Below are 45,325 nucleotides of genomic sequence, written 5' to 3'. Positions count from 1 at the left end.
GGGGGGTACGGGGCCGCCGCGCAGCCGGGCCAGGGCGGCGGCCGCCGAGCGGGGCTCGCCGTGCCGCCCCTCGTGGCCCAGCAGCAGGGTCTCGGCGTCCTCGACGTCGTAGCACCGCTCGACTCGCACCCCCGCGGCGAGCAGGCGCGGATACACCTCGGCCGTGGACCGCCACACCCAGCGAGCTACCTCCGGCCGCCCCCGCACGGCCGCCGCCAGGTCCGGTTCGCGGCGCACGGGTCCGGCGAGCAGCCCGTCCGGACCGAGGGGGGCGATCTCCACGCCACCGTCCTCGGCCGGAGCGAGCGCCCAGCGGTCGGTCATGGTTGCGAGTGTGGCAGGAGGGTCTGACAACGGCCTCAGCCCGCGGTGGGCGGGGCCTGCAGATATCCCTCCAGCAGCTTCCCCAGCTCGGTCTCCGCCGTCTCCTTGCGGATCCCGAGGCCGGACAGCACCCCGGTGCCGTGCTCGAACTCCAGCAGGGCGAGCAGGATGTGCTCGGTGCCGATGTAGTTGTGGCCCAGACGCAGGGCCTCGCGGAAGGTGAGCTCGAGGACCTTCTTGGCGTCCGAGGCGTACGGCACGAGTTCCGGGCCCTGCTCGGCGGCGGGCGGCAGCGCGGCCCGCGCGGCCTCGCGCACCGCGTCCAGGGAGACGCCCTGCGCGGTGATCGCCTTGGCGGCCAGCCCGTCCGGTTCGGCGAGCAGGCCGAGCACCAGGTGGGCCGGCACGACCTCCGTGTGGGGCCCGGCCTTGGCCTCGTTGTGCGAGGCCATCACGACATTGCGGGCACGCGGCGTGTACCGGCCGAAGCCCTGGTTCGGGTCGAGGTCGGTGGACTCCTTCGGCACGAACCGCTTCTGCGCGGCCTGGCGGGTGACGCCCATGCTCTGGCCGATATCGGTCCAGGACGCGCCCGAGCGGCGGGCCTGGTCCACGAAGTGGCCGATCAGGTGGTCGGCCACCTCGCCGAGGTGGTCGGCGGCGATGACCGCGTCCTGGAGCTGGTCCAGGGGTTCGGAGTGCACCTTCTTGATCGCCGCGATGAGGTCGTCGAGACGTACGGATGACGTGGTCGGATTCGTCGACATGTGTCAACCTTAGGTTGACAGTGGAGGAGTGTCAACCGTTGGTTGACAGTTGCCGGGAGCTCCATCGATGTCAGTGCCCCGTGTCACGATCGAGGGGTGAGTACAGCCAGTACCGTCGACCGTGCCTTCCGGGCCGCCCTCTACGCCGAGTCGGACACCGCCCTCGACACCGGCGCCTCCCTGCTGGCCGCCGACCCGGCCGCGGACGGGGAACTGGCGCGCCGGGGCCGGGAGTTCGTGGCCTCGACCTGGCAGCGCGGCTGGCAGCCCGCCGACGTCGTACGGATCGTGCGGCGAGAGCTGGAGGACGCGCACGTGCGGCTGGTGTCGGCACTGATCCGCGCGCAGTCGCCGGACGACCGCCCCCGCGGCCCCCGCTGGAGGGCCCAGGTGGAGGAGCTCACCGAGGAACCGCCCGCCGGCGCCGACCGTTTCACGCACGCGACCACCGCCCTGGAGCTGTACCGGCTGCTGCTGCGCCTGCCGTCCCTGGAGCCGCTCGACGAGCACGAGCCCGCCCGCACGCCGGCCGCCCGCCCCGAGTCCCGCATGCTGGCCCGCATCCGCGCGCTGCTGGCCAAGGCGGAGGCGACCGGTTTCCCTGAGGAGGCGGAGGCCCTCACCGCCAAGGCGCAGGAACTCACCGCCCGCCACAGCATCGACGAGGCGCTCCTCGCGGCCGGGACGCCCACGGCGGACACCCCCGGCGCCTGGCGGATCGGGGTCGAGCCGCCGTACGAACAGGCGAAGGCGGTCCTCCTGGACGCGGTGGCGGCCGCCAACCACTGCCGTGCGGTGTGGAACGAACCCTTCGGCTTCTCCACGGTCGTCGGTTTCGCCGCCGACCTGGAGGTGGTCGAACTGCTCTACACCTCGCTCCTCGTCCAGGCCACGCACGCGATGACGAAGGCAGAGGCGGCCCAGCGCGCCGGCGGCCGCAGACGCACCAAGACCTTCCGCCAGTCCTTCCTCGCGGCCTACGCCCACCGCATAGGCACCCGTCTCGGGAAGGCCGCCGAGATCCAGGTCACCGACGACCTGCTGCCGGTACTCGCCTCCCGCGAGGTCGCCGTCACGACCGAGACGGACCGTATGTTCCCGAGGACGACCACGAGCCGGCTGCGCGGGGTGACCGACGCGGCGGGCTGGAGCGAGGGTGCCGAGGCCGCCGACCGGGCCCAGGTGGGGGCCCGGCCGCGGCTGCCGTGAGCGGGCGGCCCGTCAGTCGCCGGCCTGCGTGAGAGGCGTCACCGACGCTTCCGGGGCATCACCCTTGAGGACGACATCGCCGTAGGACCAGGCGAAGCTGTGGGCGACGGTGGAACCGGGCAGGGTGAACTTCGCGGTCTTCACCGCGAGGCTCTGCTTGCCGCCCGCCTCACCGCGCGTGTACGTGATCGTGAACGAGGCCGTCGCGTCCTTGGCCAGCGTCAGCTTGGCCGGCTTCGCGCTCTTGTCGGCGGGGACCGTCTTCGAGGCGTCACCGGCGACGAGGTCGACGCCCGGGAAGCCGTTCAGCGTGCAGCTCGTGCCGCGGTTGGTGACCGTGACGGTGACGTCGCCGGTGTCCCCGGCCGACGGCGCCGCGCTGGCGGCGACCGAGACGCCGACCGTGCACCCGGCTTCGGTCTTGTTCTTGTCGCCGTCGTCACCGCCGCCGTTGCTGTCGCAGGCGGTCAGGAGCAGGGCCGAGGCGAGGGCCGCGACGGCGAGCGGGGTGGTGCGCATGTGGTTCCTCTGGTGATCAGGGGCGTGACGCCGCCGAACCTACTGCCCCGCACCGGCCGTCGGCAGCCCGGACGGCAGCTTGCCACCCTCCGCCTTGGTGTACGTCTCCTTGCCGAGCGCCCCCGACCAGGTGATCTTCAGCGCGCTCCCGGAGACCGAGTCGACCATCCCGGTGGCCCGCTTCTTGTCGCCGTTCGTGCAGGTCAGATGGATCATCTGCATGCCCGCTTCCTTGCCCGCGGTCCCGCTGCACACACTGCCGCCGGTGGAGAAGAGCGCGGCCTGCTTGCCGGTGATCACCATCGCCACCGCCTTGCCGTCGGTGGTGGCGAGCCAGCTGCCCTGCAGACCGCCGGACGCGGTGGTCGACGTACCGCTGGAGCCGCCCGTTACGGCGCCGGAGGACGAGGCGGCCGAGGAGGGACTCGCCGACGAGTCGTCCTTGGAGCCGCCACCGCCGCTGCACGCGCTGAGCGCGAGCACGCCCGCGAGCACCGCGGCGGCCGCGGCGATCCGCACCGGCCGACGCGGCGCCGTACGAGAGGGACGCGGGAAGGTCGCCGTAGTCACTGGTAGCTCCCAAGCTCTAGCGGACCGTGAACGGCCGGCCGGCCGTCCGACCGGCCGCAGCAAGCTACCAGCCGCACCCGTCGATGCCATGGGGAGCGCCTGTGAGACTTCGTGGCAGGACTTGCGTACCCCCTGCTGAGCCACGCGAGCGCCGCATACGCTCCGCGCGACCGCCTGAACGGTGGAACAGGAACGGCTCCCAGTGCGTCTGTTCCTAGTGGACGGGGGATGTCCGCCGGGCTTCGGGGAAGACGCCGATCGGCCCGGTAAAGGAGTCGTCAAAGCTGTAACCACAGGACCACCCCCCGTGCACGTGCATCTGCTCATGCATCTGCACGTGAACAGGGTTATGATCCGGGTCAGTTGACCACTGCATCACTGGCCCCAAGGCCACCGCACCACCAGGGAGCGACCTGTGGACCACGACGTGTACAACGACGTGTACAACGGCATGGCGGCCACGGAGCTGGACGGGGTGGCCTGGCAGAAGAGCCGGCACAGCAACTCCCAGGGTTCCTGCGTGGAGTTCGCCCGGCTGCCCGGCGGTGACGTCGCCGTCCGCAACTCCCGCTTCCCCGACGGCCCGGCCCTGGTCTACACCCGCGCCGAGATCGAGGCGATGCTCCTGGGCGTCAAGGACGGGGAGTTCGACCACCTGGTCGCCGGCTGAGAACCGGGCCGCCGACCTGCGACCCGGCTGGGTGACGCGCGTAGAGACAGCGCGTCACGCCGCGTCCGTGAAGCTCACTCGGCGGACGCCTGCTGGACCTGCGGCAGCCGGAACAGGGCCCACACGACCTTGCCGCTCAGCGTGCCGGCCAGCGGGTGCCAGCCCCAGCTGTCGGCGAAGGAGTCGACCAGGAACAGCCCCCGCCCGGACTCCGCGGAGAAGTCCTCGGTCTCCCGCTCCACGGGAGAGTCCTGGCTGGGATCGCGGACCGCGCACACCAGCCGCTCGGTCCACCGCATCAAGTGCAGCCGCACGAGCGGCACTTGCTCCACCGAGCACACCGCGCCCGCGGGCAGGGCGTGCCGCAGGGCGTTGGTCACCAGTTCCGAGACGACCAGGCACACGTCGTCGAACCGCTCGCCGACGTCCCACTGGTCGAGGGTTCTCCGGGTGAACAGCCTTGCCTCACGCACCGCTTCGTAGCGGGCGGGCAGAGCGCAGGAGGCGGCGTTGGACACGGCCGCGGGATCAAGCGGCGGAAGGCCCTGCCGTAACGGCTCGAGCATGGTCGATCCATTCGTCCCCATGCGAGGCACTCCCGGGAATTCGCGGTCGTTGCGATGCAGCGGATGCGCGAGACCATGGTTTCGGATGCGCGGTGCAGATGCAAGGTGCAGATGCACGTGCAGGTGACCGAATTGGACGTTCCCGTACCGCTTCTTGGTCATTTTTTCCGCCATCTTCTCTCCCGCTACTTGCCAACTCCTTCCTTCGGCCTGCGCAGAATCTTTGACTTCTTTCCATCTCTGTAATCGGACGAGTACTGCTCGGAGTGTTTTAGTGGCAGACTTCGGCCCCTGAAGGCGTTGGGGAGGCTGGCGAACGTGAGCGTGGGAGAGCCCGGATCGGTGGTGCGGCGCATGCTGCTCGGCTCGCAACTCAGGCGACTGCGCGAGGCGCGCGGAATCACGCGCGAGGCGGCGGGTTACTCGATCCGCGCCTCGGAGTCGAAGATCAGCCGGATGGAGCTGGGCCGGGTGAGCTTCAAGACACGGGATGTGGAAGACCTGTTGACGCTGTACGGCATCACCGACGAGGCGGAGCGCACCTCGCTGCTGTCCCTCGCACGGGAGGCCAACGTGGCGGGCTGGTGGCACAGTTACTCGGACGTCCTGCCGAGCTGGTTCCCCACCTATGTCGGCCTGGAGGGCGCGGCCTCGCTGATCCGCGCCTACGAGGTGCAGTTCGTGCACGGGCTGCTGCAGACGCCGGAGTACGCGCGCGCGGTGGTCAAGCGCGGCATGAAGGGCGCGAGCGAGTCGGACATCGAGAAGCGGGTGGAGCTGCGCCTGGAGCGCCAGAAGTACCTCGTCTCGGAGAACGCCCCCGACTTCCACATCGTCCTGGACGAGGCCGCGCTGCGCCGCCCGTACGGCGACCGGGAGGTGATGCGCGGTCAGCTCCAGCACCTGATCGACATCTCCGAGCAGCCGAACGTACGGCTGCAGATCATGCCGTTCAGCTTCGGCGGCCACGCCGGCGAGAGCGGGGCGTTCACCATCCTGTCCTTCACGGAGTCGGACCTCACCGACGTCGTCTACCTGGAGCAGCTGACCAGCGCCCTCTATCTGGACAAGGCCGAGGACGTCGCCCAGTACGAGAAGGCGCTGGCCGAGCTCCAGCGGGACAGCCCGGGGCCGGACGCGAGCCGTGACCTTCTGCGGGGTCTCCTCCAGCTTTCCTGAGGTTCTCCCCAGAAGTTCGCTCCGCGTCCCCAACTCATGCGGCGCGCACGTACGATGACGTGTGATCAGACCGTGGCGTTGATCGTGTGTCTGCTAGTGATTTGGGGATCACATGTCGTCGTACTTCACCGACCTGGCCCAGCAGTACATCGACGGTGAGTGGCGCCCGGGCACCGGCTCCTGGGACATCATCGACTTCAACCCGTACGACAACGAGAAGTTGGCGTCGATCACCATAGCCACGGTCGACGAGGTGGACGAGGCGTACCGGGCGGCGGCCCGCGTCCAGAAGCAGTGGGCGAGGACCAACCCCTACACCCGGCGCGCGGTCCTGGAGAAGGCGCTCAGACTGGTCGAGGAGCGCGAGCAGGAGATCGCCGATGCGATCGTCGCCGAGCTCGGCGGCACCCGGCTGAAAGCCGGCTTCGAGCTGCACCTGGCCAAGGAGTTCCTGCGCGAGTCGATCCAGTGGGCGCTTCGCCCCGAGGGCAGGATCCTGCCCTCGCCGGTCGACGGCAAGGAGAACCGCCTCTACCGCGTCCCGGTCGGCGTGGTGGGTGTGATCAGCCCCTTCAACTTCCCCTTCCTGCTGTCCATCAAGTCCGTCGCGCCCGCCCTCGCGCTCGGCAACGGCGTCGTCCTGAAGCCGCACCAGAACACCCCGATCACCGGCGGTTCCCTGGTCGCCAAGATCTTCGAGGACGCGGGCCTGCCGGGCGGCCTGTTCAACGTCGTCATCACGGACATCGCCGAGATCGGCGACGCCTTCATCGAGCACCCGATCCCGAAGGTCATCTCCTTCACCGGCTCCGACAAGGTCGGCCGGCACGTCGCCACCGTCTGCGCCGCGAGCTTCAAGCGCTCGGTCCTCGAACTGGGCGGCAACAGCGCCATCGTGGTCCTCGACGACGCCGACATCGACTACGCGGTCGACGCGGCGGTCTTCAGCCGCTACGTCCACCAGGGCCAGGTCTGCATGGCCGCCAACCGCGTGCTCGTGGACCGCTCCATCGCCGACGAGTTCACCGAGAAGTTCGTCGCCAAGGTCAGGACCCTCAAGGTCGGCGACCCCAGCGACCCGCAGACGGTGATCGGCCCGGTCATCAACTCCTCGCAGGCGGACGCCGTCTCCTCCGTCGTCCAGCAGGCGATCAGCGAGGGCGCGACGGCCCTGGTGCACGGCACGACCACCGACAACCTGGTCGAGCCGTCGGTCCTGACCGGCATCCCCGCCGACTCGGCCCTGCTGCGCCAGGAGGTCTTCGGCCCGGTCGCCTTCCTCATCCCCTTCGACGGCGAGGAGGAGGCCGTACGCATCGTCAACGACACGCCCTATGGCCTGAGCGGGGCCGTCCACACCGGTGACATCGAGCGGGGGGTCGAGTTCGCCAAGCAGATCGACACCGGCATGTTCCACGTGAACGACGGCACCGTCCACGACGAGCCCGTCGTCCCCTTCGGCGGTGAGAAGAACTCCGGCATCGGCCGTCTGAACGGCGAGGGGACCGTCGAGTGCTTCACCACGCAGAAGTGGATCTCGGTGCAGCACGGCCGCAGCGGTTTCCCGTTCTGATTTCGTCCGGTCGCGCGGGTCATCGAGGACAGGATCTGACCTCGATGGCCCGTAGTTTCATGGTGTCAGGGGGCGACCCCACAGGACCCGACGAAAGGCGGCCGGTCATGGTCACCCACGTTCCCGCGGAGGCCCGGGGAGACGAGCGCGGAGCGCTGCTCGCGTTCATCGAGGAGCAGCGCGGCGGCATCCGCCGGGCGCTGCTCGGACTGACCGAGGAGCAGGCCGCGAGCAAGCCCAGCGCCAGTGACCTCTCGCTCTCCGGTCTGCTCAAGCACGTCGCCGAGGTCGAACAGAGCTGGATCGCGCGCGCCAAGCAGGAACCGCCGGCGATCCGGCGGGACGAGTCCAACTGGCACGAGACCTTCCAGCTCGTCGGCGACGAGACGGTCGAGTCCCAGCTGGCCCACTGGAAGAAGGTCGCCGAAGAGACCGAGGCGTACGTCCGTTCCGTACCGAGCCTCGACGACACCTTCCCGCTGCCGAACGACCCCTGGTTCCCGCCGGAGGGACGGGTCTCCGTGCGCTGGCTCTGTCTGCACCTGATCCGCGAGACCGCCCGGCACGCCGGCCACGCCGACATCATCAGGGAGTCGCTGGACGGCGCGACCGCCTTCGAGCTGGTGGCCAAGGAGCAGGGCGTCGGCTGGGGCTGACCCAGCCGGGTCCCCCCCCATGTCAAGCGATCCGTCTCCTCGTGCTCGGCGCGGTCCGCCGGCACGGGCGGGCCCACGGCTACCAGGTGCGGGGCGTACACGTTCGCGGGAGAGGGCGAGCCGTTCGTGGGCGTCCTCACCTCCGACCAGGAGAACCCGTACGCCCCCGGGGAGCGGCATCCGCAGGACGACCGCTGATCACGTAGCCCCTAGTGATGGAAGCCGGTGGCCGCCTCCTTGTCCCGGGTCCACGGGTGCGGCTGCCTGCGCAGCTCCGGCAGCAGGCGGGTCAGGTCCTCCACGAACAGGTCGGCGAGGTCGGACGAGAAGCCGTTGCGGCACACGACCCGCAGCACGGACAGATCCCGCCGGTTGGGCGGGAAGGTGTACGCGGGCACCAGCCAGCCGCTCTCCCGCATCCGCCGGGACACGTCGAAGACGTCGTACGACTCCACACCCGGCGCCGTCGTGAAGGCGAAGACCGGCAGTTCGTCACCCCGGGTCAGCAGCCGGAAGTCGCCCAGCCGCTCGACCCGGTCGGCGACGGACCGGGCCACGTCCCGGGTGGCCTGCTGCACCGCCCGGTAGCCCTCCCGGCCCAGCCGCAGAAACGTGTAGTACTGCGCGACGACCTGGGCGCCGGGACGGGAGAAGTTGAGTGCGAAGGTCGGCATGTCGCCGCCCAGGTAGTTGACGCGGAAGACGAGGTCCTCCGGAAGGGCCTCGCCGTCCCGCCACAGTGCCCAGCCGACGCCTGGGTAGACCAGCCCGTACTTGTGCCCGGAGGTGTTGATGGACGCCACGCGCGGGAGGCGGAAGTCCCACACCAGGTCCTCGTCGAGGAAGGGCGCGACCATCGCGCCGGACGCGCCGTCGACGTGCACGGGGATGTCCAGGCCCGTGCGCTCCTGCAACGCGTCGAGGGCCGCGCACAGGTCCGCGATCGGCTCGTAGGAGCCGTCGAAGGTGGAGCCGAGGATGCCGACGACCCCGATCGTGTTCTCGTCGCACAGCTCGGCGGCGGCCTGCGGATCGAGATGGAACCGGTCGCCCTCCATGGGCACCTGGCGCGGTTCGACCTCCCAGAAGTTGCAGAACTTCTCCCAGCACACCTGGACGTTGACGCCCATCACGAGGTTGGGGCGGGCCCCCGGTGTCCGGTTCCGCTTGCTCCAGCGCCGCTTCAGGGCCATCCCGGCCAGCATGCACGCCTCGCTGGAGCCGGTCGTCGAACAGCCCACGGCCGCCGCCGGATCCGGCGCGTTCCACAGGTCGGCGAGCATCGCCACACAGCGCCGTTCCAGCTCCGCCGTGCGTGGATACTCGTCCTTGTCGATCATGTTCTTGTCCCGGCACTCCGCCATCAGGACACCGGCCTGCGGTTCCATCCACGTCGTCACGAACGTGGCCAGGTTCAGCCGTGAGTTGCCGTCCAGCATCAGCTCGTCGTGCACCAGCTGGTACGCCGTCGCCGGCGGCAACGGAGCGTCCGGCAGCCGGTGCCTGGGCGGTGCCTCGGTCATGCCGCCGAGCGGATTGGCCTCCCCGAAGAAGGGGTTGACCGACACCTGGCGCTCTTCGGACTGTGCGGAACCCTTGTGAAGCGGCATGAACCTGTCTCCTCGCGTCTGCTGATGAACGAGTGCCGACGGAAGGGAGTTCCAGGGATCAGCCCGCGCCGGGGCGGGTCCGCCCGCCGCCCCGGGAGAATCGGACTTGCACCTCACGCGACGTGAGGTCCCACTGTGGAGCGCGTACCGAGAAGGGAGCGGACGAAGTGAGTTACTCCGTGGGACAGGTCGCGGGCTACGCCGGCGTCACGGTGCGCACCCTGCACCACTACGACGCCATCGGACTGCTCGTCCCGAGCGAGCGCAGCCACGCGGGGCACCGGCGCTACGGCGAGGCCGACCTCGACCGGCTGCAGCAGATCCTGTTCTACCGGGAGCTCGGCTTCCCGCTCGAGGAGGTCGCGGCCCTGCTCGACGACCCGGACGCGGATCCGCGCGCGCGTCTGCGCCGCCGGCACGAGCTGCTGACCGCCCGGATCGAGAAGCTGCGGAAGATGGCCGAGGCCGTGGAACACGCCATGGAGGCACGGAAGATGGGCATCAACCTCACCCCGGAGGAACGCTTCGAGGTCTTCGGGGACAAGGACCCCGAGCAGTACGCCGAGGAGGCCGAGCGCCGCTGGGGCGGCACCGAGGCGTACGCCGAGTCACAGCGCCGGGCCGCCGGCTACACCAAGGCGGACTGGAAACGGCTGAAAGCCGAGGCGGACGACTGGAGCACGCGCTACGCGGCCCTGGTGTCCGCCGGTGAGCCGCCGACCGCCGAGGCGGCGATGGACCTCGCGGAGGAACACCGCCTGCACATCCACCGGTGGTACTACGGGTGCGGCTACGAGATGCACGGCTGTCTGGCCGACATGTACGTCTCCGACGAGCGCTTCAAGGCGTTCTACGACGCCATGCACCCCGGCCTCGCCGAGCACCTCCGGGACGCGATCCACGCCAACGCGGCCCGCCACGCCGCGTGACGGTCCCGGCCCGGGGGCTCACTCCCGGGCCAGGACGACCGCGGTCCCGTAGGCGCACACCTCGGTGCCGACGTCGGCCGCCTCGGTCACGTCGAAGCGGAACATCAGCACCCCGTTCGCCCCACGCGCGCGTGCCTGCTCCACCAGCCGCTCCATGGCCTGGTTCCGGGTCTGCACCAGCGTCTTGGTGAGGCCCCTGAGCTCACCGCCGATCATCGACTTCAGCCCGGCCCCGATCTGGCTGCCGAGGTGCCGGGACCGCACGGTGAGGCCGAACACCTCACCGAGGACCTGCTGCACCCGGTACCCGGGAACGTCGTTCGTCGTGACGACCAACACATCCGGCTGGGGCCCCTGGCCGCCGCCGTACTCTTCGATGCCCATGACTCTCAGCTTTGTCCCAGGAGGCGCACAGTGCATCCTGGAGACACCGGTGGAACCTGGGGCGGACACCTTGCGTTGATAGCTTTGTGCGCCCGTAGAAGGACGCCGAACCTTCCCCCACCCCTCAGGGAGCCAGGAACCGTGACGACGCTTGCCCTCGGCCCGAGCTGGCTCGATCCGAACTACCTTCTCGACACGTTCGGCATCTGGGGTCTGCTCCTGATCGTCTTCGCGGAGTCGGGCCTGCTCATCGGCTTCTTCCTGCCGGGCGACTCGCTCCTGTTCACCACGGGCCTGCTGATCACCACCGATCAGCTGAACTTCCCGCTGTGGGGAGCGATCGCCCTGATCTGCGTCGCCGCGGTCCTGGGCGACCAGGCGGGCTACATGTTCGGCAAGAAGGTCGGCCCCTCGCTCTTCAACCGCCCCGACTCCCGTCTCTTCAAGCAGGAGAACGTGGTCAAGGCGCACGAGTTCTTCGAGAAGTACGGCCCGAAGTCCCTGGTCCTGGCCCGCTTCGTGCCCGTGGTGCGTACCTTCACGCCGATCATCGCCGGTGTCAGCGGCATGAAGTACCGCTCCTTCGTGGTCTTCAACGTGATCGGCGGCGTCCTGTGGGGCGCCGGCGTCACCCTGCTCGGCTCCTGGCTCGGCAAGATCGACTTCGTCAGGAACAACATCGAGGCGATCCTCATCCTGATCGTCCTCGTCTCGGTGGTCCCGATCGCCATCGAGTTCCTGCGCGCCCGCTCGAAGGCGAAGAACAACCCCGAGCCCGCCGCAGCCGAGCCCGTCCAGGAGCAGACCCAGCCCTTCCCGGTGGTCATGGACGACTCGACGACCCAGCTGCGCCGCATCCCGCCGGCGGACCAGCCGTATCAGCAGCCGTACGACCCGAGCCGGCAGCCCTACGACCCGAACCAGCAGCAGTACGCCCCGCAGTACCCCCAGCAGACGTACCCGCCGCAGCAGCCGTACGGTGGCGAGCAGCCCCAGCAGCCGTACGGCGCCGGGCAGAACGGCCAGTACCCCTACAACCAGGGCTACTAGGAACCGCGTGTCCAACCTTGGGCGACTAGAAGCCCCGCGTCCGCTTGGCGGCCCGGCGCTTCTCGGCCGAGCCGATCCGCAGGAACAGCCGTGAGATCTCCGATCCCAGGTTGACCCCGATCGCGATGGCCATGGCGAGCGACGCGGCCGTGGCCAGCGACACCAGCCCCTTGTCGACGTTGTTCTGGGCGATCGACAGCAGCCCGAAGTACGTCGACGAACCCGGCAGCAGGGGCCCGATCGCCGCCGTCGTGTACGGCAGCGCGGAAGCGAACCGGTACCGGGACAGCAGCTGCCCGAACAGCCCCACGAGCCCGGCGGCGACGGCCGTGGAGGCGACCGGCGACAGCCCGCCGGGGTAGTGCAGCGCGCCGTACACGCACCACGCCACGCCGCCGTTGAGCGTCACCCACAGCACGGTCGAGCGCTCCTGCTGCAACAGCACGGCGAACGTCAGCGACAGCAGCATCGAGGCGGCGATCTGCCACAGCGGCCGCTCGGCGATCTGCAGGGCCGCATCCGGGTTCAGCTTGGCGCCGAGGTTCACCCCGAAGTACAGGACGACCAGCACCCCGGTGACGATCCCGACGAACAGGTAGATGACCTCCAGCAGCCGTGCGGAGGCGGTGATGTAGAAGCCGGTCAGCCCGTCCTGCACGCCCGCCACCAGCGCCCGCCCGGGAAGCAGCGCGAACAGCCCACCGGTGATGACCGCGGACGCCTTCACGTCCACATGGGCCACGGTCAGCGCGACCCCGATCGCCGCCGGCGGCATCGCGGCCACCGTGAACTGGTAGAACTCCGGCAGCCCGCGCCCCGCGCACAGCCAGGCCAGCCGGTCGCCGAACATCGCGCCCACCATGGCCGCGACGAACACGACCAGATCACCGCCGACGAGCACGGAGGCGGCCCCGGCGAGCAGCCCGCTCGCCCCGGTCAGCACCCAGGTCGGATACGGGTGCCGGTTGCGCCGTATCTCCGCGAGCCGCCGGTAGGCCTCCTCCAGGGAGATGGTGGTCTCCGGGTCGCTGAGGTCGTCCACGAGCCGGAAGACGGCCGCCAGCCGCGTGTAGTCCGTCGCCCGCCGCCGCACGGTCCGCGAGGCCGTCACCGGGTCCTCCACCAGCGAGGGCTGGTAGGAGATCGACAGCAGCGTGAAGGTGACGTTCGGCTCGCAGCGGTCCAGGCCGTAGGACCGGCACACCGCGAACATCGCGGCCTCCACGTCCTCCGCGCCCTCACCGCCGGCCAGCAGCAGCTCCCCGATGCGCAGCGTCAGGTCGAGCACGCGCGGGACGGCGGGACCGCCCTCCTCCGCCTTCGGACCGGGCTCCGGCGCGGGCCGCTCGGCCACCGGCATCCGCAGCATGGTGCGCATGCGGTCCTGCCAGGGCACGTCCTTGGTGAGACTGACGACGGGGATGCCGGTCGCCGGGGTGAACGCGGCCGGCGCCTGCCTGCTGCTGTAGGTGCGCGGCGCGCTGAACGCGGAGCCCTCGGACTCGGCGTTCGGCGGCTGCGGCACGTCCAGCCCGTCCGGGACGGCGAACTCCGACGTGGTCTCCGGCTCGGCGACCGCTCTGGGGGCCGCGAGCCCGGCCGGAAGGGCGAACTCCGATGTGATCTCGGGATCGAACGTGCCCCTCGCCTCGTCCGACTGCGGTTTGCGGTACTCCGCTTCCGTCACGTGCGCAACGCTCCCTGTACGACACCTCCTGCCACCCTCAGTATGCGCACAGGCACACGAAGGGGCCGCACGCGCATGCGTACGGCCCCTTCACACGAGTTCCGGGCTCAGTGGCCGCCCTGCTCCTTGAACCGCTTGTAGGAGCGCTCGATCTCGGCCTCGGCGTCCGTGCGGCCGACCCAGTTGGCGCCCTCGACGGACTTGCCGGGCTCCAGGTCCTTGTAGACCTCGAAGAAGTGCTGGATCTCCAGACGGTCGAACTCCGAGACGTGGTGGATGTCACGCAGGTGCTCCACGCGCGGGTCCGTCGACGGGACGCACAGCAGCTTGTCGTCACCGCCCGCCTCGTCCGTCATGCGGAACATGCCGATCGCGCGGCAGCGGATCAGACAGCCCGGGAAGGTCGGCTCGTCCAGGATGACCAGCGCGTCCAGCGGGTCGCCGTCCTCGCCGAGGGTGTTCTCGACGAAGCCGTAGTCGGTCGGGTAGGCGGTCGAGGTGAAGAGTCGACGGTCCAGGCGGATCCGACCGGTCTCGTGGTCCACCTCGTACTTGTTCCGCGAACCCTTCGGGATCTCGATCGTGACGTCGAACTCCACCGGTGGCTCCTCCATGATCAACACATAGTTCTGGTGGTTAAGTGTCCCTCACGCACGTGTGTGATCGCGAAAGGGGCTGGTGGTCGTGCCTGAACTGAGGCCTTGGCGAGCCGCGAGACCGCACGTGGTGCGGGCCGCGAACGCCGTACGACCGCGTCTGGCACGGGCCGCCGGGACCGTACGCCCACAGCTCGAACGAGCCGCGAACGCCGCGCGTCCCCGCCTCGAACGGGCCGCGGCGGCCGCGCGACCGCGGCTCGCGCGGGTGCTGTCGGCGAGGCCGAAGACCACCGGGACCTGGCAGTACACCGCGGGTGCCGCCACCGCCGGTGTGGCGCTGGCCGTCACCGTGGTGACCGCGGCCGGTCCCTGGGACTCCACCGGTCAGCGTACGGCCGAGGCGGACCGGGCGGTTGCCCTGGAACGCGCGGGTGGCGCAGATCACGGCCGTACATCCGATACGTCCGACAAGGCCAGGGCGCCCCGGCCCGCGCCGAGCGCCGCCTCGGTCCTGGTCGGCCTCGGCGGCTCCGCGAACGCGGTGAGGTCCGCCCCGGTCGGACCGGCGCTCAGCGACGTCCTCGCCCCGCTCCTGGGCGACGCGGCCCTCGGCGCCCACCGCGCCGCCGCGGTCGTCGACGTGACCACCGGCAAGCGCCTGTACGGCACCGGCGCCGACGCCCCCCTCACGCCCGCCTCCACGACGAAGATCGCCACCGCGGTCGCCGCGCTGTCGGCGATGGGCGCCGACCACCGCCTCACCACGCGCACCGCCCTGGAACCGGACACCAGGGAACTCGTCCTCGTCGGCGGCGGCGACCCGACGCTGACGGCCCGCAAGGAGGCCGACGGCTGGGCGAGCCTGCGCGACCTGGCCGACAGGACGGCGACGGCCCTGAAGAAGCGCGGCATCGACCGGGTCACGCTCTCCTACGACACCACCCTCTACACCGGTCCCGCGGTGCATCCCATCGGCGCCGACAACGACAACCTCGCGCCGGTCAGCGCCCTGATGGCCGACGAGGGGCGCACGGACGACTCCACCAGCGGAACCGCGATCCGGGTGGCGGACCCGGCCGCCGTTGCGACGACGAGGTTCGCGGGCTTCCTGGCCGCGGACGGCATCCGGACGACGCCCCCGGGCCCGTCCAGGGCGACGGCCCGCGCCAGGACGCTGGCCTCCGTCTCCTCACCCCCGCTCGCCGACCTGGTCGAGCGCATGCTGACCAACTCCGACAACGACATCGCGGAGGCGCTGGCCCGCCAGACGGCGGTGGCGACGGGGAAGCCGGCGAGCTTCGACGGCGGCGCCGCGGCGATCGCCGCCCAGCTGAGGAGACTCCAACTGCCCGTGAAGGGCGCGCAGTTCCATGACGGCAGCGGCCTGAACCGGGCCGACAGGCTGACGGCCGGCCTTCTGACGGCCCTGCTGGTCAAGGCCGGAGCCCCGGACCACCCCGAACTCCGCCCCGTCCTCACGGGCCTGCCCGTGGCGGGCTTCACCGGCACTCTGGCCAGCCGCTACACGGGCGGCGCGGCAGGGGTCGTACGGGCCAAGACCGGCACCCTGAGCGGGGTGAACACCCTGGCCGGCACCGTGGTCGACCAGGACGGCCGGCTGCTCGCCTTCGCCTTCCTCGCGTCCGACACGACAAGCAAGGATGCGGCCCAGTCGGCGCTGGACCGCACCGCGACGGCCCTGGCGGCCTGCGGCTGCCGCTGACCCCTGCGGCGCCGGACCAGGTGCCGCGGGCCTCCGCGCCCTGCCCCAAGCGGGAACGCTCACGTACGGTTGACACATGACGAGCATCGGTGGTGCCGAGATGGTCGACTGGAATCTCGCGGTCGCGACCGCGACCCGGCTCGTGCGGCCGGGCCCCGACGTGAGCCGCGACGAGGCCCGAGAGGTCGTCGCGGAACTGCGCCGGCATGCCAAGGCCTCGGAGGAACACGTCCGCGGCTTCACCCGGATGGGCACGGAGGAGACCCACGACACCCCGATCCTGGTCGTCGACCGGCCCGGCTGGGTCCGGGCCAACGTCGCAGGCTTCCGGGAGATCCTCAAACCGCTGCTCGAGAAGATGCAGGAGCGGCGCGGCAGCAGCCCCGGCGGCGCGGTCCTCGGCGCGGTCGGCGGCAAGGTCACCGGCGTCGAACTGGGCATGCTGCTGTCGTTCCTGGCCTCCCGCGTCCTCGGCCAGTACGAGACCTTCGCCCCGGCCACCCGCGAGCTGCCGGCCGGCGAGAACGGCGGCGGCCGGCTGCTCCTCGTCGCCCCCAACATCGTCCACGTGGAGCGCGAACTCGACGTGCAGCCCCACGACTTCCGCCTCTGGGTCTGTCTGCACGAGGAGACGCACCGCACGCAGTTCAGCGCGGTGCCCTGGCTGCGCGACCACCTCGAGGGCGAAATCCAGTCTTTCCTGGGGGAGACCGACGTCGACCCGATGACCGTCCTGGAGCGCATCCGGGAGGCCGCCCAGTCCCTCGCGGGCGGGCGCCCCGAGGCCGAGGAGGACGACGGGGGACGCTCCTTCGTGGAGATCGTGCAGACCCCGGCCCAGCGCGAGATCCTCGGCCGTCTCACCGCCGTGATGTCCCTCCTCGAGGGGCACGCCGACTTCGTGATGGACGGAGTGGGCCCCGACGTCGTGCCGAGCGTGGCCGAGATCCGCGAGAAGTTCCAGCAGCGCCGGGCCAAGGGTGCTTCCCGGCTGGACATGGCGCTGCGCAAGCTGCTTGGCCTGGACGCCAAACTCAGGCAGTACCGGGACGGCGAGCGGTTCGTGCGGGCCGTTGTCGACCAGGTCGGCATGGACGGCTTCAACCGTGTGTGGACCTCCCCGAACACCCTGCCGACCAAGTCGGAGATCGCCAAACCGGCGGACTGGGTCGCGCGGGTGCACCGCAAGAGCGAGTCGTGAACGCCGTGGGGACGTCGTGAACCGGATCCGGCCGACGGCAGGCGAACGCCCCTCCAATCACCCGTCCGAGGGACCGTGAGCCATGGGTAGGCGTGCAATGCTCGGGGAACGGCCCGGTTCTGTCACCATCGACACACTCTGAGTGACCGAACCTCGGGCTCACCCCCCGAAAACTTCATGAAGGGAACCGGACATGGGTCCCCATCCTGCGGTCGCGGCGATACGCCTGGCGGTCCGCCGCGTCCTTCACGACATCCTCAACGACGACCAGCCCCCCGCCGGGCGGACCGCACACGAGCCCCCGCCCGCGCCGCTCGTGCTCGTGGCGTGCTCCGGCGGCGCCGACTCCATGGCGCTCGCCTCCGCCCTCGCCTTCGAGGCCCCCAAGCTCGGCATCCGCTGCGGCGGCGTCACCGTCGACCACGGACTGCAGCCCGGCTCCGATCTGCGCGCCGAGGAAGTCGCCCTGCGACTGCGCGAGTTGGGCCTGGACCCGGTCGAGTCCGTCGCCGTGACCGTGGGCCGCGAAGGCGGCCCGGAAGCCGCCGCCCGCGACGCCCGGTACGCCGCCCTCGACGCTGCCGCAGCCCGCCACGGCGCCACCGCGATCCTGCTCGGCCACACCCGCGACGACCAGGCCGAGACCGTTCTGCTGGGCCTAGCCCGCGGCTCCGGCATCCGCTCCCTGTCCGGAATGGCCGCGGTCTCGGGGGCCGGCGGCCGTTACCGCCGCCCCTTCCTCGAACTCGACCGGCAGACCGCCCGCAAGGCCTGCATGGTCCAGTCGCTGCCCGTCTGGGACGACCCGCACAACGCCGACCCCGCCTACACCCGCTCGAGGCTGCGCCACGAGGGCCTGCCCGCACTGGAGAAGGCGCTCGGCAAGGGCGTCGTCGAGGCCCTCGCCCGTACCGCGCAGCTCTCCCGCGACGACGCCGACGCCCTCGACGCCTGGGCCCGCCAGGCCGAGGCGGCCGTGCGGGACAGCGCGGGCCTGCTGGAGTGCGCCAAGCTCTACGCCCTGCCGCCCGCCGTGCGCCGCCGCATCCTGCGCCAGGCGGCCATCGAGGCCGGCGCCCCGGCCGGGTCGCTGTTCGCCCGCCACATCGAGGAAGTCGACCGGCTGATCACCGGCTGGCGCGGCCAGGGAGCCATCAATCTCCCCGGCAAGGTCGTCGCCCAGCGCCAGGGTGGCAGACTGGTGATTCGGCAAGGCTGAACCTCATCCCGTTTTGTGCGGGATCCGGCCCCGCTTCCGGGGCCGGGCAGCCGGTGGGACGACCGAAAGTGATGCGGGTGGACGCGAAAGACATGGGTGCCGACCTCAAGCAGGTGCTCATCACCAAGGAAGAGATCGACGCGAAGCTCGTCGAGCTGGCCGCGAAGATCGACGCGGAGTACGCGGGCAAGGACCTGCTCATCGTCGGCGTCCTCAAGGGCGCGGTGATGGTCATGGCCGACCTGGCCCGGGCGCTGTCCACCCCCGTCACCATGGACTGGATGGCCGTGTCCTCGTACGGCGCGGGCACCCAGTCCTCCGGCGTGGTGCGGATCCTGAAGGACCTCGACACCGACATCAAGGGCCGGCACGTCCTGATCGTCGAGGACATCATCGACTCCGGACTGACCCTGTCGTGGCTGATCAACAACCTCGGCTCGCGTGAGCCGGAGTCGTTGAAGATCTGCACCCTGCTGCGCAAGCCGGACGCCGCGAAGGTCGCCATCGACGTGGAGTGGGTCGGCTTCGACATCCCGAACGAGTTCGTCGTCGGTTACGGTCTGGACTACGCGGAGAAGTACCGGAATCTCCCGTTCGTCGGTACGCTCGCCCCCCACGTCTACGGCGGCTGAGCCGGCCTTGGGGCCAAGCGAGCCGTCTTTGTAGGACGATCGGGAACCCCGGCGGGTTTCGCGCCGTTGGAGCATGCAGAGGCGGGAATGCCGGCCGTCCGAGCCGCTGAGTGCGGCTTCGGGCAACAATGCTGGGGTACCGTCAGAAGAACTGTCTTATCAAACTCACTATGGCAGGAGGGACGGGGCGACACCGCTCCGTATGGATGGACGTGAAGCGATACTTCCGTGGGCCGGTCATGTGGATCGTGCTGGCCGTCCTTGCCGTGGTCGTGTTGATGCAGGTCGTCGGCTCGTCCGGCGGCTACAAGACGGTGGACACCGGCCAGGTCGTGGCGGCGATCAACGACAACAAGGTGGAGTCGGCCAAGCTCACCACCGGTGACGAGCAGACCGTCAAGGTCCAGCTCAAGGACGGCGTAAAGGTCGAGGGCAGCTCGAAGATCCAGGCGAGCTACATCGGCGACCAGGGTGTGGCCATCGCCGACAAGCTGCAGACCAAGTACCAGGACAAGCAGATCCCGGACGGCTACACCGTGTCGCCGTCCAAGCAGAACCCGTTCCTCGGCATCCTGCTCTCCCTGCTCCCCTTCGTCCTGATCGTGGTCGTCTTCCTGTTCCTGATGAACCAGATGCAGGGCGGCGGCTCCCGGGTGATGAACTTCGGGAAGTCCAAGGCCAAGCTGATCACCAAGGACACCCCGAAGACGACGTTCGCCGACGTCGCGGGCTGCGACGAGGCCGTCGAGGAACTCCACGAGATCAAGGAGTTCCTGCAGGAGCCGGCGAAGTTCCAGGCCGTCGGCGCCAAGATCCCCAAGGGCGTGCTGCTCTACGGCCGCCCCGGTACCGGCAAGACGCTGCTCGCGCGAGCGGTCGCCGGTGAGGCGGGGGTCCCCTTCTACTCGATCTCCGGTTCCGACTTCGTCGAGATGTTCGTCGGTGTCGGTGCCTCCCGGGTCCGTGACCTGTTCGAGCAGGCCAAGGCGAACGCCCCGGCGATCGTCTTCGTCGACGAGATCGACGCGGTCGGCCGCCACCGCGGCGCCGGCCTCGGCGGTGGTCACGACGAGCGCGAGCAGACGCTGAACCAGCTGCTCGTCGAGATGGACGGTTTCGACGTCAAGGGTGGTGTGATTCTCATCGCAGCCACCAACCGTCCGGACATCCTCGACCCGGCCCTTCTGCGGCCCGGCCGCTTCGACCGCCAGATCGCGGTCGACCCGCCGGACCTGCAGGGGCGCCTGGAGATCCTCAAGGTCCACCAGAAGGGCAAGCCGGTCGCCCCGGACGTCGACCTCGCGGCCGTCGCCCGCCGGACGCCGGGCTTCACCGGCGCCGACCTGAGCAACGTCCTGAACGAGGCCGCCCTGCTCACGGCCCGCAGCGACCGGAAGCTGATCGACAACTCCATGCTGGACGAGGCGATCGACCGCGTGGTGGCGGGCCCGCAGAAGCGGACCCGGATCATGTCGGACAAGGAGAAGAAGATCACTGCGTACCACGAGGGCGGACACGCCCTGGTCGCGGCGGCCTCCCCGAACTCCGACCCGGTCCACAAGATCACGATCCTCTCCCGGGGACGTGCTCTGGGCTACACGATGGTCCTGCCGGACGAGGACAAGTACTCGACCACCCGCAACGAGATGCTCGACCAGCTCGCCTACATGCTGGGCGGTCGCGCGGCCGAGGAACTGGTCTTCCACGACCCGACCACGGGCGCGGCGAACGACATCGAGAAGGCCACCGCCACGGCCCGCGCGATGGTCACCCAGTACGGCATGACCGAGCGTCTGGGCGCCATCAAGTTCGGCGGCGACAACACCGAGCCGTTCCTCGGACGTGAGATGGCTCACCAGCGCGACTACTCGGAAGAGGTCGCCGCGCTGGTGGACGAGGAAGTCAAGAAGCTCATCGAGAACGCGCACAACGAAGCCTGGGAGATCCTGGTCGAGAACCGCGACGTCCTCGACAACCTCGTCCTGCAGCTGCTGGAGAAGGAGACGCTGGGCAAGGAGCAGATCGCCGAGATCTTCGCTCCCATCGTCAAGCGCCCGCCGCGTCCGGCCTGGACCGGCTCCTCCCGCCGCACGCCGTCCACCCGTCCGCCGGTGCTCTCCCCGAAGGAGCTCGCCCTGACGAACGGCGCCAACGGCGCGACCCCGGCGATCTCCACCGCCAAGTCGACGGCGACGGAGCACACCCCGGTGGCCGAGCCGGCTCCGGAGGAGCGTCCCGAGAGCTGACGTCACTTCCGGCCACCGAGACCGGAATGGATGCACGCGCCCCCCAGGTTCTAGCCTGGGGGGCGCGGCATTTGTGGCTGCGCGCAGGTGACACCAGAGGAACGAGGCACGAGATGACCGACCCTGTGACGCTGGACAGCGAGGGCGACATCGGCGAGTTCGACGAGAAGCGCGCCGAGAACGCCATCCGCGAACTGCTGATCGCGGTCGGCGAGGACCCTGACCGGGAGGGCCTCAAGGAGACGCCGGCGCGGGTGGCGCGGGCGTACAAGGAGATTTTCGCGGGCCTGTGGCAGAAGCCCGAGGACGTGCTGACGACGACGTTCGACCTGGGCCACGACGAGATGGTGCTGGTGAAGGACATCGAGGTGCTCAGCTCGTGCGAGCACCATCTGGTCCCGTTCGTCGGGGTCGCCCACGTCGGCTACATCCCGTCCACCGACGGCAAGATCACGGGCCTGTCGAAGCTGGCCCGGCTCGTGGACGTCTACGCCCGCCGTCCGCAGGTGCAGGAACGACTCACCACGCAGATCGCCGACTCCCTGATGGACATACTGGAGCCGCGTGGCGTGATCGTCGTCGTCGAGTGCGAGCACATGTGCATGTCGATGCGCGGGGTCCGCAAGCCGGGGGCGAAGACCATAACGTCGGCGGTCCGTGGCCAGCTGCGCGATCCCGCCACCCGCAACGAGGCGATGAGCCTCATCATGGCGCGCTGACGGCCCTACGCCGCCGAGGCCGCCCCGTTGTTGTGCTCGTCGTCCTCCGGGAGCTTGCAGACCCGCTCGAGGAAGATGGCCGCCACTATGACCGCGATGCCCGCCACGACCGAGAAGCCGGCGTAGATGGCCTGATCGCGGCGGGCCGGGATGTCGAGGAGTTCCAGCAGGAAGACGCCCGTGCCGCCGTACATCCCGGCGACCAGCGCGGCCACCAGGGCGCTGGCCTGGCCGAAGACGACCGCGCGGGCCGCCATCAGCGGGTCCACGCCCTTGGCCTCGGGGCGGCGCTCGCGCTGGGCCTTGAGACGGCCCCGGATCGAGAGCGCCGTGGCCGTCAGGACCACCGCGATCAGGGCCAGCACGATCGGCGCGGCCAGGGGGACGCTCGGCAGGGTCCCGATCGAGTTCCACAGGCGGGCGCCCGCCCAGGACAGGATGGCGGCCACGACGAACACTCCGACCAGCACCCTGATGCGCAGCTCTCTCACGGTGTCCCTTCAGCTCCCCCGGATCCCGGGATCGTCCCGCGGCCTGTGGTCGTCCCGGCCTCGCCCTGACCTTAACGACTACTCGGGCAGGTGGAGTTCCAGGTCCTTGCGGGGAGTCACGCCCTCGCGGGTGACGGCGGCGAGGAGATCGGCGACCGCGCCGCGGCCGGGCAGCTGCGCCTCGGGCTCCAGATCGTGCCACGGAGCGAGGACGAACGCGCGCTCGTGGGCGCGCGGGTGGGGGAGGGTGAGACGCGGGTCGGTGTCGACGACGTCGGCGTAGGCGACGATGTCGACGTCCAGGGTGCGGGCGCCCCAGCGCTCGTCCCGCACCCGGTGGAAGGCCTCCTCGACCGCGTGCGCCCGCTCCAGGAGCGAGGACGGCGGCAGGGTGGTCTTCAGCACGACCACGGCGTTGAAGTACGAGGGCTGGCTGCCGGGCTCGACGCCCCACGGCTCCGTCTCGTACACCGGCGACACGGCCTTGACCCGGACGCCCGGGGTGTCCTCCAGGGCGTCGATGGCGCCCTGCAGGGTCTCCAGGCGGTTGCCGAGGTTGGAGCCGAGGGAGATCACGGCGCGTCGGGGGTTGTGCAGGGTCGTGTCGGCGGCGTCCACCTGCTGCACGACGGAGGCGGGCACCGGCTGTACGGTCGGGTCGCTGTGCCCCTCGGTGAAGAACGCGGTCATACTCGGCTCCGGGTGATGGTGACGGTCACGTCGTCGAAGGGGACGGTGATCGGCGCGTCCGGCTTGTGGACGCAGACCTCGACCTCCTGGACCCCTTCGTGCTTCAGACAGGCCTGGGCGATGCGCTCGGCGAGCGTCTCGATGAGGTTGACGGGTTCGCCCTCGACGACGGCCACGACCTCCTCCGCCACGATGCCGTAGTGCACGGTCTTCGCCAGGTCGTCGTCCGCCGCGGCCGGCCGGGTGTCCAGGCCGAGGACGAGGTCCACCAGGAAGGTCTGGCCCTCCTCGCGTTCCTTGGGGAACACACCGTGGTGCCCGCGGGCCTTCAGGCCGCGCAGCGCGACACGATCCACGCGAATCACTCCTGCAATCGTCGGTGACGGCCGGTCGGTGCCGTGTGCGGGCGGCACACCGGCCTCGAACGAATCTACCTGCGGGCACTGACAGGGCCGGGCCACGGGGCCGCGGGCCCGAGCCGGGGCCAGGAGGTTTCATCGTCTGTTTCCCCTGGGGAACCCGGTGGCTCACGGGCTGGTAGCCGCCCCTACCCCGGCCGTCGTGATTCCAACCACTTCTTGCTCCCGGTGGGTGTTCCGGGTGCCGGCGGACGGTCTCGGGCCGCGGATGTCCTCACCGGGCGACTACCCCGTCAGGGCGGGGTGTCCTCGTCCTCGGCCTCGTCGTTTTCGGCCAGAACCGGGGAGGCGTGGTGGGACCACAGCTTCCAGCCGTCGGGGGTGCGGCGGAACACGTTGGTCGCGACCACCAGCTGGCCCACCAGAGGTCCCAGCTCCTCGTCGCCCTTGGGGGCCGGCCCGCCGCTGAGGATGTTCTCGGTGCAGGTGACCAGGGCCGTGTCGCCGGTGACCGAGACATGCACGTCGGTCAGGAAGAACTGGATGTAGTCGGTGCTCGCCATGATCAGGGCGTACGACCTCAGGACCTCGCCGCGACCGGTCAGCACGGGCCAGCCCGGGTGCACGCAGGAGACCACACCGGTGTCCGCCGGGTCGTGGTACTCCTCGTCGACGCCCAGGTCGGCGGGGGTCAGCCAGAGCGAGGACACCTCCTCGAAGTCACCGCGCTCCAGTGCCTCGTAGAACGCGGTGTTGGCCGCCTCCACCTGCTCGACATCGGTGTGGGGGGCGCTCACCGGGCTCCTTCTGAGCCGTGCGAGTCGTGCGCGCCGGGCGCGTGTTCCGGGTCACGCGCCCCGCGTGTGATGTCGGAGCCCGGCGCACTTCCAGCCGCGCGCGCTTCTTCCACGGCGCGCGCGACCCGTACCGCATCCGCTGTCGCGCGGACCTCGTGCACGCGGACCGCCCACGCGCCGGCCTGCGCGGCGAGCGCGGAGACGGCGGCCGTGGCGGCGTCGCGCTCGCGCGCGGGCGGGGGCGCGCCCTCCGGGCCGGCGAGCACGCGCCCCAGGAACCGCTTGCGGGAGGCGGCGACGAGCAGGGGGCGGCCGAGACCGAGCAGACGGTCGAGGTGGGCCAGCAGGACGAGGTCGTGCTCGGCGTCCTTGGAGAAGCCGAGGCCGGGGTCGACGACGATCCGGTCGGGGGCGATGCCGCCGGCGAGGACGGCGTCCACGCGCGCGTGGAGTTCCTCGACGACCTCGGCGACCACGTCGTCGTACACCCCCCTGACGTTGCCGCCCTCCAGGAAGCCGCGCCAGTGCATGACGACGAAGGGGGCGCCCGAGGAGGCGACGACGGGGATCATCGCGGGGTCGGCGAGGCCGCCGCTGACGTCGTTGACGAGGGCCGCGCCGGCGGCGAGGGCCTGCTCGGCGACCGACGCGCGCATGGTGTCGACGGAGACCGTGACGCCTTCGGAGGCGAGGCCGCGGACGACGGGGACGACGCGCCTGAGTTCCTCGGCGGCGTCGACGCGGGTGGCGCCGGGGCGGGTGGACTCGCCGCCGACGTCGACCAGGTCCGCGCCCTCGGCGACCAGCTCCAGGCCGTGCTTGACGGCTGCCGTGGTGTCGAAGAAGCGGCCGCCGTCGGAGAAGGAATCGGGCGTGACGTTCACGACTCCCATGACCGCGCAGCGGTCCCACTGCGGAAGGCCCGCGACGCGCCCGCGTCCGCTCTCATTGCTCATACGTTCAGCGTAGGCCCCACAACGGGCCCGAAGACGCCGCGGCCCGGCCGGAGGCCCCGGGGGACGGGGCGGCTCTCCGGCCGGGTCGGCATCGAACACGTGAGCCGGGACGTCACGCGACTCGGGCGCGGGCGTCCCTCTCGGACACGGTGTGGGCACACACGCGTGCCGGCTTCTGGCGGCGGCGCAGGAAGCGCGGCAGCGGCAGGGCCAGGTTGACGAAGCCCTCGGCCTGCATCGCGGCGAGCCCGATGCGCGGCAGGTCCGCGGAGGCCCGGTAGACGACGAAGCGCGGCTCCCAGCGGGGCTGGAACTTGGCGTTGAACTTGTACAGGGACTCGATCTGGAACCAGCGGGAGAGGAACACCAGCAGGCCGCGCCAGGCGCGCAGCACGGGTCCCGCGCCGATCTTCTCGCCCCGTGCGAGGGCGGAGCGGAACATCGCGAAGTTCAGCGAGACACGCGTGATGCCGAACTTCGGGGCCGCCTGGAGGGCGGCGACGATGAGCAGTTCGTTCATGCCGGGGTCGGCCGAGCGGTCGCGGCGCATCAGGTCCAGGGAGGCGCCGTCCGTGCCCCAGGGCACGAAGTGCAGGATCGCCTTCAGGTCGCCGTAGGGGCCGGGCTGCTCGTCGGCCTTGTGGGCGGTGGCGATCAGGCAGTCGCCGTCGGAGGCGTCGCCGATCCGGCCCAGGGCCATGGAGAAGCCGCGCTCGGTGTCCGTGCCGCGCCAGTCCTCGGCGGCCTGCCGGATCCGCTCCAGCTCCGCCTCGCCGAGGTCACGGACACGTCGTACCCGGGTCTCGTAACCGGCGCGCTCGATGCGCTTGACCATCTGCCGCACGTTGCGCATCGCGCGGCCGGCGAGGGAGAAATCCGCCACCTCCACCACCGCCTCGTCGCCCAGCTCCAGGGCGTCCAGGCCGGTCTCGCGGGTCCACACCTCGCCTCCCGTCTCCGAGCAGCCCATGACGGCCGGGGTCCAGGAGTGCGCGCGTGCCTCGTCCATGAAGCGCTCGATGGCGCCGGGCCAGGCCTCGACGTCGCCGATGGGGTCGCCGCTGGCGAGCATCACGCCGGACACGACGCGGTAGGTCACCGCCGCCTTGCCGCTGGGCGAGAAGACCACGGCCTTGTCGCGCCGCAGCGCGAAGTGGCCGAGGGAGTCGCGGCGGCCGTGCTTGTCCAGCAGCGCCCGCAGGCGTGCCTCGTCCTCCTCCGTCAGGCGCGCCGCCGGGTGTTCCGGCCGGAAAGCCAGGTAAATGGTCGTGACCGCGGTGAGCAGTCCGAGGGCGCCGAGGGAGAAGCCCACCGTCCAGGAGGTGTTGCCCTGGTAGTCGACCGGGCCCTCGAAGCCGAACAGGCCGTACAGCACGTGGGTGATGCGGTCGGCCAGGCTCGGGTCGCCGACCATGCGGTTCGGGTGGACGCTGACGATGACCAGGCCGAGGGCGAGGGAACCGGCGCTCATGAGGACGAAGTTGGCGAGCGCGCGCCACCTGCTGCGCGGGTCGGGCAGCGCGGCGAACTGGTCGCGGTGGCGCAGCAGCGGCGCGAGCAGCGCCGCCGAGATGACCACCCCGATAAGGGAGTGGCGGTACGTGAACTGCGCCACGGCGCCCGCCGGCAGCAGCGCCACCGCCGCTCGCCACGCACGCCGCTTGCCGCGCCGCAGGCCGTGCGCGAGCAGCAGCAGGAGGATGCCCGCGCTCAGCGAGAGGGCCGCCGCGAAGGGACCGAACGACCCGGGAAGCACCTCGGCGATGCTGTGCATACGGCTGTGCCGGAAGCGCGGGAAGACGCCCGCCGCGATGTCCAGAACGCCCACCAGAGCGCACGCCCTGGCGACGAGCACCGGTACGGCCTCGGGGCGCGGACCTCGCAGTACGCGCCGCGTGTTGCGTGCGCGGGAGGGAACCCCACCCGACATTTCCTCATCTGTCCTGACAGACATCGCATCCCGTAGTTCTGCGAGAGACCTTGGACCCGGTGCCGTTCTGGGCATCCGGCGACATTGCGCCCTCTAGGACGGTGTCTCGGGGGGAGAGGTTCCTTCCTCCCCTCAAAGCCGGTCCAAAGGACGGGGAAAGTCCCGGACAAGCCCTCGCGAAGGGGTGGTGCTCCGGGGAAAACCCGCAGGCAGGAAGATAGGTCATGGGTCTTACGAGCAACAAGGTGCTGGCGCTCGCGGTCGTGTTCGCCGTGCTGCTGTTCGTCGGCACGGTGTGGCTGTGGCCCCGGCTGGCGCGGCGGAACTGGCGGGCCGTCAGCGGCCGCGTGGGTCTGCTGTTCGGTACCCAGCTGGCCCTCTTCGCGTCGGTGGGCCTCGCCGCCAACCAGGCCTTCGGGTTCTACGCGAGCTGGGCGGACCTGTTCGGGCAGGAGAAGGAACAGGGCGTGGTCGTCAACCACACCGCGCCCGGCGGCACCGGCGGCCCGCTGGAGGTGCTCGACACGGCACGCGTGCGTGGCGCGGGCGGCGCCCGGCCGCAGACCGGCGGACAGATCCAGAAGGTCGACATCGTGGGCCGCAGGACGCACATCGCCACCCCCGCGTACGTCTATCTGCCGCCGGAGTACTTCCAGCCCCGTTATCGCGCGCGTACGTTCCCCGCGGCCGTCGTCCTGACCGGATATCCGGGCACCGCGCAGGCGCTCGTGGACAAGCTGCACTACCCGCGCACGGCGCAGGAGCTCGCCAAGGACGGCCGTATGCAGCCGATGGTCCTGGTGATGCTGCGGCCCACCGTCGCACCGCCGCGGGACACCGAGTGCGTGGACATCCCGGGCGGCCCGCAGACGGAGACGTTCTTCGCCAAGGACCTGCCGGACGCCGTGCTCGCGCACTACAGGGTGGGCAGGAAGCCCGGGAGCTGGGGCATCATCGGCGACTCCACGGGCGGCTACTGCGCACTGAAACTCGCCATGCACCACCCCGGCTCCTATGCGGCGGGCGCGGGCCTGTCGCCGTACTACAAGGCGCCGGTCGACCCGACCACGGGCGATCTCTTCCAGGGCGACAAAGGGCTGCGCAACCGTGCCGACCTGTGGTGGTGCCTGAGGCACCTGCCCGCCCCCGACACCTCACTGCTCGTCACCAGCAGCCGGGCAGGGGAATCCAACTACAAGTCGACGCTGAAGTTCATAGAGCGAGTTCAGGCCACGAAGCTGACTCGGATCTCCTCGATCATCCTCGACAGCGGGGGGCACAACTTCAACACCTGGCGGCGGGAGATTCCGGCGACGCTGCAGTGGATCAGCGGGCGGCTGAGCGACCGGTGACCAGGGTTCCGACAGGAAATGATCTTGCGAATTCGACGGGCCGCAATTCCTGATGCGCTGTGAACGTTTCGTTATGGCTGTGTTTTTACGGGGCGGGGCGCCAACGCTCGCCTACGCGCGGTAAGTTTCTGGCCATGCCACGTGGACGTCACCGCCATTCCCCGCCTTTGCACAGGCTGCTGCCTCCGTCGGCGATCGCAGGCGTCTCCCTTGTCTGCGCCTTCGGTCCCTGGGTGTTCTCGGAGCCCGCCGTGCTCCGCGTCATAGCCGCGTTCGCCGCGGCCACGGCCGTGATAGGGGCGGCCGTCATGCGCCGCTGGGACGCACAGGCCGGCAAGCAGGTCGCCGACCTCACGCGCGCGCGTGCGAGCGACGAGTGGCGGCACGAGGAGCGGGTCGCCGAGCTGGAGACGGACCTCGAGGAGTCGCGCGAGCTGCGCGCCAAGCTGGAGCAGCGGCTGCGGGCCAAGCGCGCCGAGCTGGCGGGCCTGCGCAACGAGCACGCGGCGCTGCTGCGGCGGTACGCGACCGCGGAGACCGAGCGGGCGAGCGCCCTGGAGGGCCGCCGTCTGCTCGAGATAGAGGCCGCGGCTCCCGACACGCACGCGTTGCCGTCCATGGCGGCTCAGGAGACCGAGGTTGTGGCTGCCTCGGCTCAGGGCGAGGACGGCACGGACGAGAAGGCGCCGACCGCCGGCGTCTTCTCGCCCGAGGGCTCCCAGCTGTTCCTGCGGGCCAAGGAGGCGCTGAAGAAGTTCGACGACGGTGACGCTCCCGAGCAGGACGACGTTGCCGCCGACGCCGAAGCCGAGCCGGCGGACGACACCGACACCGACACTGACGTCGAGGCCGACGCCGATGCGGATGCGGATGCCGCAGTCGCCGCGCAGGACGAGGTTGTGGCGCGGGACGCGGCCGACACGCAGGACGAAGCCGCCCCCGAGGACGACGGCTCCCCGAAGGGCGGCGGGTCCCCCAAGGGCGATGGCCCGTCGAAGGGCGACGGTTCCCCGAAGGGCGAGCCCGTGAAGGCGAGGACCGCGGCGGCCGAGACCTCCGCCCCTGCCGCGCCCGCCGAGACCGGCGCCGGCCCCGCCGACGGCACCGAGGCCGCGGCCCAGGAGGACGAGGCGCAGGGGCAGCCCGAGGCGGTCGACGGGCATGAGCACGCGGCCGCCACCACGCCGGCGGAGCCCGCCCGCTCCGCCCAGCCCGTACAGCAGCCCTCCGGACACTTCGTGGCGCCGACCGCGGTGGCCGTCGTACCGGCGACGCCCGCGCGGCGCCCGGCGGTCGAGGGCGGGTTCGACTTCTTCGGTACGAAGCAGGAGTCGGCGCCCGCCGCCCTGGACGCCGTGCAGAACGAGGACCTGGCCGACGTGGTCGGTGAGGAGGCGCTCGCCGTGCACAAGGCCGAGGCCGAGGCGCAGTTCAAGCCGGCCGACGAGGGCGCGCGGGGTGTCGGTCAGGTGATCGACCTGACCGCGCACGACGAGACGGAGCGGATCAACCTGCAGGGCCTGCGCAGCGCGGTCTCCTGAGGCCGGGCACTGTCCCACGACGCACCGTCCCCCGACGCCGTCCGGACCGCCTACGGTGCCATCCAGCGGTCCGGCGGCGCGTCCCGGCGGCCCGTGCGTGACCGCTCCGCCTGAGCGCGGAGCAGCTCCGCGGCTTCCCGGACGTCCCTCAGCCGGGCCGTGACGGTCTTGTCGGCTCCCGTGTCCACGTGGACGTCGGCGAGCCGCCACAGCCGCTTCCAGGGCCCCTGGACCAGCCGGACGCTCTGCACCTTCGCGTGCGGAACCAGCGCCAGGCGGCGGCGCAGCAGCCCGTGCCGGGCGGTGAACACCCCGCCGGTGACGGCGAGTCCGTATCCGCGCCACCACAGCGGCAGACACCGGCCGGCCCGTCGGGGCGGGCGGGACAGCGCGCCTGACGCCGGCACGGTCACCCCCGGCAGCACGCGCGCGACGACGGACTCGGCGACCTCGCGCGGAGCGACCGGCACCAGAACGGAGTTGGACGACCCGGCCACGTCCAGCTCCACCCGCACCCAGCCCAGCCGCCGCCACAGCAGCGGTTCGACGATCCGCACGGTCTGCACGCGCCCGGGCGGCACCGTCTCGTGCGTGCGGTCGAGCAGGCCGTGGTCGATGCGCAGCCCGTCCGGAGACTCGCCCACCGTCCAGTCGTACTCGCTGACGAACCGGCCCACACTGCTCGCTCCGGCCGCGCCCAGCAGGGGGAGCGCGGTGGCGAGGACCGTCCACACGCTGTGGGTGGCCAGCCACAGCAGGGGCGGTACGACGAGGGCGGCGCCGAGGGCGCCCCAGGTGGCGCCCGTCAGCACGAGGGAGAGCGCGAGGTGGAGCGGGGGCGTGCGCAGGATCTCGCGTGCCGGCGCCTCTCCGACCTCGTGCGCCGTCTCGGGGGCGAATCCGGCGGCGCGCGCGAGCAGTTCCGCGCGCAGCGCACGCGCCTCGCGCTCCCCGAGGAAGGCGAGTTCGTCCTTCTTGGCCGTGCCTATGACGTCGAGTTTCAGCTTGGCGACGCCCGCCACGCGCGCGAGGAGCGGCTGGGTGACGTCGACGGCCTGGATCCGCTCGAGCCGGATGTGCGCGGTGCGCCGAAACAACAGGCCGGTACGGACGCGCAGTTCGCTGTCCGTCACCGCGAAGTGCGTGAACCACCAGCTGAGGAAGCCGTACAGGGCGGCCGCGGGGACGAGGACGGCGAGCGCGATCAGCAGGGTCGTGGTGGTCAGGCGGGTCAGCTGGCGCTGCGCCTGGTCCGGGTCGTGCACGGCCCATCCGATGAGCACCGCCACCGGCGCCCACGCCCGCCTGAGGGGCGTCACGGGATGCAGCCGCCGCTCGGTGACGGGTTCCCGCGCGCGTACGGCGTCGTCGACGCCCGGCGCCGTCACAGACCCGCCGATCGGGCCTCGCCGAGCTCGGTGAGCCGGTCGCGCAGCCGTTCCGCCTCGGCCGGGTCGAGACCCGGGATGGTGGCGTCGGTCGCCGCGGCCGCGGTGTGCAACTGCACGCTGGCCAGCCCGAAATGCCGCTCGACGGGCCCGGAGGTCACCTCCACCAGCTGCATGCGCCCGTACGGCACGACGGTCTCCTCGCGCCACAGCACGCCCCGGCTGATCAGCAGGTCGTCGGCGCGCTCGGCGTACCGCCAGGACCGCCAGTTGCGGCCCAGCAGCACCCAGCCCCAGGCGATCAGCGCGAGTGGCAGCAGCGCGAAGGCCGCCCAGGCGGGCCCGGCGAGCAGGCCGAGCAGCAGACCGACCGCCAGGGCGATCAGCCCCAGCCACACCACCAGCAGCAGACGCCGCATCCGCAGCAGCCCGGGTGGCAGCCCGGTCCACTCCGGCTCCCCCGCCTCGTCCGCCCTTGTGCCCCCGCCCCGCGGGCTCCCCGTCTCCATACCGCCAGCGTACGTAGGAGAGACTGTGTTCATGACTCCTACGACGGAGACCATGGTCGGTATCGGCGGCGCCGCGGAGAGCACCGACATGGTGCTCAACATCGGACCGCAGCACCCGTCCACGCACGGCGTGCTGCGGCTGAAGCTGGTGCTGGACGGCGAGCGCATCGTGCGCGCCGAGCCGGTGATCGGGTACATGCACCGCGGCGCGGAGAAGCTCTTCGAGGCGCGGGACTACCGCCAGATCATCATGCTCGCCAACCGCCACGACTGGCTGTCGGCCTTCTCGAACGAGCTGGGAGTCGTCCTCGCCGTCGAGCGCATGCTCGGCATGGAGGTCCCCACGCGCGCGGTGTGGACGCGGACGCTGCTCGCGGAGCTCAACCGGGTGCTCAACCACCTGATGTTCCTCGGCTCCTATCCGCTGGAGCTCGGCGGCATCACCCCGGTCTTCTACGCGTTCCGGGAGCGGGAGGTCCTCCAGAACGTCATGGAGGAGATCTCCGGCGGCCGTATGCACTACATGTTCAACCGCGTCGGCGGCCTCAAGGAGGACCTTCCGGCCGGCTGGGCCGCACGCGCGCGTGCCGCCGTCGCGGGGGTGCGCTCGCGCATGGACCGGTTCGACGACCTGGTCCTCGGCAACGAGATCTTCCGGGGGCGCACCCGGGACGTGGGCGCGCTGGCCCCCGGGACCGTGCACGCGTACGGCGTCAGCGGGCCGATCGCGCGTGCCTCGGGCGTCGACTTCGACCTGCGGCGCGACGAGCCCTATCTCGCGTACGGGGAGCTGCAGCACGTCCTGAAGGTCGTCACCCGGCAGGAGGGCGACTGTCTCGCCCGCTTCGAGGTGCTGCTGGAGCAGACGCACAACGCCCTCGACCTTGCCGACGCCTGCCTCGACCGCCTGGCCGAGCTGCCGCCCGGCCCGATCAACCAGCGGCTCCCCAAGGTCCTCAAGGCACCCGAGGGCCACACCTACGCCTGGACCGAGAACCCGCTCGGCATCAACGGCTACTACCTCGTCAGCAAGGGCGAGAAGACGCCGTACCGGCTGAAGCTGCGCTCGGCGTCCTACAACAACATCCAGGCACTCGTGGAACTGCTGCCGGGGACGCTGGTGGCGGACATGGTGGCGATCCTCGGGTCGCTGTTCTTCGTGGTCGGGGACATCGACAAGTAGGTCGGGTCCGGGACATCGGCGCGTCGGTCACGCCCGCGCGTCGGGCGCGTCCGTGATGTCCAGCGGGTTCGCCGTTCCGACCGGCTGGAGCAGCCATCCGAAGTCGCCGAGGCCGCCGGGCGCGGTGAGTTCCGCGGCTTCACCGGCGCTCGCGAGGGCGCGGACGTAGGCGGCGGGTTGTGCGGACGCAAGCGCGAGCGGGGGTCGTGTGCCGGTGATGCCCAAGGCGCGCAGTGCCTCGCGCTGCCGCAGAACGCGCCCCTGCCGCTCGGCGAGCGCCGCGGAGCGCGCCGCGCACGCGTCCAACGCCACGTGCGCCGTGATGTCGCGCTTCCCGTCGGGTACGGGCGCCGTTTCCCGTCCCGCGCGGAAGCCCGTGAGAGTGCCGAACGGGGGGCGCGTCTCCCGGGTGTGCGCGTAGTCCACGGCGACCGCGAGCCCCCGGTCGAGCGCCGCGACCGCGCCCGCCCACGCCTCGTCGCGCGGCAGGCCGATCTCGGCCCGCAGACCTTCCTCGGGCGGCAGCGGCCACCACCGCGCGAGCCAGTCCGCCTCGTCGCCGCCGACCGGGTCGCCGAGACGTTCCGTACCGTCCTGCCGCACCAGAACCGTGCGCGGCACGCCGTCCTCGTCCACCTCGGCGACGTCCAGCGGAACGTTGTCGAGCCACTCGTTGGCGAAGAGCAGCCCGGTGAGGCCCTCAGGCGGCTCGGGGAGCCATTCGACCTGTTCGTCCAGGTCGGAGGGCCGTTCGGCGAGCTCGACGGCGCAGGCACGCACGCGTGGGAGCACGTGAGCGGGCAGCGCGGCCAGGACGCCGGTGACCAGCTCGCCGCGCCCGGCCGCCATGTCGACGAAGTCGAGGCGGTCGGGCCGGCCGAGGGTCTCGTCGACGCGGCACAGCAGCCCGGCCACGGCCTCGGCGAAGAGCGGCGACGCGTGCACGGACGTACGGAAGTGCCCGGCCGGGCCCTCGGGGCGGCGGTAGAAGCCGCCGGGCCCGTACAGGACCGCCCGCGTCGCCGCCCGCCAGCCGCGCCACTGGTCCGTCATCTCTTCCGTCACCGGGCCAGGCTAAGCGCACAGAGGAACGCGACCTCCACCTTGCGGAGTACACGCGGCGGATGCGGATCGACCCTCCGGTTGACCCCTGCACGCATCCCGCTTCCCTACGCTGGGTTACGTGCAGCGCCTCTATGACTTCCTCCGCAGACACCCGACCGGGGTCGACTCCTTCTGGGCCGTCTTCCTGTTCGGCGTCTCTCTGGCGAGTGGAGCCGGCCATCAGGACACCCGGGGCACCGTGTCACCGGCCCTGATCGTTCCGATCGCGCTGCTGCTGTGCCTGGCGATCGCGCTGCGTCGGCGCATGCCGGAGAAGATGCTGCTGCTGGTGATCGCCCTCGGCGTGGCGCAGCTCGCGCTGGACGTGGCGACGACGGTCGCCGACTTCGCGATGCTGGTGATCGTCTACACCGTGGCCGTCATGGGCGCCCGCTGGGCCTCCCGGCTCGCCCTGGCGGTGGGGCTGTCGGCCGCGACCTTCGCGGAGTTCCGCTGGCCGGCCGAGCACTCCAGTGCCCTCGGCCATGTGGCGCTGGTGATCTTCCAGACGGTGCCGTTCGCGCTGGCCTGGGTGCTGGGCGACTCGATCCGCACGCGGCGTGCGTACTTCGCGCAGCTGGAGGAGCGTGCCGCCCGGCTGGAGAAGGAGCGCGAGGCGCAGGCCAAGGTCGCGGTCGCGGCCGAACGCGCCCGGATCGCGCGCGAGCTGCACGACGTGGTCGCGCACAACGTGTCGGTGATGGTGGTGCAGGCCGACGGCGCCGCCTACGTCCTCGACGCCGCCCCCGACCAGGCGAAGAAGGCGCTGGAGACCATCTCCTCCACGGGCCGCCAGGCCCTCGCCGAGATGCGCCGTCTGCTGGGCGTGCTGCGCACCGGCGAGCACAAGGAGGTCGGCGAGTACGTCCCGCAGCCCGACGTCGAGCAGATCGACGAGCTGATCGAGCAGTGCCGTACCTCCGGTCTGCCGGTCGACTTCAAGGTCGAGGGCACCCCGCGCCCGCTGCCCAGCGGGGTGGAGCTGACGGCGTACCGCATCGTGCAGGAGGCGCTGACCAACACCCGCAAGCACGGCGGTCCCAACGCGGGCGCGAGCGTGCGGCTGGTCTACTTCGACGACGGGCTCGGTCTGCTCGTCGAGGACGACGGCAAGGGCGCCCCGCACGAGCTGTACGAGGAGGGCGGCGCCGACGGACAGGGCCACGGCCTGATCGGGATGCGCGAGCGGGTCGGCATGGTGGGCGGAACCCTGGACGCGGGCCCGCGCCCGGGCGGAGGATTCCGCATCAGTGCCCTGCTGCCGCTCAAACCGGCGCACTGACGTTTTCGCACGCCCCCTGTTGACACCTGTAACACCCCTGAAGACGGACACGGAAGAGGCTTCGATGACGATCCGCGTGATGCTCGTCGACGACCAGGTGCTGCTGCGCACCGGGTTCCGGATGGTGCTCGCCGCACAGCCGGACATGGAGGTCGTCGCGGAGGCGGGGGACGGCGTCGAGGCCCTGCAGGTGCTGCGCTCGACCGCCGTGGACGTCGTCCTGATGGATGTCCGCATGCCGAAGCTGGACGGTGTGGAGACGACCCGCCGCATCTGCTCGGAGCCGGACCCGCCGAAGGTGCTGATCCTGACCACGTTCGACCTCGACGAGTACGCCTTCTCCGGGCTCAAGGCGGGTGCGTCCGGCTTCATGCTCAAGGACGTGCCGCCCGGTGAACTCCTCGCAGCCATCCGCTCCGTGCACAGCGGTGACGCGGTGGTGGCGCCGTCGACCACGCGCCGGCTGCTCGACCGGTTCGCGCCGATGCTGCCGAGCGCCGGGAAGGAGCCCCAGCACAAGGAGCTGGAGCGGCTCACCGACCGCGAGCGCGAGGTCATGGTGCTGGTCGCGCAGGGCCTGTCCAACGGCGAGATCGCGGCCCGCCTGGTGCTGTCCGAGGCGACCGTGAAGACCCATGTGGGACGCATCCTGACCAAGCTGGGCCTCAGGGACCGCGTGCAGGTGGTGGTCCTCGCCTACGAGACGGGGCTGGTGCGCGCGGGCGGGCACGGCTGATCCACGCGTGCGTGACGCCCGTGTAACCGCCGCCCACTAGGGTCTGCGCATGCTCCTGTGGATCAACGGCCCCTTCGGGGGCGGCAAGACCCAGACCGCGCACGAGCTCCAGCGGCGCCTGCGGGGCAGCGTGATCTGCGACCCCGAGCACGCCGGCTTCGGTCTGCGCCGGATGCTGCCGCCCGAACTGCGGGGAGACTTCCAGGACCTGACCGCCTGGCGGCAGGGCGTGGTCGAGGTGCTCGACCTGGCGCTGACCAAGCACGACGGCGTGGTGATCGCGCCCATGACCGTCACCGACTCGGGCCACTTCGCCGAGACGGTGGGCCGGCTGCGCGAACTCGGCCACGACGTACGGCACTTCACTCTCCTCGCCCAGCGCGAGACCGTGCTGCGGCGGCTGCGGGAGCGTGGCTTCGGGCACCTCCTTCGGTACGTCGCCGGCAAGAACGCCGGTCTCGGCAGGGAGACGTGGGCGGTACGGCAGCTCGACCACTGTCTGGAGCGGCTGCGGGAGCCGGAGTTCGCCGAGCACCTGTGGACCGACCACTCGACCGTGCCGAAGACGGCGGACCGCATCGCCGTGCTCGCCGGACTGACGCTGCGGCCGAACGACGAGGGGGCGCTGCGGACCCGGCTCAGGCAGGCGGGCGTGGGGATCCGGCACATCCGGTTCGACTGAGCCGTCCGCTCGGCGCAGGCGGCCCCAGCTCAAGCAGGCGGCCCCAGCTCGGGCAGGCGCCCCCGCTCAGCGCAGGATGCCCTCCAGGAAGTCGCTGCCCAGCCGGGCCACGACCGCTATGTCCAACTGGTGCTGCACATAGCGGCCCCGGCGGCGCGTGGTGATCAGGCCCGCCTTCTTCAGGACGCCCAGATGGCGGGATATCTCCGGGGCCGTCATGCCGTGCGCCTGTGCCAGCTCGCTGGTGGTGTAGGCGCTGCGGGCCAGATAGCGGCACATCCGCATCCGTACGGGGTGGGACAGCGCGGTCATCCCCAGGGCGAGCTGCTCGACCGAGGGCGGGGCGGCGAGCTCCGGGGAGCCGACCGGGTAGTGCACCACCGGCTGCCAGCCGGGCCGGTACAGGACGGACAGGTGCGGCCAGCCGAGGCTGGTCGGGACGAGCAGCAGGGTGCCGTCCACGGTGGCCGTGCGGCCCACGCTCAGCTTGTCGACCGTGATCCGCTCGCCGCCCTCGTCCAGCGTGACCGCCGGCGACACGGCGGTCAGCGCCTCCGCGAGGCCCTTCAGGCGCAGCAGGTCGGTCTTGTGGCGGGCGTCCGCGGTGAGCTGGTGGCGCAGCCGGGACCAGGTCTCGGCGAAGAACGCCTCGTCGCAGTCCTCGAGGAACTGACGCAACCAGGCCCTGATCTTGGGCGGGTCGGTCAGCAGCAGCTCGGTGAACCGCTGCTGGCGCGGCCCCCGCGCGGCGGCCAGCTCGAGGGCGCGCCGGCCCATCGCGGCGTCGACGAGCCAGCCGGCCCCGACGCCGTAGGACATCGCGCAGCTGAACTCCAGCGCCGCGTCGACGAACTGTTCGTCCGTGAGCTTGTCCAGCAGGTCCAGCTCCTCGGCGAGCGTGGCCCCGGGCAGGGCGGCACCGCCGGGGATGCCCGCGTACGGCAGGAACAGGTCCGAGAACGTCGTCGTCCACAGGAAGTCCGCGTCGCACATCCGGTCGGCCAGATGCGGATCCAGGGCGGCCGTCACACCCGTCACCCAGCCCTGCAGGCCCGGGTGGTGGCCCGGCTCGGACAGCGCGTGCAGCGCCATGCCGAGCTCGGCCAGCGGGGAGGGCACGACGGCGACCCTCTCCGGCCGCAGCCCCGCGATGTCGATGCGCACGCTCATGACCTCATGGTGCACCCCGCCACTGACAACGCCGTCGCCGATTGACGACGCCCGTCAATCGAGGGCCGTCACCGGGGCCCGGGCGCCTCGGGCAGCCGGGCGACGAACTCCGCGACGGCCGCCTTCACGTCGTCGGCCGTCCACTCCAGGCCCGCAGCGCGTACCTCGACCTCGGTGACCGCCAGACCCGGGCCCTTCTCGTCCCAGGAGTCGGCGAACAGCAGCGTCCCCGTCTCCTCGCCCTGCCGTATCGCCGCCTCCGAGACGACATCGACGTCGTAGGGCAGCCAGAGCTGGAAGTCGTGCGTGTGCGGCTGTTCCGGGTGGACGCGCGCCCACGGCACCCCGGCCGCCGCGAACCCCTCGCGCAGCGCCTCGGCCACCACGCGCGCGTGGGCGACATATTCGGGCAGCCGGGGCAGTTCCCGCTCCAGGCCGGCGAGCGCGGACAGGGCCGTCGGGAACTGCTGGAAGACCTGGCCGCCGTACCGGTGGCGCCAGGTCTTCGCCTCGTCGGTCAGCGTCCTCGGACCGGCGAGCGCGGCGCCGCCGAGGCCGCCGAGGGACTTGTAGAACGACACGTAGACGCTGTCCGCCAGGCCCGCGATCTCGTCCAGGGGGCGGCCGAGGTGGACGGTGGACTCCCACAGGCGCGCGCCGTCGAAGTGCACCACCGCGTCGCGCTCGCGCGCCGCCTCCACCACCTCGGTGAGCTCCTCCCAGGAGGGCAGCACGAAACCGGCGTCCCTGAGGGGCAGTTCGAGCATCAGCGCGCCGAAGGGCTCCGCGAGGTCGCGTACCTCGTCGGCGCTCGGTAGCCGGGGCTCACTCGTCACGCGGACCGGGCGCAGACCGCTGACCTGGCTGAACGCGTTCCGTTCGTGCACCTCGGGGTGGGCGAGGGCGTGCAGGGCGACGGTCGGGTTGCCTGTGCGGCCCGCCCAGCAGCGCAGCGCCACCTGCTGGGCCATCGTGCCCGTCGGGAAGAACGCGGCGGCCTCGGTGCCGAGCAGTTCGGCGACCTTCCGCTCCAGGGCCTCGACGACCCCGTCGCCGTAGATGTCGGCCGGCTCGTCCAGGTCGTACACGTCCTCGAGGCCGTCCAGCAGCGCCAGGCGCTCGCGGAGGGTGCCGAGGAACCCGGGGCGCGCGAGCACGCGCTTGGCGCCCCGGTACGCGCTGATGCGCCGTTCGCGCCGGCGCTTGCGCCGCTCCTCGTCGGTCACCGGCTCCTCCGGACGTTCCGTCTGCTCCGCCGCATCGCTCATGGCCGGGATCATGCCCGCCGCGCTGCCGGGCGGCACCCGGATTTCCACGGCCCCCGCCGGGGCGGGCGCGGTGTGCGGTAACCCACAGCCTGTGGACGACCGGCCGTCCCCAGGACCGATAGCGTTAACATGACGAGAAATCGTCCGGTACCCGGAGCGGACTGGAACGGGAAGGCCACCGTCGCGTGAGTACAAGCCAACAGCCAGACCCCAGGGACCGCCCCGCGCGGCTCACCGTCGGCGTCGTCGGCGCCGGCCGCGTGGGCCCCGCACTGGCCGCGTCCCTCCAGCTCGCCGGGCACCGCCCGGTGGCCGTCTCCGGGGTCTCCACCGCCTCCCGCAGGCGGGCCGCGCAACTGCTCCCCGACGTGCCGCTCGTCCCGCCCGCCGAGGTGCTGGAGCGCGCCGACCTGGTCCTGCTGACCGTCCCGGACGACACACTGCCCGGACTGGTCGAGGGTCTCGCCGAGACCGGGGCCGTACGGCCGGGCCAGCTGCTCGTGCACACCTCCGGGCGGTACGGCGCCAAGGTCCTCGACCCCGCCCTGCGCGCGGGCGCGCTTCCGCTGGCCCTGCACCCCGCCATGACCTTCACCGGCACGCCCGTGGACGTCCAGCGGCTGGCCGGCTGCTCCTTCGGGGTCACCGCGCCCGACGAGCTGCGGCTGGCCGCCGAGGCCCTGGTGATCGAAATGGGCGGCGAGCCTGAGTGGATCGCCGAGGAGATGCGCCCGCTCTACCACGCGGCCCTCGCGCTGGGCGCCAACCACCTGGTCACGCTGGTCGCCCAGTCGATGGAACTGCTGCGCGCGGCCGGTGTCGAGGCGCCCGACCGGATGCTCGGCCCGCTGCTCGGCGCCGCCCTCGACAACGCCCTGCGCTCCGGGGACGCGGCCCTGACCGGCCCGGTCGCACGCGGGGACGCGGGCACGGTCGCCGCGCACGTGCGGGAGCTGCGCCGGCACGCCCCGCAGGCCGTCGCCGGCTACCTGGCGATGGCTCGCGCGACCGCCGACCGGGCGCTCGCCCACGGGCTGCTGAAGCCGGAACTCGCCGAGGACCTCCTCGGTGTACTCGCCGACGGGACCAACGGCGCCGAGGGAGAGGCCCGATGACCACCACCCTGCTCAGCACCGCGGCCGAACTCCACGCACGCGCGCGTGCCGGACGCCGCGTCGTCGTGATGACCATGGGCGCCCTGCACGAGGGCCACGCCACCCTGATCCGCACCGCGCGCGAGATCGCCGGAACGGACGGCGAGGTCGTCGTCACCGTCTTCGTCAACCCGCTGCAGTTCGGCAAGGGCGAGGACCTCGACCGCTATCCGCGCACCCTGGACGCCGACGTGGAGCTCGCCGGACGGTCCGGCGCGGACGTCGTGTTCGCCCCCGCCGTGGACGAGGTCTACCCGGGCGGCGAGCCCCAGGTGCGGATCAGCGCGGGCCCGATGGGGGAGCGTCTGGAGGGCGCCTCGCGTCCCGGCCACTTCGACGGCATGCTCACCGTCGTCGCCAAGCTGCTGCACCTCACCCGCCCCGACGTCGCCCTGTACGGCCAGAAGGACGCCCAGCAGCTCGCGCTGATCCGCCGCATGGTGCGGGACCTGAACTTCGGCGTCGAGATCGTCGGCGTGCCCACGGTGCGCGAGGAGGACGGCCTCGCGCTCTCCAGCCGCAACCGCTACCTGTCGCCCGCCGAGCGGCGCACGGCGCTCGCGCTGTCCCGCGCGCTGTTCGCGGGCCGCGACCGGCACGCGGCGCAGGAGGCGCTGCGCGCCCGGGCACGCGAGGTGCCCGCCACGCATGCGCGTGCCGAAGCCCTCAGCGCCATAGGGGAGTCCCGCGCCGCGGCCGACGCGCACGCCGTCGCCAAGTCCCTCCCGTCTTCAGCCACCGCCGCCGGCGCGGACGCCACGCGGGGCACCTCCTACGGCGCCCCCTCCGCCGTCCGCGCGGCCGCCCGACTGGTCCTCGACGACGCCGCACGCCTGTCGCCGCCGCTCGAACTGGACTACCTCGCCCTCGTCGACCCCGCCGACTTCACCGAGATCGGGGACGACTTCACCGGCGAGGCCGTCCTCGCCGTCGCCGCCCGGGTCGGGACGACCCGGCTGATCGACAACATCCCTCTCACCTTCGGGAAAACCTTCGGAGCCGCCTCGTGACCAGCACAGGCATACGACTGCACGCCCCCGCACCGGGCTGGGCCATCTCCGCGGACGTGGTGGTCGTCGGCTCCGGGGTGGCCGGCCTGACCGCCGCGCTGCGCTGTGAGGCCGCCGGCCTGAACACGGTCGTCGTCACCAAGGCCCGTCTCGACGACGGCTCCACCCGCTGGGCGCAGGGCGGCGTCGCCGCGGCCCTCGGCGAGGGCGACACCCCCGAACAGCACCTGGACGACACCCTGGTGGCCGGCGCGGGCCTGTGCGACGAGGAGGCGGTACGGATCCTCGTCACCGAGGGACCCGACGCCGTACGCCGGCTCATCGCGACCGGCGCGCACTTCGACGAGTCCGAGGCCGGGGATCTGGCGCTCACCCGCGAGGGCGGGCACCACCGCCGCCGTATCGCGCACGCCGGCGGAGACGCGACCGGCGCGGAGATCTCCCGGGCGCTCGTCGAGGCGGCCCGCGCGCGCGGTGTGCGCACGATCGAGAACGCGCTCGTGCTGGACCTGCTGACGGACGCCGACGGCCGTACGGCGGGTGTGAGCCTGCACGTGATGGGCGAGGGGCAGCACGACGGCGTGGGCGCCGTGCACGCCCCCGCGGTCGTGCTCGCGACCGGTGGCATGGGCCAGGTCTTCTCGGCGACCACCAACCCGTCGGTCTCCACCGGCGACGGCGTGGCGCTCGCCCTGCGCGCGGGCGCCGAGGTCAGCGACCTGGAGTTCGTGCAGTTCCACCCCACGGTGCTGTTCCTCGGCCCGGACGCCGAGGGCCAGCAGCCCCTGGTCTCCGAGGCCGTGCGCGGCGAGGGCGCGCACCTGGTCGACGCCGACGGGGTGCGCTTCATGCTGGGGCAGCACGAACTGGCCGAGCTCGCGCCCCGGGACATCGTCGCCAAGGGCATCATGCGCCGCATGCAGGAGCGGGACGCCGAGCACATGTTCCTCGACGCCCGGCACTTCGGCGCCGACATGTGGGAGCACCGCTTCCCGACCATCCTCGCCGCCTGCCGCGCCCACGGCATCGACCCGGTCACCGACCCCATCCCGATCGCCCCGGCCGCCCACTACGCCTCCGGCGGCGTGCGCACCGACTCCCGGGGCCGGACGACCGTCCCCGGCCTGTACGCGTGCGGCGAGGTCGCCTGCACCGGCGTGCACGGCGCCAACCGGCTCGCCTCCAACTCCCTCCTGGAAGGCCTCGTCTACGCCGAGCGCATCGCCGCCGACATCGCGGCGGCCCACGCCGACGACGGCCTCCACGCGCGCGTCCCCGAATCCGTCGACCACCCGGAGAAGCCCGCGCACCCGCTCCTCGCCCCCGAGGCCCGGTTCGCGATCCAGCGGATCATGACCGACGGCGCGGGCGTCCTGCGCTCGGCAGACTCCCTCGCCACGGCCGCCGACCAGCTCCAGCAGCTGCACACCGAAGCCCGCGACTCCCTCGACGAGAACGGCAAGACCGCCGAGCCCGGCGTCGACACCTGGGAGGCCACCAACCTCCTGTGCGTCGCCCGCGTCCTGGTCGCCGCCGCCCGCCTGCGCGAGGAGACGCGCGGCTGCCACTGGCGGGAGGACCACGCCGACCGCGACGACACGGCATGGCGCCGGCACATCGTCGTACGGCTGAATCCGGACCGCACCCTCGCCGTGCACACCACCGATACCGCAGACTTCCCCCCGACCCAGCAGCCACAGCAGCGCCTCCAGGAGCAGTGACAGAAGTGAGCACCCCCGACCTCCCCCTCGTGTCGAACGGCGGCTGCGGCGACGGCTGTGCCTGCGGCGCCGACACCGACGCCGAATACCTGGAGTGCGGCCTCGACCCCGCGCTCGCCCAGCTCCTGGCCGACGCCGGACTCGACCCCGTGGAGGTCGAGGACATCGCCAACGTCGCGATCCAGGAGGACCTCGACCACGGCGTGGACGTGACCACGGTGGCGACCATCCCGGAGGACGCCGTCGCCACCGGTGACTTCACCGCGCGCGAGGCGGGCGTCGTGGCGGGCCTCAGGGTCGCCGAGGCGGTGCTGTCCGTGGTGTGCACGGACGAGTTCGAGGTCGAGCGGCACGTCGAGGACGGCGACCGCGTGGAGGCCGGGCAGAAGCTGCTGTCGGTCACCACGCGCACGCGTGACCTGCTCACCGGCGAGCGCAGCGCGCTGAACCTCCTGTGCCGGCTGTCCGGCATCGCGACCGCCACGCGCGCGTGGGCGGACGTCCTGGACGGCACCGGGACCAAGGTCCGCGACACCCGCAAGACGACTCCGGGGCTCCGCTCCCTGGAGAAGTTCGCCGTCCGCTGCGGCGGGGGCGTCAACCACCGGATGTCGCTGTCGGACGCGGCCCTCGTCAAGGACAACCACGTGGTCGCCGCCGGCGGGGTCGGGCCGGCCTTCAAGGCTGTACGGGAGGCCTTCCCGGACCTGCCGATCGAGGTCGAGGTCGACACCCTGCACCAGCTGCGCGAGGTCGTCGACGCGGGCGCCGACCTGATCCTGCTGGACAACTTCACGCCCGGCGAGTGCGAAGAGGCCGTCGCCATCGTGCACGGCCGCGCCGCGCTGGAGGCCTCCGGACGGCTCACCCTGGACAACGCCAAGGCCTACGCGGACACCGGCGTCGACTACCTCGCCGTCGGTGCCCTCACCCACTCCTCGCCGATCCTCGACATCGGTCTCGACCTGCGAGCGGCGGAGTAGGTACCGGCCATGCTGCTGACGATCGACGTGGGCAACACCCACACCGTCCTGGGCCTCTTCGACGGGGAGGACATCGTCGAGCACTGGCGCATCTCCACGGACGCGCGCCGCACGGCGGACGAACTGGCGGTGCTGCTGCAGGGCCTGATGGGGATGCATCCGCTGCTCGGCGACGAACTGGGCGACGGCATCGACGGCATCGCCATCTGCGCCACCGTCCCCTCCGTGCTGCACGAACTGCGCGAGGTGACCCGGCGCTACTACGGCGACGTGCCGGCCGTGCTCGTGGAGCCGGGGGTGAAGACGGGGGTGCCGATCCTCACCGACAACCCCAAGGAGGTCGGCGCCGACCGCATCATCAACGCGGTCGCCGCCGTCGAGCTGTACGGGGGACCGGCGATCGTCGTCGACTTCGGTACGGCCACGACCTTCGACGCGGTCTCCGCGCGCGGGGAGTACATCGGCGGCGTGATCGCCCCCGGTATCGAGATCTCCGTCGAGGCGCTCGGGGTGCGGGGCGCGCAGCTGCGGAAGATCGAGGTGGCCAGACCCCGCAGCGTGATCGGCAAGAACACGGTCGAGGCGATGCAGTCCGGCATCATCTACGGCTTCGCCGGGCAGGTCGACGGGGTCGTCAGCCGGATGGCCCGTGAGCTCGCGGACGACCCGGACGACGTGACCGTGATCGCGACCGGCGGCCTTGCGCCGATGGTGCTCGGGGAGTCCTCGGTCATCGACGAGCACGAGCCCTGGCTGACGCTGGTCGGGCTGCGGCTGGTGTACGAGCGGAACGTGTCCCGGATGTGAGGCCCGCGGGGGAGCAACCGGGTGGCTCGACTGCGCCACACCGCCCCCCTATGTCGGGTTTGTCTGATTAGCGCGTATCGTCGCCCCATGCCCACGCCATACGGATCCCGCGGCGGCATGGCGTTCGGCACGGAGGAGCTGCGTGTGCTCCGCCGCGCCCTCGCCCTCGCCCTCCACCCC

Annotated in this window: 43 protein-coding genes and 2 pseudogenes; 25 read left to right on the top strand and 20 right to left on the bottom strand. The window is 71.5% G+C overall.

All coding sequences use genetic code 11. The features are described 5' to 3' along the window. Together GRC12_RS09785 and GRC12_RS09780 are read right to left on the bottom strand one after the other, a co-directional pair. Positions 1 to 354: pseudogene (locus tag GRC12_RS09785) on the bottom strand (bifunctional 3'-5' exonuclease/DNA polymerase); the annotation flags it as partial. A gap of 5 nt (positions 355 to 359) precedes the next feature. Continuing rightward, on the bottom strand, positions 360 to 1,091 hold the full coding sequence (locus GRC12_RS09780; RefSeq protein ID WP_208778798.1) for a Clp protease N-terminal domain-containing protein: 732 nt from the start codon (positions 1,089 to 1,091) through the stop codon (positions 360 to 362). 96 nt (positions 1,092 to 1,187) lie between these two features. Here GRC12_RS09780 and GRC12_RS09775 point away from each other — a divergent pair, with 96 nt between their 5' ends. Further along, a complete protein-coding gene (locus GRC12_RS09775; RefSeq protein WP_208778797.1) occupies positions 1,188 to 2,300 on the top strand; it encodes a DUF2786 domain-containing protein in 1,113 nt (370 codons plus the stop codon). Positions 2,301 to 2,312: 12 nt separating this feature from the next. On the opposite strand, the gene GRC12_RS09770 is transcribed toward GRC12_RS09775, so the two are convergent. After that, a complete protein-coding gene (locus GRC12_RS09770) occupies positions 2,313 to 2,819 on the bottom strand; it encodes a DUF4232 domain-containing protein (RefSeq protein ID WP_208778796.1) in 507 nt (168 codons plus the stop codon). Positions 2,820 to 2,858: 39 nt separating this feature from the next. Beyond that, positions 2,859 to 3,389, bottom strand: coding sequence for a hypothetical protein (locus tag GRC12_RS09765; RefSeq protein WP_208778795.1), 531 nt, complete (start codon positions 3,387 to 3,389; stop codon positions 2,859 to 2,861). 415 nt (positions 3,390 to 3,804) lie between these two features. Between GRC12_RS09765 and GRC12_RS09760 the strand changes: the two genes are divergently transcribed. Further along, positions 3,805 to 4,059 (top strand): DUF397 domain-containing protein, encoded by a 255-nt coding sequence (locus GRC12_RS09760; RefSeq protein WP_133044265.1) that lies wholly within the window; start codon positions 3,805 to 3,807, stop codon positions 4,057 to 4,059. Between the two features lie 74 nt (positions 4,060 to 4,133). On the opposite strand, the gene GRC12_RS09755 is transcribed toward GRC12_RS09760, so the two are convergent. Next, positions 4,134 to 4,646 carry an ATP-binding protein gene (locus tag GRC12_RS09755; RefSeq protein ID WP_208778794.1) on the bottom strand — a complete coding sequence of 171 codons (513 nt, stop codon included), beginning with the start codon at positions 4,644 to 4,646 and terminating at the stop codon, positions 4,134 to 4,136. A gap of 333 nt (positions 4,647 to 4,979) precedes the next feature. Here GRC12_RS09755 and GRC12_RS09750 point away from each other — a divergent pair, with 333 nt between their 5' ends. From GRC12_RS09750 to GRC12_RS45445, 4 genes and pseudogenes are all read left to right on the top strand, one after another. After that, positions 4,980 to 5,804, top strand: a complete 825-nt coding sequence (locus GRC12_RS09750) for a helix-turn-helix domain-containing protein (protein WP_208778800.1) — start codon at positions 4,980 to 4,982, stop codon at positions 5,802 to 5,804. A 112-nt stretch (positions 5,805 to 5,916) separates the two neighbouring features. Further along, the gene (locus tag GRC12_RS09745; RefSeq protein ID WP_208778793.1) at positions 5,917 to 7,377 is read left to right on the top strand and encodes an aldehyde dehydrogenase family protein; all 1,461 of its coding nucleotides are present in this window, start codon (positions 5,917 to 5,919) and stop codon (positions 7,375 to 7,377) included. A gap of 107 nt (positions 7,378 to 7,484) precedes the next feature. Continuing rightward, a complete protein-coding gene (locus GRC12_RS09740) occupies positions 7,485 to 8,033 on the top strand; it encodes a DinB family protein (protein ID WP_208778792.1) in 549 nt (182 codons plus the stop codon). Positions 8,034 to 8,123: 90 nt separating this feature from the next. Beyond that, positions 8,124 to 8,231 (top strand): annotated as a pseudogene (locus GRC12_RS45445) (PadR family transcriptional regulator); the annotation flags it as partial. 11 nt (positions 8,232 to 8,242) lie between these two features. Here GRC12_RS45445 and GRC12_RS09735 read toward each other — a convergent pair. Beyond that, on the bottom strand, positions 8,243 to 9,643 hold the full coding sequence (locus GRC12_RS09735; RefSeq protein ID WP_208778791.1) for a glutamate decarboxylase: 1,401 nt from the start codon (positions 9,641 to 9,643) through the stop codon (positions 8,243 to 8,245). Positions 9,644 to 9,810: 167 nt separating this feature from the next. On the opposite strand from GRC12_RS09735, the gene GRC12_RS09730 reads away from it, so the two are divergent. After that, positions 9,811 to 10,572, top strand: a complete 762-nt coding sequence (locus GRC12_RS09730) for a MerR family transcriptional regulator (protein ID WP_208778790.1) — start codon at positions 9,811 to 9,813, stop codon at positions 10,570 to 10,572. Positions 10,573 to 10,590: 18 nt separating this feature from the next. Here GRC12_RS09730 and GRC12_RS09725 read toward each other — a convergent pair whose 3' ends face one another. Beyond that, complete coding sequence (locus GRC12_RS09725; RefSeq protein ID WP_208778789.1) at positions 10,591 to 10,956, bottom strand: YbjQ family protein; 366 nt, start codon at positions 10,954 to 10,956, stop codon at positions 10,591 to 10,593. Positions 10,957 to 11,097: 141 nt separating this feature from the next. On the opposite strand from GRC12_RS09725, the gene GRC12_RS09720 reads away from it, so the two are divergent. Next, complete coding sequence (locus GRC12_RS09720) at positions 11,098 to 12,006, top strand: DedA family protein (protein WP_208778788.1); 909 nt, start codon at positions 11,098 to 11,100, stop codon at positions 12,004 to 12,006. Positions 12,007 to 12,031: 25 nt separating this feature from the next. Here the strand turns inward: GRC12_RS09720 and GRC12_RS09715 are convergent, their stop codons facing one another. Then, positions 12,032 to 13,693, bottom strand: coding sequence for a threonine/serine ThrE exporter family protein (locus GRC12_RS09715; protein ID WP_208778787.1), 1,662 nt, complete (start codon positions 13,691 to 13,693; stop codon positions 12,032 to 12,034). 107 nt (positions 13,694 to 13,800) lie between these two features. After that, positions 13,801 to 14,292 (bottom strand): inorganic diphosphatase, encoded by a 492-nt coding sequence (locus tag GRC12_RS09710; RefSeq protein WP_029394330.1) that lies wholly within the window; start codon positions 14,290 to 14,292, stop codon positions 13,801 to 13,803. A gap of 79 nt (positions 14,293 to 14,371) precedes the next feature. Here GRC12_RS09710 and dacB point away from each other — a divergent pair, with 79 nt between their 5' ends. From dacB to folE, 6 genes are all read left to right on the top strand, one after another. Beyond that, a complete protein-coding gene (gene dacB / locus GRC12_RS09705; protein WP_208778786.1) occupies positions 14,372 to 16,015 on the top strand; it encodes a D-alanyl-D-alanine carboxypeptidase/D-alanyl-D-alanine endopeptidase in 1,644 nt (547 codons plus the stop codon). 76 nt (positions 16,016 to 16,091) lie between these two features. Then, positions 16,092 to 17,216 (top strand): zinc-dependent metalloprotease, encoded by a 1,125-nt coding sequence (locus GRC12_RS09700; protein ID WP_208778785.1) that lies wholly within the window; start codon positions 16,092 to 16,094, stop codon positions 17,214 to 17,216. A 193-nt stretch (positions 17,217 to 17,409) separates the two neighbouring features. Next, a complete protein-coding gene (gene tilS, locus GRC12_RS09695) occupies positions 17,410 to 18,435 on the top strand; it encodes a tRNA lysidine(34) synthetase TilS (protein ID WP_133044277.1) in 1,026 nt (341 codons plus the stop codon). 71 nt (positions 18,436 to 18,506) lie between these two features. After that, complete coding sequence (hpt, locus tag GRC12_RS09690; protein ID WP_133044376.1) at positions 18,507 to 19,067, top strand: hypoxanthine phosphoribosyltransferase; 561 nt, start codon at positions 18,507 to 18,509, stop codon at positions 19,065 to 19,067. A gap of 206 nt (positions 19,068 to 19,273) precedes the next feature. Continuing rightward, complete coding sequence (ftsH, locus tag GRC12_RS09685) at positions 19,274 to 21,313, top strand: ATP-dependent zinc metalloprotease FtsH (RefSeq protein ID WP_208778784.1); 2,040 nt, start codon at positions 19,274 to 19,276, stop codon at positions 21,311 to 21,313. Between the two features lie 113 nt (positions 21,314 to 21,426). Continuing rightward, positions 21,427 to 22,032 carry a GTP cyclohydrolase I FolE gene (gene folE, locus GRC12_RS09680; protein WP_208778783.1) on the top strand — a complete coding sequence of 202 codons (606 nt, stop codon included), beginning with the start codon at positions 21,427 to 21,429 and terminating at the stop codon, positions 22,030 to 22,032. A gap of 5 nt (positions 22,033 to 22,037) precedes the next feature. Here folE and GRC12_RS09675 read toward each other — a convergent pair whose 3' ends face one another. The 6 genes from GRC12_RS09675 to GRC12_RS09650 all read right to left on the bottom strand — a co-directional run bounded on the left by GRC12_RS09675 (position 22,038) and on the right by GRC12_RS09650 (position 27,255). Then, positions 22,038 to 22,523: a DUF3180 domain-containing protein gene (locus GRC12_RS09675; protein ID WP_208778782.1), complete on the bottom strand. Its 486-nt coding sequence runs from the start codon at positions 22,521 to 22,523 to the stop codon at positions 22,038 to 22,040. 78 nt (positions 22,524 to 22,601) lie between these two features. Next, positions 22,602 to 23,213: a 2-amino-4-hydroxy-6-hydroxymethyldihydropteridine diphosphokinase gene (gene folK, locus GRC12_RS09670; protein WP_208778781.1), complete on the bottom strand. Its 612-nt coding sequence runs from the start codon at positions 23,211 to 23,213 to the stop codon at positions 22,602 to 22,604. Then, a complete protein-coding gene (gene folB, locus GRC12_RS09665; protein WP_067437467.1) occupies positions 23,210 to 23,569 on the bottom strand; it encodes a dihydroneopterin aldolase in 360 nt (119 codons plus the stop codon). The genes folK and folB overlap by 4 nt, the downstream gene beginning before the upstream one ends. 296 nt (positions 23,570 to 23,865) lie before the next feature. After that, positions 23,866 to 24,369: a nuclear transport factor 2 family protein gene (locus GRC12_RS09660; protein ID WP_208778780.1), complete on the bottom strand. Its 504-nt coding sequence runs from the start codon at positions 24,367 to 24,369 to the stop codon at positions 23,866 to 23,868. Further along, positions 24,366 to 25,325 (bottom strand): dihydropteroate synthase, encoded by a 960-nt coding sequence (folP, locus tag GRC12_RS09655; RefSeq protein ID WP_208778779.1) that lies wholly within the window; start codon positions 25,323 to 25,325, stop codon positions 24,366 to 24,368. Before folP ends, GRC12_RS09660 begins: the two co-directional genes overlap by 4 nt. Before the next feature lie 112 nt (positions 25,326 to 25,437). After that, complete coding sequence (locus tag GRC12_RS09650; RefSeq protein ID WP_208778778.1) at positions 25,438 to 27,255, bottom strand: phosphatidylglycerol lysyltransferase domain-containing protein; 1,818 nt, start codon at positions 27,253 to 27,255, stop codon at positions 25,438 to 25,440. Between the two features lie 224 nt (positions 27,256 to 27,479). On the opposite strand from GRC12_RS09650, the gene GRC12_RS09645 reads away from it, so the two are divergent. Continuing rightward, on the top strand, positions 27,480 to 28,607 hold the full coding sequence (locus GRC12_RS09645; RefSeq protein WP_208778777.1) for an alpha/beta hydrolase: 1,128 nt from the start codon (positions 27,480 to 27,482) through the stop codon (positions 28,605 to 28,607). A gap of 134 nt (positions 28,608 to 28,741) precedes the next feature. Then, positions 28,742 to 30,148, top strand: coding sequence for a hypothetical protein (locus GRC12_RS09640; protein WP_208778776.1), 1,407 nt, complete (start codon positions 28,742 to 28,744; stop codon positions 30,146 to 30,148). 50 nt (positions 30,149 to 30,198) lie between these two features. On the opposite strand, the gene GRC12_RS09635 is transcribed toward GRC12_RS09640, so the two are convergent. Then, positions 30,199 to 31,536 (bottom strand): PH domain-containing protein, encoded by a 1,338-nt coding sequence (locus GRC12_RS09635; RefSeq protein ID WP_208778775.1) that lies wholly within the window; start codon positions 31,534 to 31,536, stop codon positions 30,199 to 30,201. Continuing rightward, positions 31,533 to 32,045: a PH domain-containing protein gene (locus GRC12_RS09630; RefSeq protein WP_208778774.1), complete on the bottom strand. Its 513-nt coding sequence runs from the start codon at positions 32,043 to 32,045 to the stop codon at positions 31,533 to 31,535. The genes GRC12_RS09635 and GRC12_RS09630 overlap by 4 nt, the downstream gene beginning before the upstream one ends. Before the next feature lie 31 nt (positions 32,046 to 32,076). Here GRC12_RS09630 and GRC12_RS09625 point away from each other — a divergent pair, with 31 nt between their 5' ends. Continuing rightward, positions 32,077 to 33,228, top strand: a complete 1,152-nt coding sequence (locus GRC12_RS09625) for an NADH-quinone oxidoreductase subunit D (RefSeq protein WP_208778773.1) — start codon at positions 32,077 to 32,079, stop codon at positions 33,226 to 33,228. 27 nt (positions 33,229 to 33,255) lie between these two features. Here the strand turns inward: GRC12_RS09625 and GRC12_RS09620 are convergent, their stop codons facing one another. Then, entirely contained in the window at positions 33,256 to 34,293 is a 1,038-nt protein-coding gene (locus tag GRC12_RS09620) for an SAM-dependent methyltransferase (RefSeq protein WP_308286513.1), read from the bottom strand. A 118-nt stretch (positions 34,294 to 34,411) separates the two neighbouring features. On the opposite strand from GRC12_RS09620, the gene GRC12_RS09615 reads away from it, so the two are divergent. The 3 genes from GRC12_RS09615 to GRC12_RS09605 all read left to right on the top strand — a co-directional run bounded on the left by GRC12_RS09615 (position 34,412) and on the right by GRC12_RS09605 (position 37,032). Then, a complete protein-coding gene (locus GRC12_RS09615) occupies positions 34,412 to 35,614 on the top strand; it encodes a sensor histidine kinase (RefSeq protein WP_208778772.1) in 1,203 nt (400 codons plus the stop codon). 64 nt (positions 35,615 to 35,678) lie between these two features. Then, the gene (locus GRC12_RS09610) at positions 35,679 to 36,350 is read left to right on the top strand and encodes a response regulator transcription factor (RefSeq protein WP_133044292.1); all 672 of its coding nucleotides are present in this window, start codon (positions 35,679 to 35,681) and stop codon (positions 36,348 to 36,350) included. Between the two features lie 49 nt (positions 36,351 to 36,399). Continuing rightward, positions 36,400 to 37,032 (top strand): AAA family ATPase, encoded by a 633-nt coding sequence (locus GRC12_RS09605; RefSeq protein WP_208778771.1) that lies wholly within the window; start codon positions 36,400 to 36,402, stop codon positions 37,030 to 37,032. Positions 37,033 to 37,098: 66 nt separating this feature from the next. On the opposite strand, the gene GRC12_RS09600 is transcribed toward GRC12_RS09605, so the two are convergent. Both GRC12_RS09600 and GRC12_RS09595 read right to left on the bottom strand, forming a co-directional pair. Next, complete coding sequence (locus GRC12_RS09600) at positions 37,099 to 38,202, bottom strand: DUF5937 family protein (RefSeq protein WP_208778770.1); 1,104 nt, start codon at positions 38,200 to 38,202, stop codon at positions 37,099 to 37,101. 68 nt (positions 38,203 to 38,270) lie between these two features. Beyond that, entirely contained in the window at positions 38,271 to 39,470 is a 1,200-nt protein-coding gene (locus GRC12_RS09595; RefSeq protein WP_208778769.1) for a threonine aldolase family protein, read from the bottom strand. A gap of 185 nt (positions 39,471 to 39,655) precedes the next feature. Between GRC12_RS09595 and GRC12_RS09590 the strand changes: the two genes are divergently transcribed. Genes GRC12_RS09590 through GRC12_RS09570 form a run of 5 tightly spaced genes read left to right on the top strand, consistent with a single transcriptional unit; the run spans position 39,656 to position 45,145 of the window. After that, the gene (locus GRC12_RS09590; protein ID WP_208778768.1) at positions 39,656 to 40,585 is read left to right on the top strand and encodes a Rossmann-like and DUF2520 domain-containing protein; all 930 of its coding nucleotides are present in this window, start codon (positions 39,656 to 39,658) and stop codon (positions 40,583 to 40,585) included. Further along, entirely contained in the window at positions 40,582 to 41,634 is a 1,053-nt protein-coding gene (panC, locus tag GRC12_RS09585) for a pantoate--beta-alanine ligase (protein ID WP_208778767.1), read from the top strand. Before GRC12_RS09590 ends, panC begins: the two co-directional genes overlap by 4 nt. Beyond that, a complete protein-coding gene (locus tag GRC12_RS09580; protein WP_208778766.1) occupies positions 41,631 to 43,355 on the top strand; it encodes an L-aspartate oxidase in 1,725 nt (574 codons plus the stop codon). Before panC ends, GRC12_RS09580 begins: the two co-directional genes overlap by 4 nt. Positions 43,356 to 43,360: 5 nt before the next feature. Next, positions 43,361 to 44,338, top strand: coding sequence for a carboxylating nicotinate-nucleotide diphosphorylase (gene nadC / locus GRC12_RS09575; protein ID WP_208778765.1), 978 nt, complete (start codon positions 43,361 to 43,363; stop codon positions 44,336 to 44,338). Between the two features lie 9 nt (positions 44,339 to 44,347). Continuing rightward, positions 44,348 to 45,145 (top strand): type III pantothenate kinase, encoded by a 798-nt coding sequence (locus GRC12_RS09570; RefSeq protein WP_133044299.1) that lies wholly within the window; start codon positions 44,348 to 44,350, stop codon positions 45,143 to 45,145. The last annotated feature ends 180 nt before the right edge of the window (positions 45,146 to 45,325 follow it).

Origin of the sequence: Streptomyces griseorubiginosus (assembly GCF_017614965.1) — a bacterium.
GTDB lineage: Bacteria > Actinomycetota > Actinomycetes > Streptomycetales > Streptomycetaceae > Streptomyces > Streptomyces griseorubiginosus_B.
This window is presented reverse-complemented; position numbering and strand designations above follow the sequence as displayed.

Excerpts from the sequence above, each read along its gene's own strand:
- GRC12_RS09595 (WP_208778769.1), bottom strand. The coding sequence starts at position 39,470 with ATGAGCGATGCGGCGGAGCAGACGGAACGTCCGGAGGAGCCGGTGACC.
- GRC12_RS09600 (WP_208778770.1), bottom strand. The coding sequence starts at position 38,202 with ATGAGCGTGCGCATCGACATCGCGGGGCTGCGGCCGGAGAGGGTCGCC.
- tilS (WP_133044277.1), top strand. The coding sequence starts at position 17,410 with ATGGGTCCCCATCCTGCGGTCGCGGCGATACGCCTGGCGGTCCGCCGC.
- GRC12_RS09650 (WP_208778778.1), bottom strand. The coding sequence starts at position 27,255 with ATGTCGGGTGGGGTTCCCTCCCGCGCACGCAACACGCGGCGCGTACTG.
- GRC12_RS09745 (WP_208778793.1), top strand. The coding sequence starts at position 5,917 with ATGTCGTCGTACTTCACCGACCTGGCCCAGCAGTACATCGACGGTGAG.
- GRC12_RS09700 (WP_208778785.1), top strand. The coding sequence starts at position 16,092 with ATGACGAGCATCGGTGGTGCCGAGATGGTCGACTGGAATCTCGCGGTC.
- GRC12_RS09625 (WP_208778773.1), top strand. The coding sequence starts at position 32,077 with ATGACTCCTACGACGGAGACCATGGTCGGTATCGGCGGCGCCGCGGAG.
- GRC12_RS09770 (WP_208778796.1), bottom strand. The coding sequence starts at position 2,819 with ATGCGCACCACCCCGCTCGCCGTCGCGGCCCTCGCCTCGGCCCTGCTC.
- GRC12_RS09750 (WP_208778800.1), top strand. The coding sequence starts at position 4,980 with ATGCTGCTCGGCTCGCAACTCAGGCGACTGCGCGAGGCGCGCGGAATC.
- GRC12_RS09605 (WP_208778771.1), top strand. The coding sequence starts at position 36,400 with ATGCTCCTGTGGATCAACGGCCCCTTCGGGGGCGGCAAGACCCAGACC.
- GRC12_RS09755 (WP_208778794.1), bottom strand. The coding sequence starts at position 4,646 with ATGGGGACGAATGGATCGACCATGCTCGAGCCGTTACGGCAGGGCCTT.
- GRC12_RS09645 (WP_208778777.1), top strand. The coding sequence starts at position 27,480 with ATGGGTCTTACGAGCAACAAGGTGCTGGCGCTCGCGGTCGTGTTCGCC.
- folE (WP_208778783.1), top strand. The coding sequence starts at position 21,427 with ATGACCGACCCTGTGACGCTGGACAGCGAGGGCGACATCGGCGAGTTC.
- ftsH (WP_208778784.1), top strand. The coding sequence starts at position 19,274 with ATGGACGTGAAGCGATACTTCCGTGGGCCGGTCATGTGGATCGTGCTG.
- GRC12_RS09570 (WP_133044299.1), top strand. The coding sequence starts at position 44,348 with ATGCTGCTGACGATCGACGTGGGCAACACCCACACCGTCCTGGGCCTC.
- GRC12_RS09780 (WP_208778798.1), bottom strand. The coding sequence starts at position 1,091 with ATGTCGACGAATCCGACCACGTCATCCGTACGTCTCGACGACCTCATC.
- folP (WP_208778779.1), bottom strand. The coding sequence starts at position 25,325 with ATGAGCAATGAGAGCGGACGCGGGCGCGTCGCGGGCCTTCCGCAGTGG.
- GRC12_RS09735 (WP_208778791.1), bottom strand. The coding sequence starts at position 9,643 with ATGCCGCTTCACAAGGGTTCCGCACAGTCCGAAGAGCGCCAGGTGTCG.
- panC (WP_208778767.1), top strand. The coding sequence starts at position 40,582 with ATGACCACCACCCTGCTCAGCACCGCGGCCGAACTCCACGCACGCGCG.
- GRC12_RS09725 (WP_208778789.1), bottom strand. The coding sequence starts at position 10,956 with ATGGGCATCGAAGAGTACGGCGGCGGCCAGGGGCCCCAGCCGGATGTG.
- GRC12_RS09740 (WP_208778792.1), top strand. The coding sequence starts at position 7,485 with ATGGTCACCCACGTTCCCGCGGAGGCCCGGGGAGACGAGCGCGGAGCG.
- GRC12_RS09630 (WP_208778774.1), bottom strand. The coding sequence starts at position 32,045 with ATGGAGACGGGGAGCCCGCGGGGCGGGGGCACAAGGGCGGACGAGGCG.
- hpt (WP_133044376.1), top strand. The coding sequence starts at position 18,507 with ATGCGGGTGGACGCGAAAGACATGGGTGCCGACCTCAAGCAGGTGCTC.
- GRC12_RS09610 (WP_133044292.1), top strand. The coding sequence starts at position 35,679 with ATGACGATCCGCGTGATGCTCGTCGACGACCAGGTGCTGCTGCGCACC.
- GRC12_RS09640 (WP_208778776.1), top strand. The coding sequence starts at position 28,742 with ATGCCACGTGGACGTCACCGCCATTCCCCGCCTTTGCACAGGCTGCTG.
- folK (WP_208778781.1), bottom strand. The coding sequence starts at position 23,213 with ATGACCGCGTTCTTCACCGAGGGGCACAGCGACCCGACCGTACAGCCG.